General features: G+C 72.9%; 50 protein-coding genes, 1 pseudogene and 1 riboswitch (2 of these 52 cut by a window edge). Of the genes and pseudogenes, 13 read left to right on the top strand and 38 right to left on the bottom strand.

Going from position 1 to position 57,100, the window contains the following annotated elements:
* The 3 genes in view from OIE51_RS25780 to OIE51_RS25770 are tightly spaced (at most 1 nt apart) and all read right to left on the bottom strand, a layout consistent with a single transcriptional unit that may run on beyond the window.
* A protein-coding gene (locus OIE51_RS25780; protein ID WP_326600262.1) for a branched-chain amino acid ABC transporter permease crosses the window boundary here: on the bottom strand, positions 1-202 show its 5' portion. 791 nt of this gene lie to the left of the window's left edge; 202 of the gene's 993 nt are visible here — the first part of the coding sequence; it begins with the start codon at positions 200-202; the stop codon falls past the left edge of the window.
* 1 nt (position 203) lies between these two features.
* Positions 204-1,064, bottom strand: coding sequence for a branched-chain amino acid ABC transporter permease (locus tag OIE51_RS25775; RefSeq protein WP_326600261.1), 861 nt, complete (start codon positions 1,062-1,064; stop codon positions 204-206).
* Complete coding sequence (locus tag OIE51_RS25770) at positions 1,061-2,305, bottom strand: ABC transporter substrate-binding protein (RefSeq protein WP_326600260.1); 1,245 nt, start codon at positions 2,303-2,305, stop codon at positions 1,061-1,063. Before OIE51_RS25770 ends, OIE51_RS25775 begins: the two co-directional genes overlap by 4 nt.
* Positions 2,306-2,676: 371 nt before the next feature.
* Here OIE51_RS25770 and OIE51_RS27045 point away from each other — a divergent pair, with 371 nt between their 5' ends.
* Positions 2,677-5,049 (top strand): long-chain-fatty-acid--CoA ligase, encoded by a 2,373-nt coding sequence (locus OIE51_RS27045; protein WP_442812018.1) that lies wholly within the window; start codon positions 2,677-2,679, stop codon positions 5,047-5,049.
* A gap of 101 nt (positions 5,050-5,150) precedes the next feature.
* Here OIE51_RS27045 and OIE51_RS25755 read toward each other — a convergent pair.
* Positions 5,151-5,342, bottom strand: a pseudogene (locus tag OIE51_RS25755) (hypothetical protein); the annotation flags it as partial.
* Positions 5,343-5,818: 476 nt separating this feature from the next.
* On the opposite strand from OIE51_RS25755, the gene OIE51_RS25750 reads away from it, so the two are divergent.
* Positions 5,819-6,394: a TerD family protein gene (locus tag OIE51_RS25750; protein ID WP_326600259.1), complete on the top strand. Its 576-nt coding sequence runs from the start codon at positions 5,819-5,821 to the stop codon at positions 6,392-6,394.
* 372 nt (positions 6,395-6,766) lie between these two features.
* Positions 6,767-10,597, top strand: coding sequence for a Pls/PosA family non-ribosomal peptide synthetase (locus OIE51_RS25745; protein ID WP_326600257.1), 3,831 nt, complete (start codon positions 6,767-6,769; stop codon positions 10,595-10,597).
* 264 nt (positions 10,598-10,861) lie between these two features.
* On the opposite strand, the gene OIE51_RS25740 is transcribed toward OIE51_RS25745, so the two are convergent.
* The 4 genes from OIE51_RS25740 to OIE51_RS25725 all read right to left on the bottom strand — a co-directional run bounded on the left by OIE51_RS25740 (position 10,862) and on the right by OIE51_RS25725 (position 13,510).
* Positions 10,862-10,990, bottom strand: coding sequence for a hypothetical protein (locus tag OIE51_RS25740; protein WP_326600256.1), 129 nt, complete (start codon positions 10,988-10,990; stop codon positions 10,862-10,864).
* A 295-nt stretch (positions 10,991-11,285) separates the two neighbouring features.
* Positions 11,286-12,029, bottom strand: a complete 744-nt coding sequence (locus OIE51_RS25735; RefSeq protein ID WP_326600255.1) for an AfsR/SARP family transcriptional regulator — start codon at positions 12,027-12,029, stop codon at positions 11,286-11,288.
* Positions 12,030-12,238: 209 nt separating this feature from the next.
* Positions 12,239-12,592 carry a DoxX family protein gene (locus tag OIE51_RS25730; protein WP_326600253.1) on the bottom strand — a complete coding sequence of 118 codons (354 nt, stop codon included), beginning with the start codon at positions 12,590-12,592 and terminating at the stop codon, positions 12,239-12,241.
* A 75-nt stretch (positions 12,593-12,667) separates the two neighbouring features.
* The gene (locus OIE51_RS25725) at positions 12,668-13,510 is read right to left on the bottom strand and encodes an LLM class flavin-dependent oxidoreductase (RefSeq protein ID WP_326600252.1); all 843 of its coding nucleotides are present in this window, start codon (positions 13,508-13,510) and stop codon (positions 12,668-12,670) included.
* 196 nt (positions 13,511-13,706) lie between these two features.
* Here OIE51_RS25725 and OIE51_RS25720 point away from each other — a divergent pair, with 196 nt between their 5' ends.
* The gene (locus tag OIE51_RS25720) at positions 13,707-14,657 is read left to right on the top strand and encodes a LysR family transcriptional regulator (RefSeq protein WP_326600251.1); all 951 of its coding nucleotides are present in this window, start codon (positions 13,707-13,709) and stop codon (positions 14,655-14,657) included.
* Here the strand turns inward: OIE51_RS25720 and OIE51_RS25715 are convergent.
* The 7 genes from OIE51_RS25715 to OIE51_RS25685 form a co-directional block, all read right to left on the bottom strand.
* On the bottom strand, positions 14,634-16,064 hold the full coding sequence (locus OIE51_RS25715) for a methyltransferase (protein ID WP_326600250.1): 1,431 nt from the start codon (positions 16,062-16,064) through the stop codon (positions 14,634-14,636). The genes OIE51_RS25720 and OIE51_RS25715 overlap by 24 nt on opposite strands.
* 83 nt (positions 16,065-16,147) lie before the next feature.
* The gene (pheA, locus tag OIE51_RS25710) at positions 16,148-17,026 is read right to left on the bottom strand and encodes a prephenate dehydratase (RefSeq protein ID WP_326600249.1); all 879 of its coding nucleotides are present in this window, start codon (positions 17,024-17,026) and stop codon (positions 16,148-16,150) included.
* Positions 17,027-17,043: 17 nt separating this feature from the next.
* Positions 17,044-17,448 (bottom strand): nuclear transport factor 2 family protein, encoded by a 405-nt coding sequence (locus OIE51_RS25705; RefSeq protein WP_326600248.1) that lies wholly within the window; start codon positions 17,446-17,448, stop codon positions 17,044-17,046.
* Positions 17,449-17,541: 93 nt separating this feature from the next.
* On the bottom strand, positions 17,542-18,477 hold the full coding sequence (locus OIE51_RS25700; protein WP_326600247.1) for an NAD-dependent epimerase/dehydratase family protein: 936 nt from the start codon (positions 18,475-18,477) through the stop codon (positions 17,542-17,544).
* A gap of 101 nt (positions 18,478-18,578) precedes the next feature.
* Entirely contained in the window at positions 18,579-21,362 is a 2,784-nt protein-coding gene (locus OIE51_RS25695; protein WP_326600246.1) for a non-ribosomal peptide synthetase, read from the bottom strand.
* Between the two features lie 423 nt (positions 21,363-21,785).
* Positions 21,786-22,340, bottom strand: coding sequence for a YbaK/EbsC family protein (locus tag OIE51_RS25690; protein ID WP_326600245.1), 555 nt, complete (start codon positions 22,338-22,340; stop codon positions 21,786-21,788).
* A gap of 29 nt (positions 22,341-22,369) precedes the next feature.
* Positions 22,370-22,945 (bottom strand): helix-turn-helix domain-containing protein, encoded by a 576-nt coding sequence (locus OIE51_RS25685; RefSeq protein WP_326600244.1) that lies wholly within the window; start codon positions 22,943-22,945, stop codon positions 22,370-22,372.
* A 121-nt stretch (positions 22,946-23,066) separates the two neighbouring features.
* On the opposite strand from OIE51_RS25685, the gene OIE51_RS25680 reads away from it, so the two are divergent.
* Both OIE51_RS25680 and OIE51_RS25675 read left to right on the top strand, forming a co-directional pair.
* The gene (locus tag OIE51_RS25680; RefSeq protein WP_326600243.1) at positions 23,067-23,927 is read left to right on the top strand and encodes an EamA family transporter; all 861 of its coding nucleotides are present in this window, start codon (positions 23,067-23,069) and stop codon (positions 23,925-23,927) included.
* Positions 23,928-24,056: 129 nt separating this feature from the next.
* Positions 24,057-25,715 (top strand): catalase, encoded by a 1,659-nt coding sequence (locus tag OIE51_RS25675; protein WP_326600242.1) that lies wholly within the window; start codon positions 24,057-24,059, stop codon positions 25,713-25,715.
* Positions 25,716-25,779: 64 nt separating this feature from the next.
* On the opposite strand, the gene OIE51_RS25670 is transcribed toward OIE51_RS25675, so the two are convergent.
* The gene (locus tag OIE51_RS25670; protein WP_326600241.1) at positions 25,780-26,232 is read right to left on the bottom strand and encodes a DUF4442 domain-containing protein; all 453 of its coding nucleotides are present in this window, start codon (positions 26,230-26,232) and stop codon (positions 25,780-25,782) included.
* Positions 26,233-26,346: 114 nt separating this feature from the next.
* On the opposite strand from OIE51_RS25670, the gene OIE51_RS25665 reads away from it, so the two are divergent.
* Positions 26,347-27,429, top strand: coding sequence for a hypothetical protein (locus tag OIE51_RS25665; protein ID WP_326600240.1), 1,083 nt, complete (start codon positions 26,347-26,349; stop codon positions 27,427-27,429).
* Positions 27,430-27,467: 38 nt separating this feature from the next.
* Here OIE51_RS25665 and OIE51_RS25660 read toward each other — a convergent pair whose 3' ends face one another.
* Complete coding sequence (locus OIE51_RS25660) at positions 27,468-28,313, bottom strand: spermidine synthase (protein WP_326600238.1); 846 nt, start codon at positions 28,311-28,313, stop codon at positions 27,468-27,470.
* Between the two features lie 129 nt (positions 28,314-28,442).
* On the opposite strand from OIE51_RS25660, the gene OIE51_RS25655 reads away from it, so the two are divergent.
* Positions 28,443-29,348: an undecaprenyl-diphosphate phosphatase gene (locus tag OIE51_RS25655; protein ID WP_326600237.1), complete on the top strand. Its 906-nt coding sequence runs from the start codon at positions 28,443-28,445 to the stop codon at positions 29,346-29,348.
* A 6-nt stretch (positions 29,349-29,354) separates the two neighbouring features.
* Here the strand turns inward: OIE51_RS25655 and OIE51_RS25650 are convergent, their stop codons facing one another.
* From OIE51_RS25650 to OIE51_RS25620, 7 genes are all read right to left on the bottom strand, one after another.
* Positions 29,355-29,789 (bottom strand): VOC family protein, encoded by a 435-nt coding sequence (locus OIE51_RS25650; RefSeq protein WP_326600236.1) that lies wholly within the window; start codon positions 29,787-29,789, stop codon positions 29,355-29,357.
* Positions 29,790-29,936: 147 nt separating this feature from the next.
* Positions 29,937-30,839, bottom strand: a complete 903-nt coding sequence (locus OIE51_RS25645; protein WP_326600234.1) for a Gfo/Idh/MocA family protein — start codon at positions 30,837-30,839, stop codon at positions 29,937-29,939.
* Between the two features lie 55 nt (positions 30,840-30,894).
* Positions 30,895-31,566: a uracil-DNA glycosylase gene (gene ung / locus OIE51_RS25640; RefSeq protein ID WP_326600804.1), complete on the bottom strand. Its 672-nt coding sequence runs from the start codon at positions 31,564-31,566 to the stop codon at positions 30,895-30,897.
* Positions 31,567-31,862: 296 nt separating this feature from the next.
* Positions 31,863-32,624 carry a 3-oxoacyl-ACP reductase FabG gene (gene fabG / locus OIE51_RS25635; protein ID WP_326600232.1) on the bottom strand — a complete coding sequence of 254 codons (762 nt, stop codon included), beginning with the start codon at positions 32,622-32,624 and terminating at the stop codon, positions 31,863-31,865.
* Between the two features lie 84 nt (positions 32,625-32,708).
* Positions 32,709-33,110, bottom strand: a complete 402-nt coding sequence (locus tag OIE51_RS25630) for a DUF3037 domain-containing protein (RefSeq protein WP_326600231.1) — start codon at positions 33,108-33,110, stop codon at positions 32,709-32,711.
* On the bottom strand, positions 33,107-33,937 hold the full coding sequence (locus OIE51_RS25625) for a HipA family kinase (protein ID WP_326600230.1): 831 nt from the start codon (positions 33,935-33,937) through the stop codon (positions 33,107-33,109). Before OIE51_RS25625 ends, OIE51_RS25630 begins: the two co-directional genes overlap by 4 nt.
* 429 nt (positions 33,938-34,366) lie before the next feature.
* Positions 34,367-35,698, bottom strand: coding sequence for an aminotransferase class I/II-fold pyridoxal phosphate-dependent enzyme (locus tag OIE51_RS25620; RefSeq protein ID WP_326600803.1), 1,332 nt, complete (start codon positions 35,696-35,698; stop codon positions 34,367-34,369).
* A 72-nt stretch (positions 35,699-35,770) separates the two neighbouring features.
* Between OIE51_RS25620 and OIE51_RS25615 the strand changes: the two genes are divergently transcribed.
* Both OIE51_RS25615 and OIE51_RS25610 read left to right on the top strand, forming a co-directional pair.
* Positions 35,771-36,448 carry a pyridoxamine 5'-phosphate oxidase family protein gene (locus OIE51_RS25615; RefSeq protein WP_326600229.1) on the top strand — a complete coding sequence of 226 codons (678 nt, stop codon included), beginning with the start codon at positions 35,771-35,773 and terminating at the stop codon, positions 36,446-36,448.
* 107 nt (positions 36,449-36,555) lie between these two features.
* Positions 36,556-37,266, top strand: coding sequence for a DUF4232 domain-containing protein (locus OIE51_RS25610; protein ID WP_326600228.1), 711 nt, complete (start codon positions 36,556-36,558; stop codon positions 37,264-37,266).
* 18 nt (positions 37,267-37,284) lie between these two features.
* Here OIE51_RS25610 and OIE51_RS25605 read toward each other — a convergent pair whose 3' ends face one another.
* Positions 37,285-38,109: a CPBP family intramembrane glutamic endopeptidase gene (locus OIE51_RS25605; protein ID WP_326600801.1), complete on the bottom strand. Its 825-nt coding sequence runs from the start codon at positions 38,107-38,109 to the stop codon at positions 37,285-37,287.
* 81 nt (positions 38,110-38,190) lie between these two features.
* Positions 38,191-39,672, bottom strand: a complete 1,482-nt coding sequence (locus OIE51_RS25600; RefSeq protein WP_326600227.1) for a glutamate--cysteine ligase — start codon at positions 39,670-39,672, stop codon at positions 38,191-38,193.
* A gap of 300 nt (positions 39,673-39,972) precedes the next feature.
* Here OIE51_RS25600 and OIE51_RS25595 point away from each other — a divergent pair, with 300 nt between their 5' ends.
* Complete coding sequence (locus tag OIE51_RS25595; protein ID WP_326600226.1) at positions 39,973-40,563, top strand: hypothetical protein; 591 nt, start codon at positions 39,973-39,975, stop codon at positions 40,561-40,563.
* A gap of 63 nt (positions 40,564-40,626) precedes the next feature.
* Here the strand turns inward: OIE51_RS25595 and gcvP are convergent, their stop codons facing one another.
* Entirely contained in the window at positions 40,627-43,524 is a 2,898-nt protein-coding gene (gene gcvP, locus OIE51_RS25590; RefSeq protein ID WP_326600225.1) for an aminomethyl-transferring glycine dehydrogenase, read from the bottom strand.
* A 182-nt stretch (positions 43,525-43,706) separates the two neighbouring features.
* Positions 43,707-43,804: riboswitch (glycine riboswitch) on the bottom strand.
* A 136-nt stretch (positions 43,805-43,940) separates the two neighbouring features.
* Here gcvP and OIE51_RS25585 point away from each other — a divergent pair.
* Positions 43,941-44,339, top strand: a complete 399-nt coding sequence (locus OIE51_RS25585; RefSeq protein ID WP_326600224.1) for a PRC-barrel domain-containing protein — start codon at positions 43,941-43,943, stop codon at positions 44,337-44,339.
* On the opposite strand, the gene OIE51_RS25580 is transcribed toward OIE51_RS25585, so the two are convergent.
* From OIE51_RS25580 to OIE51_RS25540, 9 genes are all read right to left on the bottom strand, one after another.
* On the bottom strand, positions 44,234-45,679 hold the full coding sequence (locus OIE51_RS25580; protein ID WP_326600223.1) for a DNA polymerase IV: 1,446 nt from the start codon (positions 45,677-45,679) through the stop codon (positions 44,234-44,236). The two genes, OIE51_RS25585 and OIE51_RS25580, sit on opposite strands and share 106 nt — an antisense overlap.
* Positions 45,680-45,733: 54 nt before the next feature.
* Positions 45,734-46,348: a MerR family transcriptional regulator gene (locus tag OIE51_RS25575; RefSeq protein ID WP_442812016.1), complete on the bottom strand. Its 615-nt coding sequence runs from the start codon at positions 46,346-46,348 to the stop codon at positions 45,734-45,736.
* A gap of 144 nt (positions 46,349-46,492) precedes the next feature.
* A complete protein-coding gene (locus OIE51_RS25570; protein WP_059008346.1) occupies positions 46,493-46,966 on the bottom strand; it encodes a bifunctional nuclease family protein in 474 nt (157 codons plus the stop codon).
* 78 nt (positions 46,967-47,044) lie between these two features.
* A complete protein-coding gene (locus OIE51_RS25565) occupies positions 47,045-47,755 on the bottom strand; it encodes an FHA domain-containing protein (RefSeq protein WP_326600222.1) in 711 nt (236 codons plus the stop codon).
* Between the two features lie 154 nt (positions 47,756-47,909).
* Entirely contained in the window at positions 47,910-48,668 is a 759-nt protein-coding gene (locus tag OIE51_RS25560) for a DUF881 domain-containing protein (RefSeq protein WP_326600221.1), read from the bottom strand.
* A gap of 4 nt (positions 48,669-48,672) precedes the next feature.
* Complete coding sequence (locus tag OIE51_RS25555) at positions 48,673-49,005, bottom strand: small basic family protein (RefSeq protein WP_326600220.1); 333 nt, start codon at positions 49,003-49,005, stop codon at positions 48,673-48,675.
* Entirely contained in the window at positions 49,002-49,991 is a 990-nt protein-coding gene (locus OIE51_RS25550) for a DUF881 domain-containing protein (protein ID WP_442812015.1), read from the bottom strand. The genes OIE51_RS25555 and OIE51_RS25550 overlap by 4 nt, the downstream gene beginning before the upstream one ends.
* A gap of 59 nt (positions 49,992-50,050) precedes the next feature.
* Entirely contained in the window at positions 50,051-52,546 is a 2,496-nt protein-coding gene (locus OIE51_RS25545) for a mannose-1-phosphate guanyltransferase (protein WP_326600218.1), read from the bottom strand.
* Positions 52,547-52,680: 134 nt separating this feature from the next.
* Complete coding sequence (locus OIE51_RS25540) at positions 52,681-53,289, bottom strand: CDP-alcohol phosphatidyltransferase family protein (RefSeq protein WP_326600217.1); 609 nt, start codon at positions 53,287-53,289, stop codon at positions 52,681-52,683.
* 161 nt (positions 53,290-53,450) lie between these two features.
* Here OIE51_RS25540 and ptsP point away from each other — a divergent pair, with 161 nt between their 5' ends.
* The gene (ptsP, locus tag OIE51_RS25535; RefSeq protein WP_326600216.1) at positions 53,451-55,127 is read left to right on the top strand and encodes a phosphoenolpyruvate--protein phosphotransferase; all 1,677 of its coding nucleotides are present in this window, start codon (positions 53,451-53,453) and stop codon (positions 55,125-55,127) included.
* Between the two features lie 34 nt (positions 55,128-55,161).
* Here ptsP and OIE51_RS25530 read toward each other — a convergent pair whose 3' ends face one another.
* Together OIE51_RS25530 and OIE51_RS25525 are read right to left on the bottom strand one after the other, a co-directional pair.
* Positions 55,162-56,073, bottom strand: coding sequence for a hypothetical protein (locus OIE51_RS25530; protein WP_326600214.1), 912 nt, complete (start codon positions 56,071-56,073; stop codon positions 55,162-55,164).
* A 39-nt stretch (positions 56,074-56,112) separates the two neighbouring features.
* Positions 56,113-57,100, bottom strand: partial view of an acetoacetate--CoA ligase gene (locus OIE51_RS25525; RefSeq protein ID WP_326600213.1) — the 3' end only. It continues 1,064 nt past the right edge of the window; 988 of the gene's 2,052 nt are visible here — the last part of the coding sequence; its start codon lies off the right edge, out of view; its stop codon occupies positions 56,113-56,115.

The raw sequence follows: 57,100 nt of genomic DNA, 5'->3' as shown, positions 1-57,100 counted from the left end.
GGTAACCCCCAAGACCCTGGACCAGATTCAGGCCGGTGAGGGCGATGGTCCACATCACGGCGAGCAGTGCGACCTGGCCCTGCTCGCCTTCGAGCGTGGTCAGCATCTGGTGGGCGAGCAGGCCCAGCGCGGCGATCCCGCCCAGCGCCCCCCCATGCCGCAACCAGGGCGGCGGTCCGTTCAGTGGTGCGGAGGTGTGCACGTCAGGCCACCCTTCTTGCTGGGGCGCCGGCGAGCCCCGCGGGGCGCCAGACGAGGACGATCACGAGGAGGAGGAATCCGAAGGCGCTCTGGTAGGCGGAGCTGATGTAGGCGGAGCCGAGGCTCTCGGCGATGCCGAGGACCAGCCCGCCGGTCACCGCGCCGCCCACGCTGCCCATTCCCCCGAGGACCACGACGACGAAGGCGCTCAGCAGGACTTCGTCGGCCATGTAGGGCGAGACCTGGAAGGTCGGCGCGTAGGCGACGGCCGCGACGCCGGCCAGCAGTCCCGCGATGAGGAAGGCGAGGGTGAACTGCCGACGCATCGGAATGCCGAGCATGCCCGCCGCCTCCCGGTCCTGGGCGACCGCCCGCATCGCCCGGCCCAGCGACGTACGGGTCAGCAGCAGGTGCAGGGCGGCCAGGGACAGGAACGCCAGCACGATCAGCGCGACCTTCACGCCGGACAGCGACACCCCGCCGAACTCAAGGAGCGCGTCGTCGTAGGGGGTGTCCAGCGAACGGCCGTCACCGCCGTACATCCGCAGCGCGGTGTTCTGGAGAATCAGCAGCAGCCCGAGGGCGACGGCGGGCGCGGCGGCGGGGTTGTCGATGATCCACCGGTAGGCGAACACCTCGGCCAGCACCGAGACCACGCCGCCGCAGGCGATCCCGGCCAGGGCGGCGAGGACGAACGGGGCTCCGGCGTCACTGGCCCACCAGGTGGTGTAGGCGGCCAGGACGATGACGCCGGCGTGCGCGAAGTTGGGCACCTCCATCACGCCGTAGACGAGGGTGAGACCGACGGCGATGACGGCGAACAGGCAACCGAGGAAGACACCGTTGACGAGAACCTGACTCATGAGCAGGGGTCCGCCGCGAGTTCGGGCGACACGATCTCGCCGTCGATGACATCGAAGGTGAGGGCGCTGTCGATGGTCTGCTGACCGGAGCACCAGGTGGTGACCTCCGAGGCCGTGCGGGCGCCGCGGTCGGTGAAGAGCCGCCTGTCGTCACCGGCTATCCAGCCGCTGACGGTGCCCTCGGGCACCTCGATCTCATGCAGCGCCTCGGTGATCGCCTCCCGGTCGGTCGTGGTCCCGGCCCGTGTCATCGCCTCGGCGACGATGAAGGGGAAGTCGTAGGCCCACATGGTCAGATCCTGCGGGTACTCGTTGTAGGCGAGCTGGTATTCCTGGGCGAACGTGCTCGTCGCGGGGTTGGCCGAGGTGGTGGGCAGCGTTCCGGCACAGTCGTAGTTGTCCGTCATGATCGTGTCGAAGCCGCTGCCGAGGATCTCCTCGGCCTGCTCGGGGTTGACGCCGCTGCTGTGCAGGACGGGGCCGTCGTAGCCGGACTGCCGCAGCTGCTTGAGGACCGGCAGGATCACTGCCGTCACGCTGCTCAGGTAGATCGCGTCCGGGTCCGCCGCCACCGCCTCGCTGATCGCGTTGCTGTAATCGGTCGCCCCCACCGGGAACTCACTGCTGGCCACGATCTCCACGCCCTCCTGCCCGGCCGACTCCTGGACCAGCTGGGTCAGGCCCTCGCCGTAGGGCTCGCCCGAGGCGGTGATGACCGAAACGGAGGTGGCGCCGAGTTCCTCCCTGGCGTAGTAGAGGCAGCCCGGCACATAGGTCGGCGAGCCGCCGCGGGTGAGGAACAGGTTCTCGTCCAGGTCGAGGATGCTGGGGTATGAGCTGTCCAGGATGTTGATCATCGGGACGGGCGTGCGTTCGAGCTGCGGCACGTAGGTCGCCGAGCCCAAGCCGTAGGCGATGACCGGGAGTTCCTGAGCCTGGGCCATCTCCCGCAGGGCGGTCACGCCGGTGGTGGCCGGGTCGGACTCGTCGTCGGCGTAGCTGATCTGCAGGTCGTACCGCTCGCCGGCGACGGTGAAGCCCGTCTCGTTGAGCGTCTGGACGCCCAGGGCCATGGCGTTCCGCTGCGCCGGGCCGAGCGTCGAGTAGATCCCGGACATGGACAGGATCGCGCCGACCGTGACCGTGCCGCCGTCGCCGCCGGAGTCGCTGTCCGAGGCACAGGCGGCCGTGGACACGAGCATCGCGGCGGCCGTCAGCGCCGCTGCTGACTTGAAGAGCATGGTGATTCCTCACAAAGGACGGGGTGAAGTGCTGCCGAACTCTAGGTCGACAGATGGCCGCAATCAAGAGATTCGTTCGACATTGTCGAATCACTGTCGACTCGCGTCCCGCTCCCCGACGCTCCCGCTTGACCTGCCAACCCACGACCTTCGGCCTGCCGACGCGAGCACTCACCTCTTGTCCGGCAAACGGTATGGGTGACCGCCGTTCGACAATGTCTACCCTCCTGATCGGCCCAGGCCAAGGGCACCTGATTGTTCCGCCGGACAAAGCGCCGATGCGAACCCTGTGAGTGGCGCCATGGCCGACCCGCGGTCCGGCGGCGCACCATGGCGCGGATGTCAATGGCTGATATCCCGGGAGATGCGTCGTGACCAATCTGGCGAGGAATCTGATCGAAGCGGCCCGCCGTTTCCCGGACCGCGCCGCCGTGCGCCTGGGCGAGCGTGAACTGACCTACGCCGGGCTCGACCGCGTCTCGGCCCGCGTCGCGGCCGAGCTGCGCGGCAGGGGCCTGGCGGCCGGCGACCGGGTGGGCCTGATGCTGCCCAACGTCCCCGAGTTCGTCGCCCTCTACTACGGCGTGCTGCGGGCCGGCGGCGTCGTCGTCCCGCTGAACCCGCTGCTGAAGGAGCGGGAGACCGCGTACCACCTCCAGGACTCGGGCGCCGCCCTCATCTACGCCTGGCACGAGGCCCCCGGCGAGGCCGCCAAGGGCGCCGCCGCGGCCGGCGTCCAGCTGGTCGAGGTCGTCCCCGGCGCCTTCGAGGCACCCGAAGGCGAGGCACCCGAGGACGAGGCACCCGTCCGGGACGGCTACGAGGCGGACCGCCGGGACGGCGACATCGCCGTGATCCTCTACACCTCGGGCACCACGGGCCGACCCAAGGGCGCCGCCCTCACCCACGGCGCGCTCGCCCACAACTGCGCGGTCAACGTCGCGACCATCCAGCACCTCGGCCCCGACGACGTGATCCTCGGAGCGCTCCCGCTCTTCCACACCTTCGGGCAGACCTGCGCCATGAACTCCGCCGTGCTCAGCGGCGCCTGCCTCACCCTGATGCCCCGCTTCGACCCCGGCGCCGTCTTCGAGATCATCGCCCGGGACCGGGTGACCGTCTTCGACGGCGTGCCCACCATGTACACCGGCCTGCTCCACCACCCGGGGGCCGCCGGGGCCGACGTCTCCAGCCTGCGGCTGTGCGTCTCGGGCGGCGCCTCGCTCCCGGTCGAGATCCTGCACGGCTTCGAGAAGGCGTTCGGCTGCGTGATCCTGGAGGGCTACGGCCTCTCGGAGGCGTCACCTCTGGTCTCCTTCAACCACCCCGACCGCCCGCGCAAGGCCGGCTCCATCGGCACGCCCATCCGGGACGTCGCGGTGCGGCTGCTCGACGCCTCCGGCACCGACGTCGGCACCGGCGAGGTCGGCGAGATCGCCGTCCGCGGCCCGAACCTGATGCACGGCTACTGGAACCGCTCCAAGGAGACCCACGAGACGATGCCCGACGGCTGGCTGCGCACCGGCGACCTTGCCCGCCAGGACGAGGACGGGTACCTCTATATCGTCGACCGCACCAAGGACCTCATCATCCGCGGCGGGTACAACGTCTACCCGCGCGAGCTGGAGGAGGTGCTCTACGAACACCCCGCCGTCGCCGAGGCCGCGGTCATCGGCGTCCCCCACGACCGCCTCGGCGAGGAGGTCGCCGCGGCCGTCGCCCTCAAGCCCGGCACCCGCGCCGACGCCGACGAGATACGCGACTTCGTCCAGCAGCGCGTCGCCGCCTACAAATACCCCCGACGCGTATGGTTCCTCCCCGCTCTTCCCAAGGGAGCCACCGGCAAGATCCTCAAGCGCGCCATCCAGCCACCACCGTCCGAACCGTCAAGGACCGCCGTGTTCACCTTCACCACCAGCGACGACGTCACCATCCACGTACGCGAATGGCTGCCGGACGGCCCGCCGCGCGCCGTCGTCCAGATCGCCCACGGCATGGGCGAGCACTCCGCCCGCTACACCCCCCTCGCCCAGGCGCTGGCCGCCCGCGGCTACGCCGTCTACGCTGACGACCACCGCGGCCACGGGCTGAGCATGCACGCCGGCCCCGGCGTCCTCGGGGACGACGGCTGGAACCAGCTCGTCGAGGACCTCGCCACCCTGTCCGCGACGGCGAGGCAGCGCCACCCCGGCCTGCCGCTGGTGCTGCTCGGCCACAGCCTCGGCTCGTTCGCCGCCCAGCAGTACGTGATGGACCACCCCGGCCTGGCCGACGTCGTGGTGCTGTGCGGGACCACGGCCGTGGATGGGCTCTTCGCGCGGCTGATCGAGGCCGGCCCCGACGTGATGGCCGCGTTCAACGCCCCCTTCCAGCCCGCCAGGACGGACGCGGACTGGCTCAGCCGCGACGAGGCGCAGGTCGACGCCTACCTGGCCGACCCCTGGTGCGGCTTCACCCTCGACGACACGGCCATGGCCGAGCTGTCCACGGCCGCGTCCTCCCGCCTCGCCGAGCCGCTCGGCATCCCGGCGGACCTGCCCGTGTACGTCCTGGTCGGCGACCAGGACCCGCTCAACGCCCACCTGTCGCTCAGCGCCCTCCTCGTCGAGCGGTACCGGAAGGCCGGCCTGAACCGGCTGACCTACCGCACCTACCCGGGCGCCCGGCACGAGCTGTTCAACGAGATCAACCGGGACGAGGTCGTCGCCGACCTGCTGGCCTGGCTGGACGACGTCACGCGCTGACGCCCGGCGCGGTCCGGACAGCCCGGCCCGGCGCGGCGGTTCCGCCGCCTGTGCCGGGCCGGGCTGTCCGGTGTGGGCCTTCAGGCCGCCGGGTGGCCCGATCAGTGGCCGTGCGCCCCGTCCCCACCCCTGTCCCCGCCCCCCAGGACGGTGAACTCCGCCGTATGGACAGTCCATTCGTGCTGGAAGTCCAGGTGGAGGCGGTAGCAGAGGTCGCCGACCCGAAGGGCGACGAAATGTCCGTAGGCGCCGACGCAGGGCTCCAGGTCGGTCACCGGGCGGCCGTTCCCGCTTGAGCCGCGGGGCGCACGATCCCGGCTGAGAGAACGCTCGGGGTGGCATCCAGAGCCATGCCGGCCTCAGCGCGATCGAGCGCACTGCCGGCCGTGATGAGACAGTCCGCGCGGTGCGCAGTCACCCGGCCGGGCGGGGTACGCCGCGAGCAGCGTGATCCGTGCCGTCCTCGGCGGTGTCGCGGACGTCCGAGGGGTACGTCCTTGATCGCCCGTGCCCGCCACACGGCCAGCAGCTTTCCGAGCAGTCCGCGAACAGCCCCTCGGGGCAGGCCGAGCTGGCCTCCGTCGTTGAGCTCCGTGATCTCCGTCAGCAGCGAGTCCAGGCCGACCGCGACCGGGGCAGCGCTTGAGCCCACCCCGGCGGCGCCACATGCTACCGACCGGTTCGGCGTGTCACGGCTCTCCCGGGTGCGGTAGATTTTCTCGCGCCACCGACTGATCGCTGCACACCCAACGCATGCGGGAGAAGAAGCATGGGAGTTTCCCTTTCCAAGGGCGGCAACGTCTCACTGACCAAGGAGGCGCCGGGCCTGACGGCGATTCTGGTCGGACTGGGCTGGGATGTGCGGACGACGACGGGTGCCGCCTACGACTTGGACGCCAGCGCGCTGCTGTGCACCGGCTCCGGCAAGGTCGCCTCGGACCAGCACTTCGTCTTCTTCAACAACCTGACCAGTCCGGACGGTTCGGTGGAGCACACCGGGGACAACCTGACGGGTGAGGGTGAGGGCGACGACGAGATCATCAAGGTGAACCTGGCGACCGTGCCCGCCGAGATCTCCACCATCGTCTTCCCCGTGTCGATCTACGACGCCGCCAACCGCGGCCAGAGCTTCGGCCAGATCCGCAACGCCTTCATCCGCATCGTCAACCAGGCCAACGGCGCGGAGATCGCCCGGTACGACCTGAGCGAGGACGCCGCGACCGAGACGGCGATGATCTTCGGCGAGGTGTATCGCCACGGCGAGGAGTGGAAGTTCCGCGCGGTGGGCCAGGGTTACGCCTCGGGCCTGGCGGGGATCGCCACCGACTACGGCGTCAACGTCTGAGGCCGGCGCACCGGCTCAACGGCCCTCGAAGCCGGACACGTCAGGGACGTGTCCGGCTTTCGCGTGTGCGGGTACCGTGCCTCCGCGCGGACAGATTTCATATGAGACGAGAAATGTTCACCGAATCGACGGGAATTCGTCCATCCGTGTTTCACCCCGCACTTTCAGCGAAACCCAAGGGCCCTCTCAGGAATTTCAAAGAATCCACTGCCTGAATTAGCCCGACTCCGCCAAGGAGTAAAAGACTCGCAAATCGATCCGCACACATGGTCGATTTGCGCGCTGAAAGGGCGAGTACTGCGAGTGGATAGCACACGTATCCGAACTACTGAGAAAGACCGGGACTTTCCCTCGTCGGCCGGAAACAGCGCGGTGTACCGGTCGCGTCCCGCCGCGCCGCCGCGCACGCTGCTCGACATTCTGCGGCATTCCGTCGCCGCGTGGCCGACGGCGATCGCCGTGGACGACGGCGAGATCGCGCTCACCTACCGGGAATGGGACGCGGCCGTCACCGAACTGGCCGGAGAACTGCGGGACATGGGAATCGGCAGAGGTGACCGGGTCGGCGTCCGCGTGCCGTCCGGTTCCGCCGGCCTCTATCTGGCGATTCTCGCCGTGCTGGCGGCGGGAGCCGCGTATGTGCCGGTCGACGCCGACGATCCCGACGAGCGCGCCGAGTTGGTCTGGCGGGAGGCCGACGTGTGCGCCGTGATCGGCGCCGGGCAGGCGGTCACGCTCCGGCCGGGGACCGCGCCGGGCGCGCGCCCCGGTGGCCCGGAGACCGGCGACGACGCCTGGATCATCTTCACCTCCGGCTCCACCGGCCGGCCCAAGGGCGTGGCGGTGAGCCACCGTTCGGCGGCGGCCTTCGTGGACGCCGAGGCACGGCTCTTCGTGCCGGACGCCCCGATCGGCCCCGGGGACCGCGTGCTGGCGGGCCTGTCGGTGGCGTTCGACGCCTCCTGCGAGGAGATGTGGCTTGCCTGGCGGCACGGCGCCTGCCTGGTGCCCGCCCCCCGCGAACGGGTGCGCGGCGGCGCCGAGCTCGGACCGTGGCTGCTGGAGCGGCGGATCACCGTGGTGTCCACGGTGCCCACCCTGGCCGCCCAGTGGTCGCGCGAGATGCTGGCCGGGGTCCGGCTGCTGATCCTCGGCGGCGAGGCGTGCCCGCCCGACGTGGTGCGGCGGTTCGCTCGCGACGGGCGCGAGGTGTGGAACACCTACGGCCCGACCGAGGCGACCGTGGTGGCCTGCGCGGCGCGGCTGCTGGACGGCGCGCCGGTGCGCATCGGGCTGCCCCTGGACGGCTGGGAGCTGGCCGTGGTCGGCGCCGGCGGCGAGCCCGTGGCCTGGGGGGAGACCGGCGAGCTGGTGATCGGCGGGGTGGGGCTGGGCCGTTACCTGGACGCCGGGAAGGACGCGGAACAGTACCGGCCGCTGCCCGCGCTGGGCTGGACCCGGGCCTACCGCACCGGGGACCTGGTCCGCGCCGACCGGGAGGGCCTGGAGTTCTCCGGCCGCGCCGACGACCAGGTGAAGATCGGCGGTCGGCGCGTCGAACTGGGCGAGATCGAGGCCGCGTTGCTCGCGCTTCCCGGCGTGGCGACGGCCGCGGCGGCGGTCCGGCGCACGCCGGGCGGGCTGGACGTGCTGGTCGGCTACCTGGTCCCGGCCGACGGCGACCCGGCGCGCTTCGACCGCGCGGGCTCACTGCGGCTGCTGCGCGAACGGCTGCCCGCGCCCCTGGTGCCCCGGCTGGTCGTGCTGGACACGTTCCCGGCGCGCGGCTCCGGCAAGGTCGACCGCGCGGCCCTGCCGTGGCCGCCGCCCGCCGAGTCGGGCGGCCCGGCCCCGGGCCCGCCGCCCCCGGACGCCGACGAGACCACCCGGTGGCTGCTCGGGCTGTGGAACGGTCTGCTGGGCACCGACGCCGGGCTCCACGACGATTTCTTCGACCTCGGCGGCACCAGCCTCGCCGCCGCCCGGCTGGTCTCCGCGCTGCGCGAGCGCTGCCCCGACGTGTCGGTCGCGGACCTCTACCGGCATCCCACCCCGGCCGCGCTCCGCTCCCGCCTGGAGGTGCCCTCCCCCACGGTGGCCACGCGGGCCGAGGGCCCGCGCACGCCACGGTCGGCCGGCTGGGTCCAGACGGCCGTCCAGCCGCTGCTGCACGCGGTGACCGGGCTGCGCTGGGTGGTGGCGATCGCGCTGGCCGGGAACGTGCTGGCCGCCCACGGGCACGCCTTCGATCTGCCCACCCTGTCCTGGTGGGTGGTGGCCCCGGCCTCCCTCGCGCTCTTCACCCTGCCCGGCCGCGTGCTCCTGGCCGGCGCGGGGGCACGCCTGCTGTGCGCGGGACTGCGGCCGGGCACGTACCGGCGCGGCGGCGGCGCGCATCTGCGGCTGTGGACGGCGGAACGATTCATCCGGGCCGTCAACGTGCGCCCGGCGACCGGCACCCTGTTCGTCGTCTGGTACGCCCGGCTGCTGGGGTGCCGGGTCGGCCACCGCGTCCACCTGCACGCGCTGCCGCCGGTCACCGGGCTGGGCACGTTCGGCGACAGCTGCGCGGTCGAGCCGGACGCCGACGTGGCCGGGTGGTGGCTGGACGGCGCCGCCCTGCGGGTCGGCGCGGTGCGGATCGGCACCGGAGCCCGGGTGGGCGAGCGCGCCACCCTGCTGCCCGGCGCCCGTGTCGGTGCGAACGCCGAGGTGCTGCCCGGGAGTTCCGTGCACGGGGTGGTACCGGACGGGGAGTGCTGGGGCGGCTCGCCGGCCGTCCGGCGGGAGGCCGAGCACTGGCCCGCCGAACGGGCCGTGCCGCGGGGCCGGTCGTACGCATGGGCGCTGGCCCGGCTGCTGACGCCCGCCCTGCGCGCGCTGCTGCTGTGGCTGGCCGTGCTGCCGGTGGTGGTGCTCGTCCTGGCCGCCACCTCCGAGGGCCTGGCCTCCCGGCTGCTCGTCTACACCCCGGCTGTGGTGGTGCTCGGCATGCTCTGCCACGCCGTGCTGGTGGTCGCCGCCGTCCGGCTGACCGGGCGGGCGCTGGAGCCGGGCGTGCACCCGGTGGACAGCCTGACCGGCTGGGCGGCGTGGCTGACCCACGACCTGACCGACATGGCGCGCCGGACGCTGTTCCCGCTGTACGCCAGCCTGTTCACCCCGGTGTGGCTGCGGCTCCTCGGCGCCCGGATCGGCCGTTCCGTCGAGCTGTCCACGGTGGTGGTGCTGCCCCGGATGCTCCGGGTCGCCGACGCGGCGTTCCTCGCCGACCAGGTGGTGGCCGCGCCCTACGAACTGCGCGGCGGGTGGCTGCGGATCGGCGTGGCCCGCATCGGCGAGCGGGCGTTCGTGGGCAACTCCGGGCTCGTCGGCCCCGAACGGACGGTGGGCGACGGCGCGTTGATCGGCGTGCTGTCCGACACCCCGGCCGAGGTCCCCGACGGCTCGTCCTGGCTGGGCAATCCGCCGATGCGGCTGCGGCGCGTTCCCGAACCGCACGACCCCTCCCGCACGTTCGCGCCCGCACGTTCGCTGCGGGCGGCGCGCGCCGGGGTGGAGCTGTGCCGGACCGTGCCGCTGCTGCTGGCCGGCGCGCTGCGGGTGGCGGTGACGTACGCGCTGTTGTTCGCCTGGGACGGCGGCGGGCCGTGGCTGGCGGTGCTGCTGTGCGGGCCGGTGCTGTGCGCGGCGGGGATCGTGGCGGCGGCGCTGACGACGGCGGCGAAGTGGCTGCTGATGGGCCGCTTCCGGCCGGGCCGCCACCCGCTGTGGAGCGCGTTCGTCTGGCGCAACGAACTGTACGACACGTTCGTCGAGGTGCTGGCCGTGCCCTGGCTGCTGCGGCCGGCGACCGGCACCCCGGTGCTGTCGTGGTGGCTGCGCAGCGTGGGCGCGCGGGTCGGGCGCGGCGTGTGGTGCGAGACGCACTGGCTCCCGGAGCCCGATCTGATCAGTGTGGGAGCGGGAGTGAGCGTGAACCGGGGCTGCGTGCTCCAGACGCACTTGTTCCACGACCGGGTGATGCGCCTGGAGCCGGTGCGGCTCGACGGCGGCGCCGTGCTGGGCCCGCACAGCATCGCGCTGCCCGGCAGCCGGATCGGCGCGTCGACCACGGTGGGCGCCGCCTCCCTGGTGATGGCGGCGGAACGGATCCCGGCGGGCGGGCGCTGGCAGGGCAACCCGATCAGGCGCGAACAGTAGCCGCGAACACGGCTGTTCGTTCGCGTCCGCGAACTTCCGTTACCTTGCTACAGGCTGAGAGACCGCAGTACACTTCACCCATCAGGAGACTTACCGCGTCTTCGACCGCGCCACGCAGAAGGGCCTGATCCCGGAGCCACCCAGGACCAGGCCCTGAGCGTGGAGCTGTGTGAGCCCGGCCGCGCTTCCTTCGGTCGGGCTCACTCCTTTTGAGCGAGCGAGCGTCCGACCGCGTCCGTGGCTCACGTGCGCGTTCTCCCGGCGCTACCGGGCGAATTGCCCCACGCAGGTGACGATCGCGACGACCAGGCCCAGCGTCGCGAGAGTGACCAGCCACCGGTCAGGTCCGGTCCACCGCGCGCGCTCGGGCTTCTCCGTTTCGAGGCCACCCATACGCTTCCTCCCATCTTCTCCAACCGGCCCTGGGAGCCAGGGCCTTCGACGGCCGTTCCACCGCCGAAGCCGAAGGGAGAAGCCCGGGAGAGCTGTCTCCAGATTACGTGCCGGAGGCCGGGAAAGCAGGAGGAAACCGGGTAGGGAGCCGCATTCTGAGACTCTTTTGAGGTTGCTGACCGTCAGGATCCATCAGCGTCCCGGGAGTTGTGTCCGTAAGGTGGCGGCGCTGCGGCGCTCCGGCGGAGACGTTGCCGTGCGGGGCGTCTCCGCCGGAGCGGCGCGGCGCCGCGGATCAGGGTGAGGCCGGGAGCCAGGCGGCGGCCGGGTTGGCGTCCAGGGTGGGGTCGCCCACAAGCACTGCCCGCTGGAGGCGCTGGAGCCTCGGCGAGGGTTCGAGGGCGAGTTCGGAGGCCATGGCCTTGCGGAGTTGCTGGAAGACCTCCAGGGCCCGCGCGCGTTGTTCGGAGCGGTGCAGGGCGAGGATGAACTGCCCGTGCAGGCCCTCGTGGAAGCGGTGCCTGACGACCAGGGACGCGAGTTCGTCGAGCACCCGGCGATGCCGACCGAGGTGCAGCTCGGCGGCGATCTTGCGTTCGGTCAGGGTGAGCCGGGACTGTTCCAGGCGGGCGACGTCCGCGCGGACGAGGCGGCCCTGCTCGACGTCCATGAGGGCCGGGCCCTGCCAGACGGCCAGGGCGTGGCGGAAGGCGTCGGTCGCGCCGGCGAGGTCGCCCGCCTGCAGGGCGTGGTCACCGGCGTTGCCGAGGGCCTCGTACTCATGGATGTCCAGCTCGCCGGGGGCGACGTTCAGCAGGTAGCCGCCGCGCCGGGTCTGGAGCCGCGCCGCGGCGACCTCGGCGGTGGACATCCCCAGGACCCGGGCGAACGCCTTTCTGAGGTTCATCACATAGGTGTGGATCGCCGACGCGGCGGTGCGGGGCGGGCGCTCGCCCCACAGCTCCTCGGCGAGGGTGGCCGCCGAGACCGCCGTTCTGGAGCGCAGCAGCAGCAGCGCGAGGATCTGCCGTTGTTTCATCGGATTGGGGGTCGCGTCGACCTCGCGATGGTGCGCCGATAACTCTCCTAACACGGTGAATCTCACAGATATCCTCCCGTTCGACACTCACCTGGTAAGACGCCGGATACCATCCTGCGCATTTCAGTTCGGCACGAGTGTTTCTCGGCGGTGAAATCTTGATTGCGAGACCGACGTAATTCCTTTACCAGAGGATGCGGTTCAGCGGTTCAGAGGTCCACGATGTGCAACACCAGGACGGTGGCGCTGAGAATTCCCAGGGAGATGGCGGGAATGAGCGCCTTGGGCGGGTCGGCGACGCGCCGGTGCCCGAGAAGGGCACCGGTCAGCAGCAGGACCAGGCCGGTGGTCGCGGCGATTCCCAGCCACTCCCACCACAATCCGGCCACCACACCGACGGCCGCCGACACCTCCAGCAGGCCGATCGCCTGCCACATCCGCATCGGCGCGTTCATGTGCTTCGCCTGCTCGACGGCGGTGGGATGTTTCACCAGCTTCATCGAGCCGGCGCCCGCGAAGGAGAAGGCCAGAATCACGGACAGGACAGTTATCGCGGCGGACATGGGAATCTCCGGGATCGGGCACGTCGGATGAAAAGGAGGTAAAAAGAAGGGGGCGGGAGCGGCGGAACGTCCGGGTCAGCCCCGGGCGACCGCCTCGCGCACGGCGGGCGCGATCTCCTCGGCGTAGACCTGGATCTGCCGCGCGGGGTCGGTGACCGGCGCGAGCACCAGGGCGCTGACGCCGCAGGTGAGGACCAGCTCGGTGAGCCGCTCGATCCAGGTCTCGGGGCCCTCGTTGAACAGGGCCTTCCCGCCCGGGGTGACGCTGCCCATGATGTTGTACAGGCGCCGCACGTCGCCGGGTTGGCGGCCGGCCTCGTAGGCGGCCTCGTCGACCCGCTTGTTGAGGGCGGGCAGACCCGCCGGGTCGACGAAGGGGTAGGACGGCAGCCAGCCGTCCGCCAGCCGGCCGGTCAGGCTCAGCATGCGCGGCTGGTAGGCGCCGACCCAGATGCTGATCGGGTGCGCCGGGGCGGGGCCCGGCTCGGCGCCGACGAGCCGGTGGTGGGTGCCGGGGTAGTCCACGGGCGCGTCGCCGGGCGTCCACATCAGACGGATGACGTCGATCCCCTCGGCCAGGGCGGCGACCGCCTCGCCGGGGGTGAGCTCGGGGGCGCCGAGCTGGCGGCCCTCGACGGCCCCGGCGCCGATGCCCAGTTCGACGCGCCCGCCGCTGAGCAGGTCGACGGTGGCGGCGGCCTTGGCGAGCACGGCGGGCGGGCGCAGCGGGAGGTGCGCGACGTCCGGGAAGAGGCGGACGCGGCGGGTCCTCGCGGCGATGACGGCCAGCGTGCTCCAGGAGTCCATGACGGCTCCCTGGTGCGGGTGGTCCATCAGGCCGAACAGCTCCAGCCCGCTCCCGTCGGCGAGTTGGGCGAGCTGGACGAGCCCGTCGGGCGCGGCGGCCTGCGGCGGCATGACGACGCCGAACTCCAGCGGCTGCGCGGACGGTTCCCCGGATGCGGCGGACGGGACGGAAGAAGGCGTAGCGGACACTCCGAGCCCTTCGGATCGGCGGTGCGGAATGTGGTCGGTTCATTACAGCTCATGGACACGAGCCGTAGGCGTTTGACAGCGTTACGGTTCTTGATGGCAGACGTAAGGGAGGGTGACGGTGCTCGATGTCAGAAAGCTCGTCCTGCTGCGTGAGGTCGGCGTGCGCGGTTCGATCGCGGCGGCGGCGCAGGCGTTGAACTACACGCGCTCCGCCGTCTCCCAGCAGCTCTCGGCGCTGGAGGTGGAGACCGGGGTGCCGCTGCTGGACCGGAGCAACCGGCGGGCGGGGCTGACGGCCGAGGGCCGCCTGCTCGTCGCGCACAGCGAGCGCATCCTGGCCCAGATGGAGGAGGCGGAGTCGGATCTGCTGGCGGCCAACGGGCAGGTGGCGGGCGAGCTGCGGGTCGGGGTGCCGTTCCACGACGGGCCGCCGGTGCTGATGTCGGCGCTCACCCAGGTGCGGGCCGCGCATCCGCAGCTGCGGATCACCATGCGCGGGGTGTCCTCGGGCGAGGGCCGGCAGGCCGTGCATCTGGGGCAGCTGGACCTGGCGATGGCCACCCGGTACGACCGGGTGCCCGAGCCCCAAGTGCCGGGACTGCACGAGGAGCCGCTGATCAGCGACCGGGTGCGGCTGGCGGTCGCGGCGGACCATCCGCTGGCCGGCGCCACGCCCCAGCCGCTGGCGCGGTTCGCCGGCGAGCAGTTCATCCTGCGGCCCGGCTCGGCGCTGGGGCGGCTGACGCTGCACCTGTGCGCCGAGGCCGGGTTCACCCCGGACGTGGTGGCGGACAGCGACGACATGCAGGCGGTGCTGGCGTTCGTCGCGCTGGGCTGGGGGGTGGCGCTGATCCCCGATCTCGTGCCGGACCGGCCCGGGTTCCCGGTGGTGCGGCTGCCGCTGACCGGCGCCACGCCGACCCGGCACGTCTCGCTGGTGGTGCGCCACACGACGCTGACCTGCCCGTCCATCGCCCGGGTCCTGCCGATGATCCGGCAGGCGGCCGACGAGCTGTCCCTGCGCGCGAACGGCGCCCGGGAGCGGCTACTTGCGGCCCACGACCAGTGACACCGGTCCCTCCAGGGGCCCGGCCGAGCAGTCGGTGAAGCCGGCCTCCCTCATCCACCCGACACAGTCGGCACCGCTGTAGTCGAAGCCGCCGGGGCTCTCCAGCAGCATGTGCAGACTCGTCAGCAGGCCGAAGGCGTTGGCGCGGCGGTCGTCGTCGATCATCGACTCGTAGACCAGGAGCACGCCGCCGGGCGGCAGCGCCTCGTACGCCTTCGCCAGCAGCATCCGCTTGGTCTCCAGGTCCCAGTCGTGCAGGACCCGGCCGAGCACCAGGACATCGGCCGTCGGCAGCGGGTCGGTGAGGAAACTCCCGGGCGCGAAACGGGCGCGGCCGGTCAGCCCGGCCTGCCCGAGGCGCTCCTCGAAGCTCTTGGTGACCTGGGGCAGGTCGAAGCCGATGCCGGACAGGTGCGGGTGCTCGGCCAGCACCTCGCCGAGCAGGATGCCCTCGGAGCAGCCGATATCGGCCACGGTGGCGTGATCGGCCCACGGGAAGGCGCGCGCCAGGGCCTGCGAGGCGGCCAGGGTGCCGCCGGTCATCGCCTTCTGGAAGCGGGCGGTGAGCTCCGGGTCGGCGTAGAGGGCGTCGAACGGGTCGCCCTCGTCGCCGCCGAGGTTGCTCTGCGGCTCGCCGGTGCGCAGGGCCGTGGTGAGGTTCCCCCAGGAGCGCCACCACAGCTCGTTCGCCAGCTCCAGCAGGCCCCCGATGTAGGTGTCCTGGGCGCGGTCGAGGAACAGCGCCGAGTCCGGGGTGTTGCGGTACACCCCGTCCTCGCGGTCCAGCAGGCCGAGGGCGACCTGGCTGTCGAGGAAGTCGCGGGCCGCGCGCGGGTGCAGGCCGAGGCGGGCGCGCAGGGTCTCGGCGTCGGCGGGGCCGGCCGCGGCCAGGTCCGTGTAGACGCCCAGCTCCAGGGCGGACAGCAGGCACTTGGCGGACCAGAAGCCGAGGCCGAGCTGCACGATCCGGTCCTGCGCGGCACCGGTCGGCGCCCCGGTGTCCGGCGCGGTGCCCTCGGCGAGGGCGGCGAGGACGGGGGCGGTGTCGTGGCGGTCCTCGAAGTGCGTGACCCGCCCCCGGTCCAGCCGCCACACATGGGTGAAGGGAACGGTGGCGCTGCCGCCGCCCGGCGCCCGCACCAGGTGGCTTCCGAGCACCACCACCCGGTCGCCGACCGGGACGAACTCGGCGGGCTTGACGTGCAGTTCGGCGAAGACGGCGCGGGTCCGGTCGAGCAGCAGCCGGACACCCCCGGGACCGCGACGGGTGCCGCCGACGCCGTGCGCGGAAAGGCCGTCCGGGAGCGTCCACCGGACGTCGGGGGCGAGCAGGGCGAGCAGACCCTCCGTGTCGCCCCGTTCCATGGCCTGGTAGCAGTCCTGGACGAGGGAGATCTCTGCGGGCACGGGCGGTTCCCTTCCATGTCGTCGGGGTCGGAATGACGTGCGCAACGTGCGGGAAGGCGGCTCGCGGCGGCGGGCGCGCCCCGTCAGGTGGTCGCGCCCCGGTGGTCGCCGAGACCGGCCGGGACGGCGGCGTGGCGCGGATAGCTGCCGAGCACGCGGACCCGCGCGCCGAGGGCGGGCAGCGCCGCGATGGTCCGGCGGACCACCGCGTCCTCGATGTGGCCCTCGACGTCGATGAAGAAGTGGTAGCTGCCGAGCCGGTTGCCGGTGGGCCAGGTCTGGATCCAGGTCGGGATGACGGCGTGGGTGGAGAAGACGGTGAGGACCCGGGCGAGCGCCGAGGGCGCCCCGTCGCCCACCGAGATGACCAGGGAGGTGCGGTCGCGACCGGTGGGGTCGGGGCCGGCGGCGCTGCCGCCGACCGCGACGAAACGGGTGACGGCGTCGGAGCGTTCACCGATGCCGGACTCCAGTGTCCGCAGCCCGTACAGGTGGGCGGCGTGGGCGGCGGCGATCGCCGCCCGGCCCGGCCGCGCGTCCCGGGCGACGTCCCGGGCCGCGGCGGCCGTCGAGGCGGCGGCGACCGCGCGGGCGCGCGGCAGCCACCGGGCGAGCCACCCGCCGCACTGCGCGAGGGCGTGCGGGTGGCTCACGACCTCCCGCACGTCCACCAGTGTCGAACCGGGCACGGCCATCAGGTCGAAACGCACCGGGAGTTCGATCTCGGCACTGATGGAGAGCCGTCCGGCGCCCGCGAGTTGGTCCAGCGTCGCCTGCACCACGCCCTTGACCGAGTTCTCCAGGGGGACCACGGCGGCCACGCACTCGCCGCCGATCACCGCCCCCAGCGCCTCGGGCACGCTCAGGTACGGCTCGCGGATCACACCGGAACGCGGCGGGACGAGGCGCCGCAGCGCCTCCTCCGTGAAGGTCCCTTCCGGGCCCAGGTAGGCGTATCGCATCGCAGGCCCCTTGGGGGTCAGGACTCGATGAGCCGCTGGAAGAGGACGGTGTCGAAGATGTCCTCCATGCGGGCCGCCCTGCCGTCGCGCATCGTCCATGAGTGCACGAAGTCCAGGGTCGCGGTGTGCCCGCTGAGGGAGGTGACCTGCCGGGTGCCGAAGACGACGACGCGGTCGCCCCGGTCGAAGAACTCCTTGGGCTCCAGCCGCATGCCGCCCAGCACGGTGGCGACCTTGGCGAGGAACTCCCGGACGCCCGTGTGGCCGAGTTCGGTGCCGCCCAGGCCGTAGGTGTCCATGCCCTCGGGGTGCACCCATTCGACATCGGGCGTCAGGACCGCGAGGAGGGCGTTCACGTCGCGCTCGCGGAAGGCGGCGTAGGCGGCGTGCACACAGTCGATGTTCGTGGTGAGTTGAGACATGGTCGAAAGGCTCCTTGTGGCGCCGTGTGTCCGCTCGTGGGTGATCGGTGGGGGTCGTCGCGCCGGCCGGCCCGGGGTGGCCGGGCGGCCGGATCAGGTCTGGGCCAGGTCCTTGACGTGCTCGGGGTGCAGCGCCAGCAGCGTGCGGCGGATGCCCTCGCGCCACGGCACTTCGCACGGACCGGTGAGCGCCATCCGGCGGGCGGGGTCGAACTGGTAGGTCTCGCGGGTCACTTCGGACTTCACCAGCCGCGCGGGGACTCCGGTGAGCTCCTCCAGGTACCGGACGCAGTCGGTGATGCCGACGGCCTCGTCCCCGCCCCAGTTGGTCAGGGTCACCGGGACGTCCGCCGCCGCCCAGAGCTGCGGCACCTGGCGGACCAGGTCGTCGGTGTAGATCGGGGAGCACCAGTTCTGGCCGGACATGGGCACCGGGATGGGCTCGCCGGCGAGCATGCGCTTGAAGTAGAGCATCGGCACCCCGCCGTAACCACCGGGGCCGTAGGCGATGTTGAGCCGGGCAATGGTGGTCGGCAGGCCGAGGGTGTGCGCGAAGGCGCGGACGGTGCCCTCGGTGGCGATCTTGCCCACCGGGTAGGCCGGGAGCCAGTCGGCGCGGCCGTCCAGCGGGTCGTTCTCGGTGTAGGCGTGGCTCAGGCTCTGGCGCGCGTAGAGGGCGCCCGTCGAGACGTAGAGGAACGCCTCGGCGGTGCGGCAGTGGGTCATCAGCCGCCCGGCGGCGACCGCGTTGACCTCGACGGCGGCGTTGAAGTCGCCGTCGTCGCCGCGCCGCACGGCGGAGTGGATGACGTGGGTGAAGTCCTCCGGCAGCCCTTCGAGCATGTTCCGGCGGGTGTCGTCCATGTCCCACCGCCAAGTGGTGATGCCCCGCTCGTTCAGCTCCTGTTCGACCCCCGGGGTGCCGAACCGGCCCACGCACCACACCTCGTTGTCCGCCGCGAGGTGCTCCGCGACCGGGCGGGCCACCTGCCCGGTGCCGCCCGTGATCAGGATCTTCTTGCCCTTCATCGGTCCTCCCTGGTTCGCGTGGTTCGCGTGGTCGGCGTTGTTCACACCATTCACGTCGTTCGCGCCGTCGGGCTTCCGCCGGCGGCCGGGGGCGTCCCCGGTCAGCTCTCCTCACCCATCGCGCGGTCCAGCTCCCGGCGCAGGATCGCCTGGAAGGCGGCGACGTGGTTCGGGCCCATCAGCGTGTAGTGCTCACCCGGCACGTCGATGTACCGGTTCGGCTCCCTGCTGTGCTCGTCCCAGCGGCTCAGCTCGTTACGCAGCCAGTCCTCCTTGGTGCCGCGCAGCGGCACGGCGTAGAAGACGCTCATCGAGCGGACGGCGCCGGAGGGCTGGTAGCTGCGGCCGAGGTCGGTCAGCCGGTCGGCCAGCTCGGCCCACGCGCTGAACTTCTCGATGTTCAGGTCGAGTTCGGCCAGACGCTGCGGCGGTGCGAGGGCCATCAGCCGGGCTATCTGCTCCTCCCTGGCCAGTCCGCGCAGCTCGCCGGGCAGGTCCCGGGACTGCTTCTTGGTGATCAGGGCAAGGAAGAACGCCAGGTTGACGGCGGTCTCGCCGAAGTCCAGCTCGTCCATGCGGTACTTGATGTGCGGGGGCAGGTTGAAGCTGCCGACGAAGTCGACCCGCTCCCCCTGCGCCTCCAGGGCCTTGGCGATCTCGAAGGCGACCATGCCGCCGTAGGAGTAGCCGGCGAGGGCGTAGGGGCCGTGCGGCTGCCGCTCACGGATGGCCCGCAGGTAGGTGTCGACCATCTCGGCCACGCCGGCGAACGGCTTCTCCCCGGGGTTGAAGCCCCGGGCCCGCAGGGCGTAGAAGGGCCGGTCGCCCACGAAGTACTTGGCGAGGTTGACGAAGACCAGCACCTCGCCGACCCCCGGGTGCACGCAGAACAGCGGTGTCTTGTCCCCGCTGGTCTGCATCGGCACCACCGGGTCGTAGACGGCGGGCGCGCCGTCCGTGGTGGCGCCGGGCGCCAGTGCCCGGGCCAGCTGCCGCACGCTGGGGGCCCGCAGCACGGTGATGACCTGGAGGTCGGCGTCCAGCCGTTCGGCCACCGAGCTGCGCAGCCGCAGGATGTCGAGCGATGTACCGCCGAGGTCGAAGAAGTTGGCGGTGACGCTGACGCGCTCCGGCTCCGTCTCGAACAGCCCGGCGTAGATCTCGGTCAGGATCCGCTCGGCGGCGTCGGCGGGCGGGGTGTAGCCGCCGAGCCGGCGCAGGATCAGCTCCTCGACGCGCGCGGTGACGTCCGCGAAGTGCCCGGCCTCCAGGCGCTTGCGCAGCAGGGCGCGCTGGATCTTGCCGAGGCTGGTCTTGGGGAAGGCGTCCTTGGGCAGCGGCAGGATCAGCGAGGGCCGGAAGCCCCAGTGCATGACGACCGTGCTGCGCACGGCGCTCAGCAGCCGGTACAGGCCGGTCTCGTCGTCCTCGGCCACCTCGGCGTGGAAGGCGATGACGAGCTGCTCGGTGTCCTGGCCGGGCGCGCGGGTGGGGAAGGCGGCGACATAGGACGCGGCGACGCCGTCGAGCTGTTCGAGGGCCGTCTCGATGTCCTGGCTGAAGTAGTTGACGCCGTTGACGATGATGCTGTCCTTGCTGCGGCCCACCAGGGTGAGCCGGCCGGCGTCGTCGATCCGGCCGAGGTCGCCGCTGCGGAACCATCCGTCGGCGGTGAAGGCGGCGCCGGTCGCCTCCGGGTTGCGGTGGTAGCCGGTCGTGATCATGGGGCCCTTGAGCTGGAGTTCGCCCACCTCGCCGGTGGGCAGGGCGGTGCCGTCGTCGTCGGCCACCCGCATGCTCATGCCCTTGATGGCGGTGCCGAGGTTGGCGAACTCCTGGCCCACGTCGGCGCCCGGGAAGTCCCGCGAATAGACGCTGCCCGCGCAGGTCTCGGTCATGCCGAACGCCGGCCACAGCGCGCCGGGACGCAGGCCATAGGGCGCCATGGCCGCCAGGAACGCCTGTCCGGTGGCGGTGACCACGGCCTCGCCGCCGCTGATGATGTGGCGCAGCGGGGTCAGGTCGAGGGGCTCGCCCGCCCCGATGCGCCCGGCCGCGTTCTTCACCAGCCCCAGAAGGAAGTTGGGGGTGAAGGTCATGGTGACGCGGTGCCGGGAGAGCAGCCGGACGAACGACAGCGGATCGCCGAGCACCACGGACGGCTCCACGTGGAGTTGGCGGGCGCCGACGGACAGCGGCAGCAGGTGGCACTCCAGGAGGGCGGCGACGTGGTCGAAGGAGATCCAGTTGAGGCTGGTGTCCGCGGCGCTGAGCCGGTGGTGGCCGTTCTTGCCGGCCATCGAGGCGACCAGGTTGGCGTGCGAGAGCATGACGGCCTTGGAGTTGCCGGTCGATCCCGAGGTCAGGACCAGCAGGGCGGTGTCCGCCGGGTCCGCCTCGTGGGTCTCGGTGGCGGGCTCGGCGCCCGCCAGGCTCTCCAGCGTGGTGACGGCGATCTCGACGCCGGGCGGCAGCTCGGCCGCCAGGACCTCGCTGGTGAGCAACAGGGGCTCATCCAGCAGCCGCTGTACGTGGGCGAGTTGGGCGGCCCACCGCTCGGGGTCGCCGCGCAGCGGGGCCATCGGGCAGGGCACGAACCCGCCCAGCAGGCAGGCCCACAGCGCCGGCAGGAAGTCCTCCGGGCGCTCCAGCAGCAGGGCGACCTTGTCTCCGGGGCGCAGGCCCCGTCCGCGTATTCCGGTCAGGAGGCGGAGGCTTTCCCGCAGTAATGCGGGATACGACTGGAAGCGCTCGGCGCCGTCGGCCTCACCGAAACAGTAAAGCACTCCGGAATCCGGATTGACACGCGCCGCATGGGGCAGGAGTGAGGCGATGGTGGGAAACGACGGTGCGTTTACCAGCTCTGTGGCTTCAAGCTCAATCATGGCCGATACCGACACCTTTCTTTTCTCGGCATGAGCGCACACAGACAAGAAGGTGAATACGGGATTTTCCCCTCCCAGGACTCCCGGGGCAAATCCAGAGGCAACGCGGGGTCAGTGCGTTCGCGCCTTTATCACTGGACCTTATCGACTGTAGCAACCATCCGTCGGCAGGCCAACGCGCTTCATCGCCGCTTTAGCCGCGCTTCATCGGTGCTGTATCGGCCCTTGACCCCGGGCCTGAGCGGCGCTTCGGGCGAATATCGCGTGGTCACCGGGAAAGCCCTTCCGGGCCGCCGGTCACGGCTGTGACGGGAGCCGGCCCCGCGCCATGCGGAACGATTTCGCGACGCCGCCCCGGCGACGGCGGAATGCGCGGCCCGGCACCGGCCCGGAGTTTTCCCGCCCGGCACCAGCGGCGGCCCTTCAGCGGCCGAGAGATTCCATGACGACGGCCCCCGGAAGCTGGCACAGAGCCTTTCCGGGAGCGATCAGCTTGCCCCGGCGGCGTCCGCTGCCGAGCAGGACGTGCGGCAGATCCGCGACGGCGGCGTCCAGCAGGACGGGCCAGTCGGCCGGAAGGCCGATCGGCGTGATGCCGCCGTACTCCATCCCGGTCTCCCCGACCGCCGTCGCGTGGGGAGCGAAGGACACCTTGCGCGCGTCGAGCCGACGGCGGACCACGCCGTTGACGTCGACGCGGGTGCTGGAGAGCACCACGCAGGCGGCGAGCCGCGTCTCACCGCCGCGCCGGGCCGCGACGACCACGCAGTTGGCCGAGAGGGTGAGCAGTCCGGCGCCGTGGGCGGCGACGAAGTCGTCGGTGTCGGCCAGCGCGGGGTCGGTGTCGACGTAGAGCAGCTGGTCGGCGGGCACCGGTCCGCGCCAGGCGCGGACCGCCTCGGCGACCGGGGCGGTGAGCAGCTCCAGGACGTCGGGGGCGGGGCGTGCGTCGTCGAAGTCGCCGATGGGTGCGCGCATGGGCCGCACCGTACCAGCCGGTCCGGGCGTCAGCGAGGCGCCGCCGGGACGGACACCGCCATGGTCATCTCGACCGGCTCCGGGCCGTCGTTGCGGTAGCCGTGGGGCACATGGGTCTCGAAGGAGGCGGAGGTCCCGGCGGGCACCAGGTGGTCGGAGCCGTCCACGGTGAGGGTCAACACCCCGGCTGTGACGTGCGCCAGCTCGGAGGTGCCCACCGGGTGCGGGTCGGAGGCGTGGCCCTCGCCCGGCATCAGCCGCCAGCGCCACAGCTCCAGCGGGCCGGGGGCCTCGGTCCCGGCGAGCAGCGTGCTGTGACTGCCGGCCTCGGTGGACCACAGCCGGACGGCCTGCTCGGGGGGGACGAGGCGGACGGCGGGAGTCCGTTCGAAGTCGAGCAAAGTGGTGATGCTGACGCCGAGGGCGTCGCCGACCTTCACCACCGTGCCGACGCTCGGATTGGTCCTGGCCTGTTCGATCTGGATGAGCATGCCCCGGCTGATCCCGGCGCGGGCCGCGAGGGCGTCCAGGGTCAGGCCGCGCTCGGTCCGCAGCCGCCTGAGGTTCTGCGCGAGCGACTGCGTGAGCTGGTCGAGATCGGTCACGGATGCCTTCTCGTGCGCGTCGACAGAGAACGTTGAATATTTTGCATGACGGAGTCCATCTTTTTGAACTACGCTCGGGTGGACGCCACCGTTCACCACACTGTACTGCGAAGGAGTCACGATGGTTGCCCTGGCCCTGGCCACCAGCCTGTTGTGGGGGCTCGCCGACTTCGGCGGCGGGCTGCTGACCAGGCGCATCCCGGCGCTGACCGTCGTGGTCGTCTCGCAGGCGCTGGCCGCCGCCGTGCTCGGCGCTCTCGTCCTGGCCACCGGGGCCTGGAGCGCGGCCGACGCGCGGCTGTGGTTCGCGGTCGCGGCCGGCCTGATAGGCCCGCTGGCGATGCTCTTCTTCTACCGCGCGCTGGCGCTCGGCCCGATGGGAGTCGTCTCGCCGATGGTCGCCACGGCGGTGGCGGTGCCGGTCGGCGTCGCGCTCCTCATGGGCGAACGCCCGGGACCGGCGCAGTACGCGGGCATCGCCGTGGCGTTCACCGGCGTGGTGCTGGCCGGCGGCCCCGGGCGGGGCGGCGGAGCGGTCCGGCGGCAGACGCTCGGCTACACGCTGGTGGCCGCGTTCGGCTTCGGCGCGGTGCTCGCGCTGATCGCGGAGGCGTCCACGACCGTCACCGGGTTGTTCCTGGCGCTGTTCACGCAGCGCGTGTGCAACATGCTGGCCGGCGGAACGGCCCTGCTGGTCGCCGCGCGGCGCGGCGCCCCGGTGCTGCCCGAGGGCGGCCGGCCGGCGCTGACGCGGGCGCTGCCCTCCCTGACGTTCGTCGGCCTGGCCGACGTGGCGGCCAACGCCACCTATGCCCTGGCGGCCTGGATCGGCCCGGTCACCGTGGCCGCCGTGCTCGCCTCGCTCTACCCGGTCGTCACCGCGCTCGCCGCGCGCGGTGTGCTCCGGGAGCGGCTGCGGGCCGTCCAGGCCGCGGGCGCGGGTCTCGCCATGGCCGGCACCCTGCTGCTGGCATCCGGCTGAGCGCTCGGCCTGCCGGGGGGCACTTCCCCCCGGATGGCCGGAAGAAGCCCGACTCGACTGGTTTCACACCGATTCAAGGGGTAGGCGTGGTGTTTGGGCCGTCCGCGAAGCCGTGAGGAGTCAGGGCACATGACCGACGTTTCGAGCAAGGGACCCGCACCCGGCGACGACCGGAGGCCCCTGACCAGCCGGCAGGGCCATCCGGTCTACGACAACCAGAACCAGCGGACGGTCGGCGCCCGCGGCCCGGCGACGCTGGAGAACTACCAGTTCCTGGAGAAGGTGAGCCACTTCGACCGCGAGCGCGTCCCGGAGCGGGTCGTCCACGCCCGCGGCGTGACCGTCTACGGCCACTTCGAGTCCTACGGCGCCTGGGGCGACGAGCCGATCGGCCGCTTCACCCGCGCCAAGCTGTTCCAGGAGCGCGGCAAACGCACCGACGTGGCCGTGCGGTTCTCCACCGTCATCGGCGGCCGGGACTCCTCCGAGGCCGCCCGCGACCCGCGCGGCTTCGCCGTGAAGTTCTACACCGAGGACGGCAACTGGGACCTGGTCGGCAACAACCTCGGCGTCTTCTTCATCCGGGACGCCATCAAGTTCCCCGACGTCATCCACGCCCTCAAGCCCGACCCGGTCTCCCACGAGCAGAAGCCCGCGCGGATCTTCGACTTCATGTCGCAGACCCCCGAGAGCACGCACATGCTCGTCAACCTCTTCAGCCCGCGCGGCATCCCGGCCGACTACCGTCACATGCAGGGCTTCGGCGTCAACACCTACAAGTGGGCCAACGCCGAGGGCAAGACCATGCTGGTGAAGTACCACTGGATGCCCAAGCAGGGCGTGCGCTCGATGACCGAGGAGGACGCCGCCAACGTCCAGGCCGGGGAGCTCGGCCACGCGACCAAGGACCTGTACGAGGCCATCCGCCGCGGTGACTTCCCGGAGTGGGAGCTGCTGGTCCAGATGATGGACGACCATGACCACCCGGAGCTGGACTTCGACCCGCTGGACGACACCAAGGTCTGGCCCGAGCAGGAATTCCCGCCCCGGCCGGTCGGCCGCATGGTCCTCGACCGGACGGTGGACAACTACTTCGCCGAGAACGAGCAGATCGCGTTCGGCACCGGCGTCCTGGTCGACGGGCTGGACTTCTCCGACGACAAGATGCTGGTCGGCCGCACGTTCTCCTACAGCGACACCCAGCGCTACCGCGTCGGCCCCAACTACCTCCAGCTCCCCGTCAACCGGGCCAAGAACGCCGAGGTCCGCACCAACCAGCGCGACGGTCTGATGACGTACGCCGTGGACGAGGCGGGCGAGAACCCCGAGGTCAACTACGAGCCGTCGATCACCGGCGGGCTGCGCGAGGCGCGGTACCCCACCACCGACGACCAGGGCCCGGAGATCCGCGGGCGCCTGACCCGCGAGCGCATCCCGCGCACCAACGACTACCTCCAGGCCGGCCAGCGGTACCTGCTGATGGAGGAGTGGGAGCGGGACGACCTGGTGACGAACTTCGTCGACCTCATCTCCCAGTGCGCCCGGCCGGTCCAGGAGCGGATGGTCTGGCACTTCCTGCTGGCCGAGAACGACCTCGGGCTGCGGGTCGGCGCGGGGCTCGGCATCAGCCCGGAGGATGTCGCGCACCTGGAGCCACTGGCCTCCCAGGACCTCACCGACGAGGACCGGCAACGTCTGGCGCATCTGGGCAAGAACCCGCCGCGCGACGTCACCGGACTGACCATGACCCACTGCGTGCCGAACACACGGCACGTCGTGACCCGCTGACGGCCCGGAGCACCGCCCGCTGGGCCCGTGGCTCAGCAGTCCAGTCGTTCAGCAGTCCAGTCGTTCAGCTGTTGGGGCGCAGCGTCCACACGACGGTCATCTCGCCAGTCACCGCGCCGTCCTCGCGCTGGATGGCGACCGCGATCTCGAACTCCGGGCGCCCGCCCGCGTCCAGCTCCGCGATGACGTCCGCGGCCGGCCGGCCGAGGGTCGCGGTGGCGGTGACCGGCCCCTTGGCCAGCTTCCGGAAGTGGATCTGAGCCGTCACGGGCAGCGGCACCGCCCGCGAGAGCTGGTCCCCGAAAGCCCCCAGGACGACGGCGCCGCTCGCGGACTCGGCCAGCGCGAACATCGCGCCGGCGTGCGGGCCGCCGACGTGGTTGTGGTACTCGGGCTGGTCAGGGAGGCGCAGGACCGCGCGGTCGGCGCCGGTCTCCAGATACTCCAGGTTCAGGGTGCGGACCATGGGGACCGTGGCGGTGAGCCAGTCGGCCAGGGAGGTCTTGCTCTCAGTCATGGCCACACGTTACCAGCGGGTAATCAACGCGAGGAGAGTCGCGACGTCGCAGGTGGACAGCGATTGCGCGGACCGGCGTGCCGAACCGCCCGCCGCGCCCGTAAGGTCACGCGCATGAGGCCAGGAGAACAGCGGCCGGGGGGCGAGCCCGCCACCCCGTGGTCCAACCCGTACCAGCAGCCCGGCTATACGCAGCCGAACCCGTACCAGACGCAGCCGGGCGCCCAGGTCCCGCCGCCACCGCCCACCCCCCAGCCCCAGCCGCCGTCCGGCCAGTGGGAACAGCTCTCCGGGCCCTGGCAGGCCCCCTCCGGCCAGGGGGAGGAGCCCACCCCACCCCCGCTCCCGCCACCGCCCGCGGGGGGCGGCGGCGGGAGCCGGCGGAGCGTGACGGCCGTCGCGGTCGTCGTGGCCACGGCGGTGCTCGCGGCCGGCGTGATCACCGGCGTCGTGATCCTGGGCGGGGACGACGAGGGCGCCCCGGAGGCCGCACCCGGCGACCCGACGCCCGAGCCGACCGACGACGAGACCCGCCGCGAGGACCTGCCGCCCGACGACCCGCGCCGGGGCGTGACCCAGGTCCCCGACCCGGTGGTCGCGCCGGACTGGCAGGTGCGGACGATAGAGAACCGGCACAACGCCTTCGACGTGCCGCCCGACTGGGAGCTGGGCAGCGAGAGCGAGCTCGTCGGGTACGAGAACGAGGGCGCGGCCGACGACGACGGCTTCGCCGACCCGTTGGTCACCATGTCGGCCCCCGCCACCTACATGGACGGCTGGTGCGCCGAGGCCGAGTACGGCGTGAGCTGGCGCGCGGTGGCCGGCACCAAGGGCGGCCAGGGCGCCACCGGCACCGCCGAGGCCGCCCGCAACGAGGCCGGGAGCTGGGCGCTGGCCGCCTACGACCAGGAGGAGCGCGGCACCCTGCGGGTCTCGGAGTCCGAGCCGTTCACCAGCGAGCACGGCATCGAGGGCCACACCGCGACGGCGACCATCACCGACGTGCCCGACGACCCGGAGGACCAGTGCGGCACGTCCGACGGCAAGGTCGTCACCGTCTCCTACATCGACCTCAACAACGACCTGGCGACCTGGGTACTCGTCATGGACACCGGCTTCGAGGGCGAGCTGGACGACGAGACGATCGAGGCGATGATGAACAGCCTGCGCCCGTTCCCCGCCGAGGACGCCGGCTGAGCGGTGCCGCGTGCTCGGGCCGCTCAGCCGCAGGCCGCTCAGGCCACGGTGAACGTGCCGGACGGCGGGCGCGGCGACGGGACGGCCGCGCCGTCCGGCACCGGAACGGCGCCCCCCACCAGCCGGGCCAGCGCCTCACCGTGCACGGCCCGCGCGGGGAACACGTCGGCGGCTGCCCGCCGGGCCAGCTCGGCGAGCGGCAGCGGGGCGCCCGAGGCGACCAGCACCGTGTTGCCGAAGCGCCGGCCGCGCAGTACGGCCGGCTCGGCGAGCAGGCACATCTGGCCGAAAACCGCGCCGAAGGTGGCGAGCTGGGAGCGCAGGAAGGCGAACGGGACGGCGTCGGCCAGGTTCGCCGCGTAGATCCCGTCCGGCCGCAGCACCCTGCGGATGTCCCGGGCGTAGCCGAGCGTGGTCAGGTGCGCGGGGATCAGGGCGCCGCCGAAGACGTCCCCGACGACGATGTCCGCCGAGGCGGGCGCGGTGGCGGTGAGCGCGGCGCGGGCGTCCGCTATCTCGACGGCGATCCGCGCGCCGCCGGGCAGCGGGCACCGCTCGGCGATCAGCTCGGCCAGCCCCCGGTCGGCCTCGACCACCCGCTGCCCGGACCCCGGCCGGGTCGCGGCGGCGTAGCGCGGCAGCGTCAGCGCGCCGCCGCCCAGGTGCAGCACGTCCAGCGGCCTGCCGGGCGGCGCGGCGGTGTCCAGCGCGTGGGCGAGCATCCGGACGTACTCGAACTCCAGATGGGTCGGATCGTCCAGGTCCAGATACGACTGCGGCGCGCCATCGACGGTGAGCAGCCAGGCCCGTGGGCGGTCGAGATCGGGAAGGAGGCGCGCGGTCCCCAGATCGGTCGTCCTCGTCACCGGAATGGGCTCGTTCACCCTTCCATTGTGACCGGTGTGTCCCGGTCCGCGAGCCCGCGTTTCCGGGCATCGGGCGGCGTGGCTTAAAGTGATCTCGCTCCACCCCCCGTCACCCTTTCGGCACTACCCCGGGACGCTGTCACCTCCATGTCGTGGTTCGAATCACTCGTTCTCGGGCTCGTCCAGGGGCTGACGGAGTTCCTGCCGATCTCCTCCAGCGCGCACCTGCGGCTGACGGCCGTCGCGTTCGGCTGGGAGGACCCCGGCGCCGCGTTCACCGCGGTCTGCCAGATCGGCACCGAGGCCGCCGTCATCATCTATTTCCGCAAGGACATCGCGCGGATCATCTCGGCCTGGTTCCGGTCGCTGCGGGACGCGCGGGTCCGGTCGGAGCCGGACGCGCGGATGGGCTGGCTGGTGATCGTCGGCTCGATCCCGATCGGCGTGCTCGGCGTGACGCTGAAGGACTCGATCGAGGGCCCGTTCCGCGACCTGCGGCTGATCGCCGTCAACCTGATCGTCCTCGGCATCATCCTCGGCGTCGCCGACCGCCTGGCGGCCAGGGACGCGACCGGCGGCCGGCACCGGGCGATCCGGGAGCGCAAGACACTGGACCAGCTGAGCGTGCGGGACGGCCTGATGTACGGGCTGTGCCAGGCGATGGCCCTGGTCCCGGGCGTCTCCCGCTCGGGCGCCACGATCACCGGCGGCCTGTTCCTGGGCTACCGCAGGGAGGCGGCGGCGCGGTACTCGTTCCTGCTGGCCATCCCGGCGGTGCTGGCCTCGGGCCTGTACGAGCTGACGGAGATCGGCGGCGAGGACACCCATGTCTCGTGGGGCCCGACGATCCTCGCCACGGTGATCGCGTTCTTCGTCGGCTACGCGATCATCGCGTGGTTCATGAGGTTCATCTCGACCCGCAGCTTCATGCCGTTCGTCTGGTACCGGATCGCGGTCGGTGTGGTGCTCCTGGTCCTGATCCTCGCCGGAACCCTCGACCCGAAGGCCGGCGAGGACGTGGACGAGGGGCCGATCAGCACGTCCGAGGCGTGATCCCCTTCAGAGGTCGCTGAAGTCGGGGATGGTGATCGAGCCGTCCTCGGCGAGGGCGAACCCCGGGTTGTGCGCGACCTCCCAGGGGTGGCCGTCCGGATCGACGAAGACGCCGGAGTAGAAGCCCAGGGAGTTGGTGACCGCGGGCTTGGTGACGGTCCCTCCGACCCGCTCCGCGGTCGCGAGCAGATCGTCGACCTCCGCCGCCGACCGCACGTTGTACGCGAGGGCGATCCCGCCGAAGCCGGCCTCGCCCCGGTCCCCCAGGCCGCAGTCCCGGGCGAGCTTCTCGCGGCCCCACAGGACCAGGGCCAGTCCGCCCGCCTGGAAGAAGACGGTCTCCTCGACCTCTTGGCCCCGCCAGCCCAGGGCCTCGTAGAAGGCCCTGGCACGAGCCACATCGGAGACTCCCAGAGTGATCAGACTGATGCGCTGTTCCATGCGATCAGGCTAGCGCCGGCCGACCGGCCCGACCGGCGTAGCGAAGGAAGGGGCCCGCGCGGCGGGTCGTGATCCGCGCACCTGCCGTACCGGCCGTCACCCGGGCACCGGAGGCGGCGGCGCGTCCGACCGTCGCCCGGGCCGCCGTCAGTGCTCGTCCAGCGCCGCCAACACGATCCGCTCGCACAGCTCATGCGTCCGCAGCGCGTCCCGCGCGCTCAGGCGGCGGCCGGCCCGGACCGCGTCCAGGAAGGCGAGCGCCGCCTGTTCGATGCCGCGCTGGCGGGCGACCGGGACCCAGTCGCCCCGGCGGCGGACGCTGGGCTGGCCCCGGTGGTCGATGATCTCCGCCAGGTCGCGGACCTGCCGCTTGGTGTCCTGGCCGGAGACCTCCACGATCTCCTCCGTCGAGCCCGACACGCGGTTCATCACGCCGATGGCGGTGAACCCGTCGCCCGACATCTCCAGCACCACGTGGTGCAGCAGCCCCCGGCGGATCCGGGTCCTGACGCTGACCCGGTCCACCTCCGCCGGCACGAGGAAGCGGAGGGTGTCCACCACGTGCACGAAGTCGTCGAAGACCGTCAGCCGGGGGTCCTCGGGCAGGCCCCTGCGGTGCTTCTGCATCAGGATCAGGTCGCGCGGATGCTCCAGCAGGTGCGCGTAGGCGGGCGCGTGGCGGCGGTTGAAGCCCACCGCCAGGCTCACCTCGCGCCTCTCGGCCAGCTCCACCACGTCCCGCGCCTCGCCGAGGGTGTACGCGAGCGGCTTGTCGACATACGTCGGTATGCCGGCCGTCAGCAGCCGGGTGACGAGCTCGGGGTGGACGGCGGTGGGAGCGTGCACGAAGGCCGCGTCGAGGCCGGCGGCGAGGAGCGAGTCGAGGTCGGCGTGGCGGTGCTCCGGGGGGACCCGGTAGGTCTCGCCGGCCCGGTCGAGGGTGGCGCGGCCACGGGTGTGCAGATGGGGCGTCACCCCGGGCTGGGCGGTGAGGACGGGCAGGTATGCCTTGTGGGCGATGTCCCCGAGCCCGATCACTCCGACCTTCACAACTGCTCCTCCGCGCAAGCCGGTTCCGTGTGAACGGGCAGGATACGCGGCCGGTTCACCGGCCGAGATCGGGAACGCGCCAGTCGACGGGCTCGTGCCCCTGGGCGGCGATCGCCTCGTTGATCCGGGTGAACGGCCGGGACCCGAGGAACTTCTTGGCCGACAGCGGTGAGGGGTGCGCCCCCTCCACCACGGCGTGCCGGGTGGTGTCGATCAGCGGGAGCTTCTTGCGGGCATAGCTCCCCCACAGGACGAAGACGGCCGGGTCGGGGCGGGCGGCGACGGCACGGATGACCGCGTCCGTGAACCTCTCCCAGCCCTTCCCCTTGTGCGAGGTGGGCTCGCCCGCCCGGACGGTGAGCACCGCGTTCAGCAGCAGGACGCCCTGCTCGGCCCAGGGCATCAGATAGCCGTTGTCCGGGATGGGGAGGCCCAGCTCGGCGTGCATCTCCTTGTAGACATTCCGCAGCGAGGGCGGGATACGCACCCCGGGCCGCACGGAGAAGCACAGACCGTGGCCCTGGCCCTCACCGTGGTAGGGGTCCTGACCGAGGATCAGCACCTTGACCCGGTCGAACGGGGTGGCGGCCAGGGCGGCGAACACCTCCTCGCGCGGCGGATAGACCGGGCCCCGGGCCCGCTCCTCCTCCACGAACTCGGTGAGCTCCTTGAAATAGGGCTTGTCCAGCTCCTCGCCGAGAACGTCTTGCCAGGAGTCGGGCAGCATGCCGGTCACGTCGTCATCCTCCGGGAAAAGGCGTCGGGTTGTCCCTCCGCGCGTACCCGCAACGTACCGGCCGCCACTGACAGCCGCCGCCGGGGACGGTTTCTGCCCCGCCCCCGCGTTGAGGAAGAGCCCGCCGTCAACCCCCCGTGTCTGGCCGGTGATCCAGGCGGAGGCGCCGGAGGCGAGGAACGCGGCGGCGGCGATGCCGCAGCCGATGCCCCGGCTGCCGCCGGTGACGACGGCGACCGGGGCCGGCCCCGCGGGGGTGCGGGACTCGGTCATCTCTCGCGCCACGCTCAGTCGAGCGGCCCGCCGGCCACGTACAGCACCTGGCCGGAGACGAAGCCGGCGCCGTCGCCGGTGAAGTAGGCGATGGCGCCCGCGACATCCTCGGGCAGGCCGACGCGGCGCACCGGGATGGCGTCGGCGGCGGCCTTCTGGAAGTCGTCGAACTCCATGCCGACGCGGGCGGCGGTGGCAGCGGTCATGTCGGTGGCGATGAAGCCGGGCGCGACCGCGTTCGCGGTGATGCCGAACTTGCCCAGCTCGATGGCGAGCGTCTTGGTGAAGCCCTGGAGCCCGGCCTTGGCGGCGGCGTAGTTGGCCTGGCCCCGGTTGCCGAGGGCGGAGCTGGAGGAGAGGTTGACGACCCGTCCGAAGCCGGCGTCGACCATGTGCTTCTGGCAGGCGCGGGTCATCAGGAACGCGCCGCGCAGGTGGACGCTCATGACGGTGTCCCAGTCGGCCTCGCTCATCTTGAACAGCAGGTTGTCGCGGAGCACCCCGGCGTTGTTGACCAGGATCTGCGGCGGGCCCAGCTCGGCGGCCACCCGGGCGACGGCGGAGGTGACCGCGTCGGCGTCCGAGACGTCGCAGCCGACGGCCAGGGCCCGGCCGCCCGCGGCGGTGACCTTGGCGACGGTGTCCTTGCCGGCCGACTCGTCCAGGTCGAGCACGGCGACCGCGCGGCCGTCCTCGGCGAGCCGGAGAGCGGTGGCCGCGCCGATGCCTCGGGCCGCGCCCGTCACGATGGCGACGCGCTGTTCGGGGGTGGTCATGCCTGCTTCTCCTCGCCGTCGACTACTGGGCTACCGAAGAGTAACCACTGCCGGAAAGACGCTAGGAACCGGGGGCACCATCTGTCAACGGACCAACACTTCGAGCAAACGGTCGAGCTCAGCGGCGGGGTCCGCGGTCAGACCCGTGTGCACCGGTCCCGGCTGCACGACGGTACTGCGCGGGGCGATCAGCCAGCGGAAACGGCGCCCCGCGTCGTCCCCGGCGGCGAAGCCCGCCTCCGCGCCCCCGCAGCAGACGCACTCGGCGGCGCGCAGCGCGGCGCGCACGCCGGTCACGTCCACCGTGGGGTCGAGCGCGCCCAGCCGCGCCAGGTCGAGGTGGGTGCGGGCGGCGAGGAAGGACCGGGCCCGGCAGTAGAGGATCACCCCGGCGTTGATCGACTCGCCACGCTCGACGCGCGGCACGACCCGCAGCACCGCGTACTCGAAGACGTCCCGTCCGACGGCCGTCTGGACCTCGCTCATCGGGCCGCTCCGCTCGTCCGGTGCGGCCGGCCGGTCAGCCAGCCGGGTGCCCGGGAGCCCCGGTCCCGGCTCGGGGCCCCGATGGTGACGCCCTCGGAGACCGCGTGGACGCGGGCGCTCAGCGCGGTGACGTAGGCGTCGCGCACGGCGTCCGGCGCGTCGAAGCCCGGCTCGTCGGCGAGCCATTCGTCGGGGACGTCGGCCAGCACGGAGCCGAGCAGCTCGCCGGTGACCCGCGGCCCGAGGTCGGCCGCCGCCGCGGCGATGTCGGGGCCGAAGGGCGCCAGCGCGTGGTCGGAGGCGTCGTAGGGGCGGGCGGCGGAGGCGGCCACGGTGGGCCAGTTGTGGTGCCAGATCAGCGCGGCGCCGTGGTCGATGAGCCACAGGTCGCCGTGCCAGACGAGCATGTTGGGGTTGCGCCAGGAGCGGTCGACGTTGTTGACCAGCGCGTCGAACCACACGACGCGGCCCGCCTCGGCGGCGCCGACCTCGTAGGCGAGCGGGTCGAAGCCGAGGGAGCCGGGCAGGAAGTCCATGCCGAGGTTGAGGCCGCCGCTGGCCTTGAGCAGCTCCTGCACCTCCTCGTCGGGCTCGCTGAGGCCGATCACCGGGTCGAGCCGCATCCGGACCAGCTCCGGGACACGCAGCCCCAGGCGCCGGGCCAGCTCGCCGCAGATCACCTCGGCGACGAGGCTCTTGCGGCCCTGACCGGCGCCCGTGAACTTCATGACATACGTGCCGAGGTCGTCGGCCTCCACGATGCCCGGCAGCGAGCCACCCTCCCGCAGGGGGGTGACATACCGGGTCGCGGACGTTTCGCGCAGCATTCCCCCAGGTTAGAACGGGACATGCCGCCGTCCGGCGGGCCCCCGCGTCCGAGCCGGCCGCCGTGCGCCGCCAGGCACCGACGGCCACCTCCGCCGTCCCGGCCGCCGCGGCGCGCAGCGCGGTGACCGCCGCCCGGATCGACGGCCCGCGGTCGGCGTCGGCCCGCCGGACGGCGTGGACGCGGCGAGTGATGGGGTCCCGGACCGCGACGACCGCGACACCGGCCGGTACCGGGTCGCGGGCCGAGGCGCGGGGCGACGGCCACGCCGAGCCCGGCGGCGATGAGCGCGCGCTGCGTGGGGTGCTCGGCGGCGGCGCTGACGAGCCGTGGTTGCCGATGGCGTGCGGGACGCGGAGCCGGTCGATGTTCGACACGTCAGAGATGCGACGCGGACGCGGCCCGGACGCGTACCGCTGCTCCCCGGTCGTCATGCGTATCGCCGGGCGGCGGGCGGGCGGAGGGCTTCGGCCACCGCGTCGGCCAGGGGCGCGATGTCCGGCGCGCCGAGGGCGGAGACGGTCAGCCGCACGCCGGGCGGGGCGGCCAGCCGGAAGCGGGCGCCCGGGGCGACCGCCCAGCCGGCGTGCAGGAGGCGGGCGACGGCGCCGGTCTCGTCGGGCACGGGCACCCAGACGTTCATGCCACTGCGGCCGTGCGCGGCGACCCCGCGCGCCGCCAGGGCCTCGATCAGCGCGCGGCGGCGCGCGCCGTACGACCGCGCGACGTGCTCCGGGTCCACCGCGCCCGCACTCCACAGCCAGGCCACGGTGTCCTGGATCAGGTGGCTGACCCAGCCCGGCCCGAGCCGCAGCCGCCCGTGCACCCGGTCGACCGTCACGGCGTCGCCGGCCAGCACGGCGAGCCGGAGGTCGGGGCCGTACGCCTTGGCGGTGGACCGCACCAGCGCCCAGTGCCGGGTGGCGCCGGCCAGCGGGTGCGGCGGCAGCTCCACGATGCCGTCGCCGTGGTCGTCCTCGATCAGCAGCGTGTCCGGGTGGGCGGCCAGGACCGCGCGCAACTCCCCGGCCCTGGCCGCCGACACGGCGGCGCCGGTGGGGTTCTGCGCGCGGGCGGTGACGACGAGGGCGCGGGCGCCCTGGCGCAACGCGCGCCCGACCGGCCCCGGCAGCGGTCCGTCGTCGTCCACGGGGACCGGCGCGGTACGCAGGCCCAGCGCCGGGACGAGGTCGAGGAAGCTGGCCCAGCCGGGGTCCTCCACGGCCACCGCGTCGCCCGGGCGCAGGTGCGCGGCCAGCACCCGTTCGATGGCGTCGAGCGCGCCGGAGGTGACGGTGATCCGGTCGGCGGGCACGCCGTCGCGCGCGAATCCGGCCCGCGCGGCGCGATCCAGCTCCTCGCTCAGCGGCGGGGCGCCGTAGAGCACGGGCGCACGGTCGGCGCGGGCCGCCGCCGCGGCGAGGGCGGAGCCCAGCGGGGGCAGCAGGGCGGGGTCGGGGTTGCCCTTGGCGACATCGCGGACGCCCGGCGGCGCCTCGACGCCGATCGCCTCGCGGGCAGCGCTGGCCGGGCCGGCGCGGACGCGGCTGCCGCGCCGGCCGGCGGTCTCGATGACGCCGCGCTCGCGCAGGGTGCGGTAGGCGGCGGCGACGGTGTTGGCGTTGACGCCGAGCCGCTCCGCCAGCCCGCGCAGCGGCGGGAGGTGCTCGCCGGGGCGTAACTCCCCCGCGCCGACGGCGCGTTCGACGCTGGCCACGATTTCTGAGGCGCGGCGCCCCTCGATTCGATATTCTCCTAGCACAAACAGCATCTTGCACTAGTACGAAGGTCGCGCAAGCGCGACCCGAGGTCCGCCGAGCACGAGGAGACTCCCATGCCGCCGACCGGCGCCGCCCCGTACCCGCCCACCCCGCGCACCACCCCCAGCAGGTCCCGGGAGCGGGTCTCCTACGACCGGGAGCTGGTGCACGCGATCCTCGACGCCGGCTATCTGTGCCATCTCTCCTTCGTCCGCGACGGCGCCCCCGCGGTCCTGCCGACTCTCTACGCCCGCGACGGCGAGCGGCTTTACGTGCACGGCTCGACCGGCTCCCGGCCGCTGCGCACCGCCGCCGCCCCCGACCCGGAGCCCGGACTGCCGGTCGCCCTGGCCGTCACCCATGTGGACGGCCTGGTGCTGGCCCGGTCCGCGTTCCACCACTCGATCAACTACCGCTCGGTGGTCGTCCACGGCACGGCCCGTCCGGTGACCGACGCGGCCGAGAAGGACCGCGCGCTGGACGCGCTGGTGGACGGCGTCGTGCCCGGCCGGGCCGCCGACTGCCGCCCCGCCAACGCCCGGGAGCTCGCCGCGACCGCCGTCCTCGTCCTCGATCTCGCGGAGGTCTCGGCCAAGGTCCGCGCCGGGGGCCCGAACGGCGTGCCCGAGGACTCCGCGCTCCCGCACTGGAGCGGCGTCCTGCCCGTGACCACGGCCCACGGCGCCCCCGTCCCCGCCGACGACGAACGCGCTCCCGCCCCCGGCTATCTCACGGCGTACGCGCGGAGCTGAGCGCCAGGCGTGCGGAGGCGGCGGGAGGGGAACCCGACCGGGGGCGGGCACGTCCAACCCCACAGCATTCCTCCGTCCCAGCCGAACTCCCCCACCGGAGGACCGAGATGGCATCCCACCCCCTGCGTTCCGCCGCCTGCGCCGCGCTCCTCGCGCTCGCCGTGGCGGGCTGCGCCGACTCCGACGACCCCACCGCCGCCGACGACCGGGCCGACCGGTCCCCCGTGACCGACGACGCCGGCTCCGCCGACGGGACCGAGGGAAACCAGTCCGAGACCCCGTCCACCGCCGACGACGCGGACACCGGCCGGACCGCCACCGACCCGCCCGAACAGTCCGGGCAGTCGGAGCAGTCGGAGCAGTCGGAGCAGTCCGACGAGCCGGGCCCGCCCTGGTGCGTCCCCGAGGCGCTGACCGCCACGGTCAGAGCGCTCGAACCGGGCGCGGGCAACCGGTACGCGGCCCTCGTCCTGACCAACTCCTCGGACGTCGCCTGCCGCACCCAGGGCTGGCCCGGCCTCCAGCTCACCTCGGACGACGGCGACGAGATCCCCACCACCACCGTCCGCGACCGTTCGGCGACCCCCGACCGGCTGACGATCCTGCCCGGCGGCACCGCGTGGGCGCGGCTCCACTGGAGCGCCGTGCCCGGCTCGGAGGATCCGGCCGACGGGGACTGCGGTCCGTCCCCGGCGTCGCTGGGCGTGATTCCCCCGGACGAGTACAGCGCGACCACCGCCGCCTGGGACCTCGGCGAGGTCTGCGGCGCCGGGCGGATCGAGACCCAGCCGCTCGCCGCCGGGGAGGGCCCGCGCTGACGGACGGCGCCCCGAGCGTCAGGCGGTGGGGAGCCAGTCGACCCGCCCGGCCAGCAGCGCGTAGCCGACGAACGCCACGACGTCGATCAGCGCGTGCGCGACGACCAGCGGCATCACCCGCCCCCACCGCCGGTACAGCCAGACGAAGACCACGCCCATCGCCACGTTCCCGAGGAAGCCGCCGACGCCCTGATACAGGTGGTAGGACCCGCGCAGCACCGCACTGGCGGCCAGGGCCCGGCCCGGAGTCCACCCCAGCTGGGCCAGCCGCCGCAGCAGATAGCCGACGACGATGACCTCCTCCACAACGGCGTTCTGCACCGCCGAGGCGATCAGCACGGGGATCTTCCACCACACGTCGGGGAGCGACTCGGGCACCACCGTGAGGTTGGCCCCGGTCGCGTGAGCGCCGAGGTAGAACAGCAGACCCGTGCCGCCGATGCCGGCCGCCACGGCCGCGCCAAAGGCCAGGTCGGAGCGCGGCCGGCGCGTGTCGAAGCCGATGGCGCGCGGCCCGGGACCGCCGAGCGCCGCGCCCGCACCGCCCTCGCGCAGCAGCAGGTGCGCCACGAGCAGCACGGGCACCAGCTGGGTGGTGATGCCGAAGAGCTGCCAGGCCAGGTCGAGCCAGGGGCGGCCGGGGGCGTGGGAGGCGTTGAGCGTGGCGGCCTGGTCGCTCAGCCCGCCGGGACGGGTGAGGACGCCGGTGAAGCTGATCAGCGCGCCCACCGCGCTGGCGCCCAGCGACAGCGCGAGGACCAGCAGCAGCTCCTGGCGCAGCACCCGGCGGGGCCCCGCCGGCTCCCCGCCCTCCGAGGGGTCCGTCGTCCGCTCCGGCCTCAGCCGCACTCCGCCTCCCGTCCCCGGCGTCCGGCCGCACCCGCCCGTGCCACGCCGCGCCGGTCCCGGCCCGTCAGCCGGAGCCTAGGGGCCGGTCGGCCATTCGTGCACGGGAGCATCCGTCCGCGCCAGGTCGCAGTACCGCCGGACGAGCTCCCGCAGGGCGGTCGCCCGGTCCGCTCCGTTCGCCACCGCTTGGTGGTAGATCCGAGTCTGCCAGCCCGCGCCGGTGATCCCGCGCCGGCACCGTCCCTCGATGACGGACAGGTACCGGTCGCGGTCCGCGCCCGCCACGCCGAAGGCGTCGAGGCCCGCGGCGGCCACCGGCAGCAGCCGGTCGCGGATCAGCCGGGCGGCGGGCACCTCGCCGTCCTCGCCCGGCCAGCCGAAGCGGGCCCCGATCCCATGGCGGCAGGCCGCCATGAAGTTCCGCTCGGCGGTGGCGAACGGCAGTCGCTCCCACACCGGGCCCGGCCGGTCGGCGAGGCCCCGCACCAGGCCGTAGAAGAAGGCCGCGTTGGCGACGGTGTCGGTGATGGTAGGGCCGGTGGACAGCACCCGGTTCTCCACCCGCAGGTGCGGCACCCCGTCGGCCACCCCGTAGACCGGGCGGTTCCAGCGGTAGACCGTGCCGTTGTGCAGCGCCAGCTCCGTGAAGCTCGGCACCCCGCCGGCGGCCAGGACCTCCGCCGGGTCCTCCTCGGCGATCAGCGGCAGCAGCGCCGGGAAGAACCGGAGGTTCTCCTCGAACAGGTCGGTGACCGAGTCGATCCACCGCTCGCCGAACCAGGCGCGCGGGCGCACGCCCTGTGCGGCCATCTCGGGCGGGCGGCTGTCGGTCGCCTGGAGGAAGAACGGGACCCGCGACTCGTGCCACAGCTCGTGGCCGAAGACGAACGGCGCGTTGGCGCCAACGGCCACCTGCGCCGCCGTGGCGGCCTGCGCGGCGTTCCACACCGCCCCGAACCGCTCGGGTGTGACCTGGAGATGGAACTGGACGGAGGTGCAGGCCGCCTCGGGGGCGATCGAGTCGAACGACCCGCTGAGGGTCTCCGCACCGGTGATGTCCAGGCGGATGGACTCCCCGCGCGCGGCCATGATCTGGTCGTTGAGGAGGGTGTACCGGTCTCCGGGGGACAACGAGGCGGGCACCATCTCCTCCGCGGTGATGGTCGGCAGCACCCCGGTCATCACCACCCGCGCGCCGAATTCCCCGGCCATTCGGTCGGCATAGCCGATGGCGATGCGCAGCTCTTCGGCCAAGTCGTCGAAAACCCGGCCGACGAGCGGTCGCGGCGCCATATTCAGCTCGATGGTGAATTGGCCCAGCTCGGCCTGGAAATCCCTGGTGGCCATTCGCGCGAGGACGTCGTCGTTCACCATTCGGGGAGCGCCGCCGAAATCCGCCAGGCACAGCTCCACCTCGACGCCGAGCCGGTCGCGCGGCCCCTCGAAGCGGCTCTCGCGCAGCAGCGTCCGCAGCCCGTCGAGGCAGTCGTTGACCCTGGCGCGGAACCGCTGCCGGGCGGCCAGGTCGAACCGGTCGGCGACAACCTTCTCCCCCATGGGGCTCCTCTCGCGGGCGCGGCGGAACGGTGGAACGGTGTGCCGTACACGATCCGTCCCACGCCATCCTTCCCACGCCGCGCGCGGTAACACGGGCGGGCCGGCGACCGGTCCGGTAGGAGGCATATTCCGACGGGATAGTTCATGGCCCGCGTATGGCCCAGGGACGTGAATCCCCCCTTGCCGAAACCTTCCCGGTCGGCTACGTGAAACCTGGAGAGAACATCTCTCGGATAAACTCCGCCACGGCGTGTCTCCCCAACAAGAGGCGACCTACTCCGAAGCGAGAGGCGACCCATCATGCCCCTGCACATACCCCCGGCTCCCGCTGCCGCCGAGCGCAGCGTCCGCACGGCTCTCAACTCGTCGACCGCGCGGGCACCCGGCCCGCTGCGGATCGACCGCGGAGACCTGCACCTCGTCCTGCCCCTCCCCGTGCACCGGCTGGCGCCGGTACACGGCACGACCGACGTACCCGGCGCCCGCCTGACCGGCTGGCGCTTTTTACTGGCACGGGACGGCCGGCCCGTCGGCGCGGCCGAGACCATGCTCACGGCGGACGGCTGGGCGTTCTCGCACTTCTGCGAGGGCCCCTACATCCCGTCGACCGAGCGGGCCCTGCACCTGGCGGGCTCACTGCCGGCGGCGTACCAGCCGCGGCTGCTCTCCGTGCCCGAGCTGTACATGCTGACCCTGTGGCTGCACACGGACCCCGGCGCCGAGCCGACCGAGGGCAGCCCGCAGCCCCAGGATCTCCTGATGCCGCTGGCGCCCGCGCCGCCCGGCATCGCCGCCGAGCGGGCGGTGCGGACCGACGTCCTGCTCCCGCTGCTGGCCGGCCGGCTGGCTCCGGCGGCCCCGCCGCAGGCGGCGGTCGGTCTGGTGAGCTGACTCACGGCACGAAGTCCGGGGCCGGGGCGCGCCGGCGCGCCCCGGTCCCGCGACGCCGCCGTCTCAGTCCGTGTACTCGGTGAGGGGCGGGCAGGAACAGACCAGGTTCCGGTCGCCGAAGGCGCTGTCGACGCGGCGCACCGGCGGCCAGTACTTGCCGTCCTCCTCCGTCCCGGCCGGGAAGACCGCCTCCCGGCGGCTGTACGGATGCGTCCACTCGCCGCTCAGGTGGGCGGCCGTGTGCGGCGCGTTGACGAGTGGGTTGTCGTCCCGCGGCCACTCCCCCGCGCCGACGCGCTCGATCTCGGCGCGGATAGCGATCATCGCCGCGCAGAACCGATCGAGTTCGGCCAGATCCTCGCTCTCCGTGGGCTCGATCATCAGGGTGCCCGCTACGGGGAACGACATGGTCGGGGCGTGGAACCCGTAGTCGATGAGCCGCTTCGCCACGTCGTCGATGGTGACGCCGGTGGCCTTCGTCAGCGGCCGGACGTCGATGACGCACTCGTGCGCCACCAGGCCGCCCGGACCCGTATACAACACCGGGTAGTGCGGCTCCAGGCGCTTGGCCACGTAGTTGGCGCTCAGCACCGCCACCTGGGTGGCCCGGCGCAGTCCGGCGGCGCCCATCAGGCGGACATAGGCCCACGAGATCGGCAGGATGCCGGCGGACCCCCACGGCGCGGCCGAGACCGGGCCCGCGCCGCCGCCGTCCGGACCCGCCGCGGGCTGGAGCGGATGCCCCGGCAGGTACGGCGCCAGGTGGGCGCGGACCGCGACCGGGCCGACCCCGGGGCCGCCGCCGCCGTGCGGGATGCAGAAGGTCTTGTGCAGGTTCAGGTGCGAGACGTCGGCGCCGAACCGGCCGGGCCTGGCCAGGCCCACCAGCGCGTTGAGGTTGGCGCCGTCCACGTACACCTGGCCGCCCGCGTCGTGCACGGCGGCGCAGATGCCGGTGATGTCCGTCTCGAAGACCCCGTGCGTCGAGGGGTAGGTGACCATCAGGACGGCCAGCTCGTCCGCGTGCCGCGCGATCTTGGCGCGCAGGTCCTCGGCGTCGACGTCGCCGTTCTCGCCGGTGGCGACCACGACGACCCGCATGCCGGCCATCACCGCGCTGGCGGCGTTGGTGCCGTGGGCGGAGGACGGGATCAGGCAGACGGTGCGCTCGGGTTGCCCGTTGGCCCGGTGGTGGGCGCGCACGGCGAGCAGCCCGGCCAGCTCGCCCTGGGAGCCGGCGTTGGGCTGGAGCGAGACCGCGTCGTAGCCGGTGATCTCGGCCAGCCGCCGCTCCAGCTCCCGGATGAGGGCGAGATAGCCCTCGGCCTGGTCGGCGGGCGCGAACGGGTGGATCGCGGCGAACTCGGGCCAGGTCACCGGCTCCATCTCGGCCGTGGCGTTGAGCTTCATCGTGCAGGAGCCCAGCGGGATCATGCCGCGGTCCAGCGCGTAGTCGCGGTCCGCGAGCCGGCGCAGGTAGCGCAGCATCGCGGTCTCCGACCGGTGCCGGTGGAAGACCGGGTGCGCCAGGTACTCGTCGTCGCGCAGCAGGGTCGCGGGCAGCGCGTCGGGGACGCGGGTGTCCAGCGCGTCGATGCCGAAGGCGTCCCCGGCCACGCCGAACGCGGCCCACACCTTCGTGAGCTGCGCCCTCCCGGTGGTCTCGTCGCAGGAGACACCGACGTGATCGGCGTCGGTGAGGCGGAGGTTGACCCCGGCGTCGCGGGCCGCCGCCACGACGGCGGCGGCGCGGCCCGGGACCCGGGCGGTGACCGTGTCGAAGAAGGCGTCGTGCGCGACCTCCACGCCACCGTCCCGCAGCCCGGCGGCCAGCAGCGCGGCGTAGCGGTGGACGCGGCGGGCGATGGCGGCCAGCCCGTCCGGCCCGTGGTAGACGGCGTACATGCCGGCCATCACGGCGAGCAGCACCTGCGCCGTGCAGATGTTGCTCGTGGCCTTCTCGCGGCGGATGTGCTGCTCCCTGGTCTGGAGGGCGAGCCGGTACGCGGTCCGGCCGTCCGCGTCGCGCGAGACGCCGACCAGGCGGCCGGGCAGGCTCCTGGCGTACCCCTCGCGGACGGCCATGAAGGCGGCGTGCGGCCCGCCGAAGCCCATCGGGACGCCGAACCGCTGGCTGGAGCCGACCGCGATGTCCGCGCCCAGGGCGCCCGGCGGGGTGAGCAGGGTGAGGGCGAGCAGGTCGGCCGCCACGGTGACGACCGCGCCCAGCTCGTGCGCCCGCTCGATGAGGGCGCGCGGGTCGCGGACGGCGCCGGAGGCTCCCGGGTACTGGAGCAGCACGCCGAAGACGCCGCGCTCGGCGACGTCGGCGGGGATGCCGTCGTCCAGGTCGGCGACCACGACCTCGACGCCGGTCGGCTCCGCGCGGGTACGCACCACCGCGATGGTCTGCGGCAGGCAGTCGGCGTCCACCAGGAAGACGCCGTTCCTCACCTTGCCGACGCGGCGGGCGAGGGCCATCGCCTCGGCGGCGGCCGTGCCCTCGTCCAGGAGGGAGGCGCCGGCCGTGGGAAGGCCGGTGAGGTCGGCCACGACCGTCTGGAAGTTGAGCAGCGCCTCCAGCCGGCCCTGGGAGATCTCCGGCTGGTAGGGGGTGTAGGCGGTGTACCAGGCCGGGTTCTCCATGACGTTGCGCAGGATCACCGGCGGGGTGAAGGTCCCGTGGTAGCCCAGGCCGATCATGGAGTCCAGCACCGAGTTCCGGGCGGCCAGCGCGCGCAGCTCGCCGAGCACGGCCGCCTCGTCCCGGGCGTCGGGCAGGCACAGCGCCTCGGTGGACCGGATGGCCTCGGGCACGGCGGCGGCGGTCAGCTCGTCCAGGGAGCCGAAGCCGACCTGGGCGAGCATCTTCGCCTCACCGGCGGCGTCCGGGCCGATGTGCCGGGCGGCGAAGGGCGTGCCCTGCTCCAGGGCGGTCAGCGGGGGGCGGGGGGCGTTCATGCGGAGGCTCCTCCTGGTCGCGGCGACCTGCGGGGGTGCCAGGCGTCGATGCCTGGCGGGCCTCCCCCTCTGTCATGTCGACCTGAGAGCTTCACCGTGTCACTCGCGCGGCACGGCTTGCACCGTCGGTGAGGGCGGTCGCGACGTGCGGATCCGCGGGCCGTCCTGCTTTCCAGAGTGGCTTCGCTCGCGCGGTACGGGGGCCTGAGAGATTCCGGGGAGGATTTGCTCCTTCGGCGCCCGGCGTCGGATGACACCAGGACTCTCCCGCACGAGGTCGTCAACCGTGTTCGAGCCTACCAGCGCCCGCTTCGCACGGTTCGGGGGAGCCACTCGACTGGCCATCGGGCGGATTGTGCTCTTACGTATGCCATAGAGGACTTTTTACGGACGAGTGGCGATCAGTTGGAGGACCCGTGCAGACCGACATCGACCCCCGGAGCTTGATCGGCCGCAAGGCGTTCGACCGGAACGGCACCAAGATCGGCACGGTGGACGAGGTGTACCTCGACGACGCCACCGGGGTGCCGGAGTGGGCGGCGGTGCGCACCGGCCTGTTCACCCGGGACGCCTTCGTGCCGCTGGAGCCGAGCGAACTGGTGGACGACGCGCTGCGGGTGCCGTTCGAACGGGCGCTGATCAAAGACGCGCCCGACTTCGGGGTGGGGCGCCACCTCTCGCCCGAACAGGAGCTGCGGCTCTACCACCACTACGGGCTCGACGTGCCCAGCGCCGGGGAAGGGGCCGAGGACACGGACTTCGGCCGGCTCGCCTCCCCGGGCGACGGGCCGGACCGAGGCGGCTCGGCCGGCTGAGCCGGCCGGGCCGCCGCCAGCGGCAGCGGCTCCGCGCCCGCCAGCTCCGGATCGTCCACGGCGAACGTCCGCACCCGGCCCGGCTCGGACCCGGGCCGCTCGAAGCGCACCGTCACCCGGCCGACACCGCTGCCCTGCACCCAGCCCGCCCCATACCGCTCGTGCGTCACGTCGAGCCCCGGCAGCCAGCGCCGGGGCGCCGCCGGCTCCGCGCCCGCCGCCCCGCCCTCCTCGGGCTCCGGCCCGGCCACCGCGTCCCCGCCGCCCTCCGACGCCTGCGCGAAAAGGTCCTCCTGGGTGAACGAGGCCAGCGCGCTGACGCCGACGCCCAGCAGGCGCACCCCCTCGGTGGTGTCCACGCCCTCCAGCAGCCGCTCGGCCGCCTCCCGCACCACGGCCGGATCGTCCGTCGGGCCGCGCAGCGTCTCGGAGCGGGTGAGGGTCGAGAAGTCGTACCGCCGGACCTTCAGCACGATCGTGCGCCCGGAGCGACCGGCCGCGCGCAGCCGCCCCACGCAGCGGTCGGCGAGCCGCGCCACCTCGAACCGGATCCGGGCCCGGTCGGTGACGTCCACGTCGAAGGTGTCCTCCACGGAGATCGACTTGGTGTCCCGGTCGGCCACCACCGGCCGATCGTCCACCCCGTTCGCCATGGCGTGCACCGAGGCGCCGTGCGCCTTGCCCAGCAGCCGCAGCAGCTCCGCCTCCCCGGCCCGCACCGTCTCCCCGATCGTGCCGATGCCCGCCCGGCGCAGCACCTCGGCGGTGGCCGGGCCGATGCCGGGCAGCGTCCGCACCGGCATCGGCGCCAGCAGCTCCCGCTCGGTGCCCGGCTCGATGAGGAGCAGACCGTCCGGCTTGGCCTGCTCGGAGGCGATCTTGGCGAGCATCTTGGACCCCGCCAGCCCCACCGAGCCGGTCAGCCCCGTCGCCTCCCGGATCCCGGCCCGCAGCCGCTCCCCGGCGCGGCGCGCCTCGTCGGCGGTGGCGGCGGTGCCGCCGGCCGCCAGGTCGACGAACGCCTCGTCCAGGCTCAGCGGCTCCACCAGGGGCGAAAGCTCGGCCAGCAGGCCCATCACGATCTCGCTGACCCCCCGGTAGACCGTGAAGCGGGGACAGAGATAGGCGCCGTTCGGACACAGCCGCCTGGCCTGGGCCGTCGGCATCGCGGAGCGCACGCCGAAGCGGCGGGCCTCGTAGGACGCGGTGGCCACCACACCGCGCGGACCGAGGCCGCCGACGATGACCGGCTTCCCGCGCAGGCTCGGCTTGGCCGCCTGCTCCACCGAGGCGTAGAAGGCGTCCATGTCGAGGTGCAGGATGGTCGGCTGGCCTCTCACACGTCCGATGGTGCCGCAGGGGTCTGACAGCGGCGCCGGGCGTGGCCGGGCCGGTCAGCCGATGCGGTCGGCCGGGGTGCGTCGACGCCGGGCCAGCTCGTCGGCCGGGTGGCCGACGAGCACCGGCTCCCCGGTGTCGAGCCGCTCGGCTTGCAGGCGCGACAGGGCGCTCTCCACATCGCCCCACACGGCGCCCACCGCGATGCCGAACAGGCCGCGCCCGCCCCGGAGCAGCTCGGCCAGCTCCTCGGGCGAGTCGCAGCGGTAGACGGTGGCGCCGTCGCTCATCAGGGTCATGTCGGAGAGCTCCGCCAGGTCGGCCGAGCCCAGGGCCTCGACCGCCGTCCTGATGCTCTGCAGGGAGACCCCGGCGTCCAGCAGCCGCTTGACGATCTTCAGGACCAGCACGTCGCGGAAGCTGTACAGGCGCTGGGTGCCCGAACCGTGGGCCGGGCGGACGCTGGGCTGCACCAGGCCGGTCCGCGCCCAGTAGTCGAGCTGGCGGTAGGTGATGCCGGCCGCCGCGCAGGCGCTGGGCCCCCGGTATCCGAGCCGACCCGGCGTGCCGCGCCCCTGGGGGCCGACAGACGGCCGCAGGCCCGGCGACGTCGGCGCGCCGGGGAGGGCGGGGACGCCGCCGACCGCTCTGCTGTCGCCGTTACCTGTCACGCCGGCCTCCCGTTCCGCATGCCCCGACCGTGTCCTTGACACTCACCGAATGTCACGATGAGCACGCACACAGCGCTCCTCCCAAGACATGCCCCATCGACGCTAGGCATCCACACGCGGCGCGTCAACGATCGCCACGCGCCGCTACTGGCTGCTCGTGCCGAAGTCCTCCGGGGAGATCTGGTCGAGGAACTCGCGGAACCTCTCGACCTCGTCCTCCTGCTCGTCGGGGATGATGATCCCCGCGTCGTCGAGCACGGCGTCACTGCCGTAGATCGGCGTGCCGACGCGCAGCGCGAGAGCTATGGCGTCGGACGGACGGGCACTGACCTCGACCCCGCTGGCGAACACGAGCTCGGCATAGAAGACCCCGTCGCGCAGGTCGGTGATGCGCACCGCGCTGAGCTCCTGCCCCACCGCTTCCAGCACGTTCTTGAAGAGGTCGTGCGTCAGCGGCCGGGCAGGGGTCATGCCCTGCTGGGCGAACGCGATGGCGGTCGCCTCTCCCGGTCCGATCCAGATCGGGAGGTAGCGATCACCGCCGACCTCACGGAGTAGCACGATGGGCTGATTATTGGGCATTTCCACCCGTACGCCCACGACGTCGAGCTGATTCACACAGCAACCCTAGGCGGTGCCCGGGGCATTTGGATAGTCGAGCACCCCCCGCGGGGCGCGCACGCGCCCCGCGGAGGCTCAGAATCCCTGCCTGCTGGCGAAGAACACCAGCCGGTATTTCCCGATCTGGACCTCGTCGCCGTTGGCCAGCACGACCGAGTCGATCGGCTCGCGGTTGACATAGGTGCCGTTGAGGCTCCCGACGTCACTCACCGTGAAGCCACCGTCCGGCTGCCGCCGGAACTCCACATGGCGGCGGGAGACCGTGACGTCGTCCAGGAAGATGTCGCTGTGCGGATGGCGCCCGGCGGTGGTCACCTCGCCGTCGAGCAGGAAGCGGCTCCCCGAGTTCGGCCCGCGCCGCACGATGAGCAGCGCGGAGCCGGGCGGCAGGGCCTCCACAGCCGCCTGGGCCTCCGGGGAGAGCGCCGGTGACGGGTGCTGGCCGGTGATCTCGGCCTCGTACGCCTCCAGCCCGCTGATGGAGATCGTGGACGTCGTCTCCGAGGAGCCGTCCATGCCGGGCCGCAGGGCGTTCCCGCAGTTGGAGCAGAACCGGCTGGTGGCGGCCGAGCGGTGCCCGCAGCGGGAACACGTGACCGTCTGCTGATGCCCGCCGGAGCCCTGGGAGCCTATGCCGCCGGGGGCGCCGACCTCGTCCCGGAACAACGGGCGGCCCGGCTCGGCACCGGACGCCGGCGGCGTCTCGCCATGCTGGCGGGCGCGCGGCCGTGTGGCGCTGTGCGCGCCACTCTGACGCCTGCCGAACAACTTAGCGAAAAAGCTCACCAGCGATTCCCCTCGCACCTAGCCCGACCCGTCTGCGGACGGGGCGGTCCATTGTCTCTCACCGGCCGTACAGGACGTCCTGACAACGTCCACGGCCCCCGTTCAGTTTCCCTCACCGAGCGCCACCGAAGTGCGGCGGCCCCGGTGCGGTCGGTCACGATGACGACTGAGCGTAGTCAGGCTGCTCCGCCGATCGCAAGGCGTCCACGACGACCTTGTCGGGCCGTGCCAAGTCCACCTCCGCCTGCTCGTTCTCCAGGGACTGCACCACACCCCCGGGGATGCTCAGAGCGGGCTCCAGATCCTGCGGCCGGCCGATGGCCTCGACCAGGAACGGCGCGTCGGCGGGGCGGCCGTCGATGAGCACCTCGTCGCCGTCGTTCACGAAGGAGGTGCCGGCCACGATCCGCACGTCGTTGATCTGGATGGCCTCGGCGCCCGCGGCGCGCAGTTCCTGCACCGCGTCGAGCAGCATATCGGCCTCGACGGTGCCCCATGGATCGTCGATGCGCAGAGTGATGCCCGGGCCCTCGGCGGCGACCGTGCCGGCCAGGACGCCCAGCTGCCGTTCGCGTTCCAGGGCCTGCCGCCGGGCCTCCTCGGCCTGGTCGGAGCTGGTCTCCAGCTCGGTGCGCTGGTCCTCCAGCGCGGCGCGCTCGTCCTCCAGGCGGGCGGCGCGGTCGTCCAGGTCGCTGAGGATGCGCACCAGGTCCTCCCGGCGGGCGCCGCGCAGCGCCGTCTCCTCGCTGCCCGCCGCCCGCACCTGGATCGCCAGGCCCAGGCCGAGCACGAACAGCAGCACGGCGGCGACGAGCTGGCCCCGGGTGGCGCGCGGCGGCCACAGGCCGGCCAGCAGGGCGCGGCGCCCGGTGAGGCGGGGGCCGGGGGCCGGGTCGGTGTGTTCGTCGGTCACCGGGTCACGCCCCGAAGACGTGGCGGCGGATGGCCGCCGCGTTGGAGAAGATCCGGATGCCGAGGACCACGACGACGCCTGTGGAGAGCTGGGCGCCGACGCCGAGCTTGTCGCCCAGGAAGACGATCAGCGCGGCCACCGTGACGTTCGACAGGAACGACACCACGAAGACCTTGTCGTCGAACATCCCGTCCAGCATGGCGCGCAGCCCGCCGAACACGGCGTCCAGGGCGGCGACCACGGCGATGGGCAGGTACGGCTCGACGCCGGTCGGGACCACCGGGCGAGTGAGGATTCCGACCACGACTCCCAGGACGAGTCCCAGAACGGCGATCACGGCGCACTACTTTCTTGAGGCGGGGCGTCTTGAGGCGAGGCGTCCTGAGACGGGAGGTCCTCAGGCACGGAGTCTTCAGGCGGGTCCTCAGCCCGTGGGTCCTCGGGCGGGAGAACGGGCCGGGCGCTGCGCGTGGTCACGCCGGGGGCGGCCGGCAGGCGCAGGTCGTCCCGCACGGACAGGGCGGTCCGGAGACCGTAGCTGTCGCGCAGCACGCCGAGATACCGTCCCTCGGCGGACGCCTCGAACGCGGCGGCCATCTCCTGGCCGGCACCGACGGCGAGCAGCGTGTAGGGCGGGGCGAGGGGCCGGTTGTCGACAAGGACGGCGTCGCCGGCGGCGCGGATCGCGGACAGCGCGGTGAGCCGCCTGCCGTTGACCGCTATGGCCTCCGCGCCGGCCTGCCACAGCCCGTTGACGACGCGCTGGAGGTCGCGGTCACGGACCCGACCGGTGTTCGAGAAGCCGCCGGGGCCGCCCCCGGCCCCCTGGTCGGCGTCCTCGGCGTCCTCGGCGTCGTCGACGGTGAGCTCGACGCCGGGGCCCTCGACGGCGGTGGCGCCGGCCAGGAGGGCGATGAGGTCGCCCCGGCCCGCGTCGGCGGCGCCCAGCGCCTCGCGCTGGCGGGCGGCGACATCCTCGCGCAGGGCGCCCACCTCGGCCTGGAGATCGTCCAGCGCCTCGGTGCCCGCCGCCACGCGGTCCAGCAGCTCCTGCCGCTCCCGGGCGACGGCGGGGGCGGCCTCACGGGCCTGTGCGGCGCCCAGGGTGACGACCAGGGCCGCCAGCACCAGGCCGGCGGCCAGCCAGAGTCTGGCGCGCGTGGAGCGCGGCAGGTCCGACCGGCCTTCGGCCTTCCGTCTGGCCGCCGCCTGGGCGTATCCCTCGTCGAGGGTGTGGTTCATGACGGCGGTCAGCAGCGACATGGAGGCGTCGGGGCGCGCCGGGGCGCGGTGTCCGGGCTCCTGCGGTGGCATGGCGGACATCGTCGCACGGCGCCCCCCGTTGGGCCGAATGGGTCCGGGGCGCGATCAGGGCCCCGGGGTCACCGCTCCGCGCTGTCCACCACACCCGCCCAGTGGTCGAGCAGCTCCGACGCGGCGGCGTCGTCCGGTCCCTCGGCCCACAGGTGGGTGACGGCCTCGGCCGGGTCGGGCAGCACCAGCACCCACCGGCCGTCCGGCTCGACCACCCGCACGCCGTCGGTGATGTCGATGGAACGGTCCCCGGCGGCCTCCACGACGCGGCGCATGACCAGGCCCTTGATCGCCCAGGGTGTGGCGACATCCCGGCGCAGGACGTGGGCGCGCGGGATGCGGGCGTCGATCTGGCTGAGGGAGAGCTGGGTGCGGGCCACCAGGCCGATGAGCCGGGCGAAGGCCGCGGTGGCGTCGAAGACGCTGCTGAACTCGGGGATGATGAAGCCGCCCTGACCGTCGCCGCCGAAGACCGAGCCCTCCTTGTGGGCGACCCGGGTCAGATCGTCGGGCGAGGTGGTGGTCCACTCCACCTGGGTGCCGTGGTAGGCGGCGACCTGCTCGGCGATGCGGGTGGTGGTCACCGGCAGCGCCACGCGCCCGCTGCGGCGCTCGGCGGCCACCAGATCGAGCATGACCAGCAGGGCCCGCTGGTCCTCGATGATCCGGCCCCGCTCGTCGACCAGGGCCAGCCGCTCGCCGACCGGGTCGAAACGGACGCCGAAGGCGGCGCGGGCGGAGGAGACGATCTCGCCGAGCCGCACCAGACCGGCGCGCCGGACGTCGGCGGTCTCGGTGGGGCGCGCCTCGTCCAGGCCGGGGTTGATGGTGAGCGCGTCCACGCCGAGCCGGCCCAGCAGGCTCGGCAGAACCAGGCCGGCGCTGCCGTTGGCGGCGTCGACGACGATCTTCAGCCCGGACTCGGCGACGCCGGTGGTGTCGACGGCGCGCAGCACGGAGCCGGCGTAGGCGTCGAAGACGCTGGCGGGGAAACGCAGGTCGCCGATCTCGCCGGGGAACGCCCGGCGGTACTCCTGGCGGGCGTAGACGCGGTCCAGCTTGCGCTGGCCGGCCTGGGAGAGGTCCGCGCCGCGCTCGTCGAAGAACATGATGTCGACGGAGTCCGGCACGCCCGGCGTGGTGCGGATCATGACGCCGCCGGCACTGCCGCGCGCGGTCTGCTGGCGGGCGACGGGCAGCGGCACGTTCTCCAGGTCGCGGACGTCGATCGCGCTGGCCTGGAGCGCCGAGATGACGGCGCGCTTCAGGGCGCGGGCGCCTCGGGAGTGGTCGCGGGCGGTGGTGACCGTGGACCCCTTCTTCAGCGTGGTGGCGTAGGCGCTGGCGAGGCGGACGACGAGCTCGGGGGTGATCTCGACGTTCAGGATGCCGGAGACGCCGCGGGCGCCGAAGAGGTTGGCCTGGCCGCGTGCCTCCCAGATGACGGAGGTGTTGACGAAGGCGCCGGCCTCGATCGTCTTGAACGGGTAGACGCGGACGTTCCCCTGGACGATGGACTCCTCGCCGACCAGGCACTCGTCACCGATGACCGCGCCGTCCTCGATCCGGGCCGCGCGCATGATGTCGGTGTTCTTGCCGACGACGCAGCCGCGCAGATTGGTCTGCGGACCGATGTAGACGTTGTCGTGAACGACTGCCCGGTGCAGGAAGGCGTCGGCCTTGACGACCACGTTCGAGCCGATGACCGTGTGCTCGCGGATCTCCGCGCCGGCCTCGATCTTCGCGTAGTCACCGATGTAGAGCGGCCCCCTGAGCTTGGCGTCGGGGTGGACCTCGGCGCCCTCGGCGATCCAGACGCCGGGCGAGATCTCGAAGCCGTCTATCTCGACGTCGACCTTCCCCTCCAGCACGTCGGCCTGCGCCTTGACGTAGCTCTCGTGGGTGCCGACGTCCTCCCAGTACCCCTCGGCGACATAGCCGTAGACCGGCTTGCCCTCCTTCATGAGGCGGGGGAAGACGTCGCCCGACCAGTCGACCGGGACGTCCGGGTCGACGTAGTCGAAGACCTCGGGCTCCATCACGTAGATGCCGGTGTTCACGGTGTCCGAGAACACCTGCCCCCAGGTGGGCTTCTCCAGGAACCGGTCGACGCGACCGTCCTCGTCGACGATGGTGATCCCGAACTCCAGGGGATTGGGAACACGGGTCAGGCAGACAGTCACCAGGGCGCCGCGCTCCCGGTGGTACCGGATGAGATCGGTCAGGTCGAAATCGGTGAGCGCGTCACCGGAGATCACCAGGAATGAGTCGCTCTTGAGCGCGTCCTCGGCATTCTTCACACTTCCGGCCGTGCCCAGTGGCTTTTCTTCATGTGCGTAAGTGAGATCCATCCCGAGTTCCTCACCGTCCCCGAAATAGTTCTTCACGAGGGAGGCGAGGAATTGCACTGTGACGACGGTCTCGGTAAGCCCGTGCCGCTTCAGCAGCCGGAGCACGTGCTCCATGATCGGGCGGTTCGCCACGGGAAGCAGGGGCTTGGGCATGCTCGCGGTCATCGGGCGAAGCCGGGTGCCTTCGCCACCAGCCATTACGACGGCCTTCATATCGGAAGTGTCCTCCTTGGGGAGTCGACAGTCACTCCGACCGCGCCCGTCCGGAGGGGCCCGGGCCCGGGGTGGCTCCCCGGTATGTGCGGCACGTGCGGGCGCCAGGCCCCTGCGTCACTTGGCAGAGCGGACTAGTCGGAGGTGGCATCCGCCTTCAGGAGACGGCGGACTTGAACCACGTAGAGAATCCCTGCCCACCAATAGAGCGCTGTACCCCAGCCGGCGAACGCCCATCCGAAAATAGCAGCGAGTGATGCCACCCAGCTACTTCCGTCACTGAGCAGCAGCAACGGGAAGGCGTACATCAGGTTGAATGTCGCCGCCTTCCCGAGGAAATTCACCTGCGGCGGGGCGTATCCGTGCCGGTCCAGGCGCCACACGGTCACCAGGAGCATCAGTTCGCGGGCGAGCAGGAGTGTCGTGAGCCACACCGGGAGAATGTCGCGCCAGGTGAGGCCGATGAGGGTGGACAGGATGTAGAGCCGGTCGGCGGCGGGGTCCAGGATGCGGCCGAGGGCGCTGATCTGGTTCCAGCGGCGGGCCAGCTTGCCGTCCAGATAGTCGCTCACCCCGCTGACGGCCAGGAGCAGCAGCGCCCAGCCGTCGAGATCGGGGCCGTCGAAGACCGGGGAGAGGACGAGCCACAGGAACACCGGCACGCCCGCCAGCCGGGCCATGCTCAGGACGTTGGGAATGGTGAGGACCCGATCCGTCTGAACGCGCGTCTCCTGGACCTCCACCCGGACGCCTCCTGATACCCCGAGCCGGCGTTGTGCGCTCTGACCATACCGGGCCGCCCCACGGCGGATGGGAGCAGGGCGCCCCCCGGAGCGGCCGGGGAGAGATGAATTAGGCTTCGGTGTGATTTGCCGCACTCAAACGGCACAGCGAGGCGGGTGACATGCGGACCAGGCTAAGAGGCGTCGGGGTCAGCCACGGAGTGGCGATCGGCGAGGTCAGACACATGGGTACGGCGGTGCTGGAGCCGCCGGACGGACGGATCTCCGACGAGGAGGCGCCGCGCGAGCTCGCCCGGGCCCGGCGGGCGGCGCAGGCGGTGGCCGCCGATCTGAACGCGCGGGGCCAGCTCGCCGGGGGCGAGGCCCAGGCAGTCCTGGAGGCCCAGGCGCTGATGGCGGCGGACCCCGAGCTGATGGCCGACGTGGAGCGCCGGATCTCCGTGGGCGCCCCGGCGGAGCGCGCGGTGTTCGACGCCTTCGCCGCCTACCGGGCCCTGCTGGCTGCCGCCGGGGAGTATCTGGCGGGGCGGGTGGCGGACCTGGACGACGTGCGCAACCGGATCGTGGCGCGGCTGCTCGGTGTGCCGATCCCGGGCGTGCCGGACAGCGACGAGCCGTACGTGCTGATCGCCCGGGACCTGGCGCCGGCCGACACCGCCCTGCTCGATCCCTCGCTGGTCCTGGGCTTCATCACCGAGGAGGGCAGCCCGACCAGTCACAGCGCCATCCTGGCGCGCTCCCTGGGGGTGCCGGCCGTGGTGGCGCTGCCGGAGGCGCGCCAGATCGCGGAGGGCATGGTCGTCGCGGTGGACGGCAGCACGGGCGAGGTGGTGGTGAACCCGAGCGGCGAGGAGCGCGCGGCCCTGGCCGTGGCGGCGGCGGAGCGCCGGGCGGCGCTCGCCGAGAGCACGGGTCCAGGCGCCACCTCGGACGGCCACAAGGTGCCGCTGCTGGCGAACATCGGCGGTCCGGGCGACGTCGCCGCGGCCGTGGCGGCGGGCGCGGAGGGCGTGGGGCTGTTCCGCACGGAGTTCCTCTTCTTCGATCAGTCGAGCGGGGCGGGCGCTCCCCCGGAGGATCACCAGGTCGCCGTCTACCGGGAGGTGCTGGAGGCGTTCCCCGAGGGACGGGTCGTGGTGCGGGTGCTGGACGCGGGCGCGGACAAGCCGCTGCCGTTTCTCACGCCGGGCGACGAGCCGAACCCCGCGCTCGGCGTGCGGGGGCTGCGGGCGCTGCTCGCCCACCCCGAGGTGCTCGGCACACAGCTGCGGGCCCTGGCGCGGGCGGCCGAGGAGCTGCCGGTCTACCTGGAGGTCATGGCGCCCATGGTCGCCGACCGGGCCGACGCCCGGGCGTTCGCCGACGCCTGCCGCGCGGCCGGGCTGCGTGCCAAATACGGCGCCATGGTGGAGATCCCGTCCGCCGCGCTGCGGGCGCGGGCGATCCTCCAGGAGGTCGAGTTCCTCTCGCTGGGCACCAACGACCTCGCCCAGTACACCTTCGCGGCCGACCGTCAGATCGGCGCCGTCTCCCGGCTCCAGGATCCGTGGCAGCCCGCCCTGCTGGACCTCGTCGCGCTGGCCGCCGAGGCGGCCGGGGCCGAGGGCAAGAGCTGCGGGGTCTGCGGCGAGGCCGCCGCCGATCCGCTGCTGGCCTGTGTGCTGACCGGCCTCGGCGTCACCAGCCTGTCCATGGGCGCCGCGGCGATCGCCCCGGTGCGGGCCACGCTGGCCAAGCACACCCTGGCGCAGTGCGAGCGCGCCGCCGCCGCGGCCCGCGCGGCGGACAGCGCCGAGGAGGCCCGCACGGCCGCCCGGGGAGTGCTCTCCGGCGAGTGACCGGTGACCGGGCGGGGCGACGCGCCCCGCCCGGTCACGGCTCCGCGCAGCGGCCGGGGCCGACGTCCTCCGCTCCCCGGTAGACCACGCCGTGCTCGGGCGGCACCGGCTCGCCCGTGCGCGCGTCGGTGCAATACGCCGCGAAGACCTCCGCCTCGCTCAGGCCGCGCAGCCGCCCCCCGGTCAGGCTCCAGCCGCGCACCTGCTCCCCGGATCCCCCGGGCTTCCCGCGCTCCGCTCCCCCGGCGCGCGAGCGCAGCACCAGCCCGCCCGGGTCGCCGGTCGCCACCCCGACCGCCAGCAACGTGCACAGCACCAGCGCCTCGGGCTCCGGCAGCTCCAGCGAGCCCTCCTCGCCGCGCCCGGCCGTCAGCGCCGCCATCAGCGGCCCGGTCTCCGCGATGAGGCTGCACACCAGATGGTGCGTGCCCGGCTCGGCCCGCTGGAGGATCTCGGTGAGCAGCCCGGCCGCCCGCTGGAACGCGCACCGCGACATCGGCGCCCCGCAACGGGGGCAGGACCCGGCGGCGGCCAGCAGGTCCGTGCCCAGCTCCCAGGTCTCCCACCGCACGGTCTCGGCCAGCAGCGCCGGGACCAGCCGGGCCAGCGGCTGCCCTTCGTACGGCACGGTGGCGCCCCGGGCGGCCACCTCCGCCGTGTACCGCGCGCGGCTGGCGGAGTCGTCCGGCGGCAGCCCCTCCCGCTCGCAGAACTCGGCGAAGCCGGCCGGGTCGAACAGGGCGACGCTGGTGTGCCCGTGCCGGCCGGACATCGACCGCAGCAGCTCCTCGGTGCGGCGCAGATAGCCGGCGTGGTCGGTGAAACGGAACGAGGCGTACCGCCGCATGAGCGCGAAGCCGGTCTCGTCCGCGACGACCGCCACCGTGCCCGCCGCCTCGCCCCACGGGTCCGCGCTCCGCCGGCCGCGCCGTGTGGTGTGTGCCATGACTCCCCCTCAATCCCCGAACGGATCGGAATGCCTTGGTCACTCACCGTAGTCGGAGCCACTGACAACGGCCCGCTCGCGGGCCAGCCGCTCGAAGAACCGCAGCAGCTCCGGGTCGTCCACCGAGCCCGGGTTCACCGCTGTCTCCAGGGGCGCGCCCCGCAGGAGGCGCTTGACCGGGATCTCCAGTCGCTTGCCGGTCAGGGTGTGCGGGACGCCGGGGATCTCGATGATCTCGTCCGGCAGGTGGCGGGGCGACAGGGCCGCCCGGATGGTGTCCCGGACCCGCGCGCGCAGCGCGTCGTCGAGCACGGCGCCCTCGGCCAGCCGGACGAACAGCGGCATCCAGTACCCGCCGTCGGGGCGTTCGATGCCGATGACCAGGGACTCGCGGATCTCCGGCAGCCGCTCCACCGCCTCGTAGATATCGGCCGACCCCATCCGCACACCCTGCCGGTTGAGCGTGGAGTCGGACCGGCCGTGGATGACGACCGTGCCGCGCGAGGTGAGCGTCGTCCAGTCCCCGTGCCGCCACACGCCGGGGAACATCGCGAAGTAGCTGTCGCGGTACCGGACGTCGCCCGGGTCGTTCCAGAACCGGACCGGCATCGAGGGCATGGGGGTGGTGACGACCAGCTCCCCGACCTCGTCGGTCAGCGCCCGGCCGTCCGGGCTCCAGGAGCGCAGGTCGGTGCCGAGGCAGGGGGCCTGCAACTCGCCGGTCCACACGGGCAGGGTGGGCACGGCTCCGGCGAAGCAGCTGCAGACGTCGGTGCCGCCGCTGACCGAGGCGATCCACAGATCGCCGCCGACCTCGTCGTGGAGCCAGCGGAAGCCGTCCGGCGGCAGCGGGGAGCCGGTGGTGGCCACGCAGCGGGTCACCGAGAGGTCCAGGTCGCGCCCGGGGTGGACGCCGGCCTTGGCGCAGGCCAGCACATAGGCGGCGGAGGTGCCGTAGAGGGTGGCGCGGGTGCGTTCGGCCACACGCCACTGGGCGTCCGGGGCCGGGAAGCCGGGACTTCCGTCG

This window comes from Streptomyces sp. NBC_01803, assembly GCF_035917415.1.
Classification (GTDB): Bacteria; Actinomycetota; Actinomycetes; order Streptomycetales; family Streptomycetaceae; genus Streptomyces.
This window is presented reverse-complemented; position numbering and strand designations above follow the sequence as displayed.

Coding starts and splice junctions, on each gene's coding strand:
- OIE51_RS25775 (WP_326600261.1), bottom strand. CDS start 1,064: ATGAGTCAGGTTCTCGTCAACGGTGTCTTCCTCGGTTGCCTGTTCGCC.
- OIE51_RS25770 (WP_326600260.1), bottom strand. CDS start 2,305: ATGCTCTTCAAGTCAGCAGCGGCGCTGACGGCCGCCGCGATGCTCGTG.
- OIE51_RS25750 (WP_326600259.1), top strand. CDS start 5,819: ATGGGAGTTTCCCTTTCCAAGGGCGGCAACGTCTCACTGACCAAGGAG.
- OIE51_RS25740 (WP_326600256.1), bottom strand. CDS start 10,990: ATGGGTGGCCTCGAAACGGAGAAGCCCGAGCGCGCGCGGTGGACCGGA.
- OIE51_RS25735 (WP_326600255.1), bottom strand. CDS start 12,029: ATGAAACAACGGCAGATCCTCGCGCTGCTGCTGCTGCGCTCCAGAACG.
- OIE51_RS25730 (WP_326600253.1), bottom strand. CDS start 12,592: ATGTCCGCCGCGATAACTGTCCTGTCCGTGATTCTGGCCTTCTCCTTC.
- OIE51_RS25725 (WP_326600252.1), bottom strand. CDS start 13,510: ATGCCGCCGCAGGCCGCCGCGCCCGACGGGCTCGTCCAGCTCGCCCAA.
- pheA (WP_326600249.1), bottom strand. CDS start 17,026: ATGCGATACGCCTACCTGGGCCCGGAAGGGACCTTCACGGAGGAGGCG.
- OIE51_RS25705 (WP_326600248.1), bottom strand. CDS start 17,448: ATGTCTCAACTCACCACGAACATCGACTGTGTGCACGCCGCCTACGCC.
- OIE51_RS25700 (WP_326600247.1), bottom strand. CDS start 18,477: ATGAAGGGCAAGAAGATCCTGATCACGGGCGGCACCGGGCAGGTGGCC.
- OIE51_RS25695 (WP_326600246.1), bottom strand. CDS start 21,362: ATGATTGAGCTTGAAGCCACAGAGCTGGTAAACGCACCGTCGTTTCCC.
- OIE51_RS25690 (WP_326600245.1), bottom strand. CDS start 22,340: ATGCGCGCACCCATCGGCGACTTCGACGACGCACGCCCCGCCCCCGAC.
- OIE51_RS25680 (WP_326600243.1), top strand. CDS start 23,067: ATGGTTGCCCTGGCCCTGGCCACCAGCCTGTTGTGGGGGCTCGCCGAC.
- OIE51_RS25675 (WP_326600242.1), top strand. CDS start 24,057: ATGACCGACGTTTCGAGCAAGGGACCCGCACCCGGCGACGACCGGAGG.
- OIE51_RS25670 (WP_326600241.1), bottom strand. CDS start 26,232: ATGACTGAGAGCAAGACCTCCCTGGCCGACTGGCTCACCGCCACGGTC.
- OIE51_RS25665 (WP_326600240.1), top strand. CDS start 26,347: ATGAGGCCAGGAGAACAGCGGCCGGGGGGCGAGCCCGCCACCCCGTGG.
- OIE51_RS25655 (WP_326600237.1), top strand. CDS start 28,443: ATGTCGTGGTTCGAATCACTCGTTCTCGGGCTCGTCCAGGGGCTGACG.
- OIE51_RS25650 (WP_326600236.1), bottom strand. CDS start 29,789: ATGGAACAGCGCATCAGTCTGATCACTCTGGGAGTCTCCGATGTGGCT.
- ung (WP_326600804.1), bottom strand. CDS start 31,566: ATGCTGCCCGACTCCTGGCAAGACGTTCTCGGCGAGGAGCTGGACAAG.
- fabG (WP_326600232.1), bottom strand. CDS start 32,624: ATGACCACCCCCGAACAGCGCGTCGCCATCGTGACGGGCGCGGCCCGA.
- OIE51_RS25630 (WP_326600231.1), bottom strand. CDS start 33,110: ATGAGCGAGGTCCAGACGGCCGTCGGACGGGACGTCTTCGAGTACGCG.
- OIE51_RS25625 (WP_326600230.1), bottom strand. CDS start 33,937: ATGCTGCGCGAAACGTCCGCGACCCGGTATGTCACCCCCCTGCGGGAG.
- OIE51_RS25615 (WP_326600229.1), top strand. CDS start 35,771: ATGCCGCCGACCGGCGCCGCCCCGTACCCGCCCACCCCGCGCACCACC.
- OIE51_RS25610 (WP_326600228.1), top strand. CDS start 36,556: ATGGCATCCCACCCCCTGCGTTCCGCCGCCTGCGCCGCGCTCCTCGCG.
- OIE51_RS25600 (WP_326600227.1), bottom strand. CDS start 39,672: ATGGGGGAGAAGGTTGTCGCCGACCGGTTCGACCTGGCCGCCCGGCAG.
- OIE51_RS25595 (WP_326600226.1), top strand. CDS start 39,973: ATGCCCCTGCACATACCCCCGGCTCCCGCTGCCGCCGAGCGCAGCGTC.
- gcvP (WP_326600225.1), bottom strand. CDS start 43,524: ATGAACGCCCCCCGCCCCCCGCTGACCGCCCTGGAGCAGGGCACGCCC.
- OIE51_RS25550 (WP_442812015.1), bottom strand. CDS start 49,991: ATGTCCGCCATGCCACCGCAGGAGCCCGGACACCGCGCCCCGGCGCGC.
- OIE51_RS25545 (WP_326600218.1), bottom strand. CDS start 52,546: ATGAAGGCCGTCGTAATGGCTGGTGGCGAAGGCACCCGGCTTCGCCCG.
- ptsP (WP_326600216.1), top strand. CDS start 53,451: ATGCGGACCAGGCTAAGAGGCGTCGGGGTCAGCCACGGAGTGGCGATC.
- OIE51_RS25530 (WP_326600214.1), bottom strand. CDS start 56,073: ATGGCACACACCACACGGCGCGGCCGGCGGAGCGCGGACCCGTGGGGC.